This window comes from Streptomyces sp. NPDC006174, assembly GCF_040614075.1.
Taxonomy (GTDB): domain Bacteria; phylum Actinomycetota; class Actinomycetes; order Streptomycetales; family Streptomycetaceae; genus Streptomyces.
Genome location: NZ_JBEXTJ010000004.1, coordinates 279,383 through 333,095, shown reverse-complemented (window position 1 = coordinate 333,095; position 53,713 = coordinate 279,383). Strand labels below are relative to the sequence as shown.

Below are 53,713 nucleotides of genomic sequence, written 5' to 3'. Positions count from 1 at the left end.
CCACGCGGTCCGCGCTCAGGTGTACGGATTCCGGCGCCACCTCCGGGTGGGCGTTGTACCAGGAGACGAACGAGGTGGCCGACGCGCTGCCGGGCAGGTCCTCGCCCGGGATGGAGAGGCGGCGGTCGGTGGAGGCGCCGACCGCGTAGATCACCGCGTCATGGTGGGCGGCCAGCTCCTGGGCCGTGATGTCCTTGCCGACCTCGACGCCCAGGTGCATCCGTACGCGCGGGTGCGCGTGGAACCGGGCGAAGGTCTCGCCGACCTTCTTCGTCGCCGGGTGGTCGGGCGCCACGCCGTAGCGGACCAGGCCGCCGGCCACCGGCAGCCGGTCGACCAGGGTCACCTCCGCGTTGGTGTGCAGGAGCAGGTCCTCGGCGGCGTACATGCCGGCCGGCCCGGTGCCGACGACCGCCACCCGGATCGGCGCGAAGTCGGCGGGCAGGCTGCGCTCGAAGGTGGGCTCGCCCCAGGCGTGGAAGTTCGGCCCGTCAATGGCGGGTTCGGGCTCCTTGTCCGTGAAGTAGGCCGCGTTGATGGCGGCGTACTCCTTCTGCGCGCCGAAGAGGCTGTCCACCGGGAAGATCGCGTCGACCGGGCAGGCATCCGCGCAGGCTCCGCAGTCGATGCAGGTCGCCGGGTCGACGTAGAGCATCTCCGTGGACCCGAACGCCTGCTCCTCGGGGGTCGGATGGATGCAGTTCACGGGGCAGACGGCGACGCAGGTGGCGTCGGAGCAGCAGGTCTGGGTGATGGCGTAGGTCATCTCGTCGTCTCGGGTCGTGGTGAGGGAGCGGATCGGCCGAGGCCCTGCGGCCGGGATCAGATCAACGAGGCGCGCTTGTAGAAGAAGAGCGCCGGCTTCGTCAGCAGCCGGGCCGAGGCCAGGAACTCCATCAGTCCCGAACAGCTGGACCGCATCAGCGACTTGTGGTGCTCGTTCACCTTGGCCTCGGCGCGAGCCCGCGAGGAGTCGAGCCCGGCGTTGGCGTAGACGTCCCGGTTCACCATGCTGGTGACGATGTAGTAAGAGGCGATGGCCACCACGATCGCGTTGAGCTGACGCCGTACCGCACCCGCGTTCCGCAGCCGCTTGCGGGTCTCGTCGCGGGCGAACTTCATGTGCCGCGACTCCTCGACGACGTGGATGTTGTTGATGGTGCGGACGAAGGGCGCGACCCGCTCGTCCCGCATCCAGTCGCGCTGCATCACGTCGAGGACTTCCTCGGCCACGAGTATCGCCGCGTAGGCCGCCTCGCCGAACGCCAGGGTCTTGAAGGCGCGGCCCAGCTCCACCACGGGCCGGCGCGGCCGGTAGGCGGGTGCGCCGAGCTTCGCCGCGCCTCGCGCGAACATGATCGAGTGGCGGCACTCGTCGGCGACCTCGGTGAGGGCCCACTGGAACCGGGGGTCGGTCGGGTCCTTGGCGTACATGTCGCGGAGCACCATCTGCTGGAGGATCATCTCGAACCAGATGCCGGTGCTGGCGACGGAGGCCGCTTCCTGGCGGGTGAGCGCCTTGCGCTGGGCGTCGGTCAGCTCGGCCCAGTACGCGGTGCCGTAGAGCGTGGACCACTCGGGGCTCGCGCCGTGGTGGTCCGGGTCGAGCGGGGTCTCCCAGTCGACCTGGGTGGCCGGGTCGTAACTGAGTTTGGCGGACGAGTCGAGCAGGCGTCGGGCGACGTCCTGCTCGGCGAGCCGGTCCTGGTCCTCCGGCCGAACGGTGCTGCTGGACATGGTGCGGCTCCTTGACTCGAGAGATCGGCCCGGCGCCGCCCGCCTCGCCTCCCATCGCTTTCCGCCCGATGAGATCGATGGCCGCCGAGCGCCGCCCCGCTTGTTAGACGCGGCGTCTAGCAAGCTTATTAGACGCAAGGTATAGCAAGAGGGGAGCGCGGGCCTAGACCCGTGCGGCGAATCTGTACGAGCTCTCCACGATCCGGCGTCCACCGAGGCGTTGGCGGACAACGGAGAACCGGCCCGCCTCGGTGGAGCTGAGGCGGGCCGGCAGGGTCCGGACGGTACGGAGGGGCCAAGGGCCGGTACGAGAAGAGCAGTTACGCGGTCACGCCGGGACAGGGGCGTCGGCGTCGGGCCCTTCCGGGCCGGGTGCCGGCTCGGGTTCCGGAGCCCGGTCCTGCTGCTCCGGCCCCTCCCCCGGGCCGCTGAGCTGCTCGCGCACGTAGTTCCAGATCACGGCGATCAGCGCGGCCGCCGGGACCGCGAGCAGGCTGCCCACGACGCCGGCCAGGCTGCCGCCGAGCGTCACCGCCAGCAGGACCACCGCGGCGTGCAGGCCGAGTCCACGGCTCTGGATCATGGGCTGGAAGACGTTGCCCTCCAGCTGCTGCACCGCAATGATGATCGCCAGCACGATCAGCGCGTCGGTCAGGCCGTTGGAGACCAGCGCGATGAGCACCGCGACGAAACCGGCGAAGACCGCGCCGACGATCGGCACGAACGCGGAGACGAACGTCAGCACCGCCAGCGGCAGGACCAGCGGCACGTCCAGGATCCACAGGCCGATGCCGATGAAGACGGCGTCGAGCAGGCCCACGAAGGCCTGGGACCGCACGAACGAGCCGAGCGTGTCCCAGCAGCGCCCGGCGACGGCCGGGACGTCGGTGGCGAGGCGGCCCGGCAGCTGGCGGGCGAGCCACGGCAGGAAGCGCGGGCCGTCCTTGAGGAAGAAGAACATCAGGAAGAGAGCCAGAATCGCGGTGACCAGGCCGCTGAAAACGGTGCTCACCCCGGTGACCGCGGTGTTGACGACGCTGCCCGCGCTGTTCTCGATGCGGTCGACAGCGGCGTCGAAGGCTCCCGTGATCTGGGCGTCGCTGATGTTCAGCGGCGGCCCTGCGGCCCAGTCGCGCAGCCTCCCGATGCCTTCGACGACGCCGTCGGCGAGCTCGCCGGACTGCGAGGCCACCGGCACCGCGATGAGCGCGATGACGCCGCTGCCGACGAGCAGGAACAGCACGGTCACCAGCGCCGCGGCAGGTGCGGGCCGCCAGCCGCGATTGCGCAGGAAGCGGGCGAACGGCCAGGTCAGAGTGGTGAGGAGCAGACCCACTATGAGGGGCCACACCACCGACCACGTCCGGCCCAGAAGCCACAGGGCGACGGCGGCCATCAACAGGACCAGCAGCAGTTCGACCGAGACGCGTGCCGATCTGCGGAGCGCGGTCGCGGTCTTTTCGGAGCTCAACGTGGCAGACATGGGGTCACCTTACGAGTGGATCGGCCGCTCTCCCGCATGCGCGGGGACGCCAGGCCGGCCAGGCCCGCAGGTCAGCCGCCCGGAACAGGTCCGAGGGGCAGCACCGTACGGTGCTGCCCCTCGGACCCCCGGACCGGCCTCAGCTCTGCGGGCGCTTGCCGTGGTTGGCGCCGTTCTTGCGGCGGGCCTTCTTCTTACGACGTCGCTTCGAGGACATCGAACCCTCCTCTTCCCTCTGCTCGGTTGGGCACACATGATCCGCCGGACCATCGGGTCCGGCGGCGAGGAAGACCGCTCCCCGCCCCTACCGTCACAAACTCGGGGCGCGGTCGCAAACCGCCGTCCCGCCGTTCGGGGTCTACTTGAACAGGCCCTCGCCGAAGTCCTCCGCGCAGCGGTCCTCTTCGGCCTGGCTGTTGGCGCTCTGCATGCAGTCCTCCAGGTTCTTGAAGGAATCGGAGCCGGCGACGGACACCGCGAAGATGAGGACGATGACCGAGCCGATCAGCCCGAGTGCGCCGAGGACGGTACCGGCGATCGCCATGCCCTTGCGCGGCGCCCGCCCCTGCCGGGCGCGGAGTGTCCCGAGGATGCCGAACACCAGGGCGAGCAGGCCGAGAAGGAGTCCGCCGACGATCGTCCAGAAGAAGAGGCAGGCGAGCAGACCGAGGACAAGAGCGGTGACCGCGAAGCCGTTGCTCCTCGCGGGTTCCGGAGCGCCGTACTGGGCACCGTACTGCCCTTGGTCCGCGTTCGGCTGCTGAGGGTAACTGGGCATGGACATCGGATACGAACTCCTTACCAAAAGTTGTCCTGTCCATATGCCCCGGAAGACCTTCGATATGCAAATCCGATCTTCGTCCGGCAAAGCTCGGCGCTGCTCTTCGGCGCGCCTTCGGAACTCGGCCGCCAAGTGGTGCTGAAGCGGCTGTCCGACCGCCGCGAGATCGTGGACGAAGGTGAGCGTGTCCGCGCCGGTGAGCGTGTACCGGCGGCGAGTGGCGTCGACCTGCTTGGCGGTGGGAGCGAGGGCCACTTCATGGGTGGCGAGGTCGACGGTGCCGTCGCCGGCCCGGCCGACGGCGATCTCCGCGACACCGGTGGGCTGGGTGATCAGCGCCTCCACCCGTCCTTCCGGCTGGAGCCGCCACCAGCCGCTCTCGCGGGCCGAGGGCCGCAAGGGCCGCCCGTCCGGGCCGAGCAGCCAGGCGCGCGACGTGTAGTGGAGGAAGGGCCGTCCGTCATGGCTGAAGGTGACCTCCTGCGCATAGGCGAACTCGTCGTCCAGCGTCGGATATCCGCCCCGCCCCTGGCCTCCCCAGGTGCCCAGGAGTCCGAGCACCGGCGCGAGGAGTGCGTGCGGTGCCGGTGTCCCGTGCGGTCGGAAGGCGTCGGCGAACGGGTGGAGCGGGGCGGGGTCGGACATGGGCGTGCTCCTGGAGTCGCTTCCGGTGGTGGTGCCGGACAGCAGCCTAGGCGGGACACGCCCTGGGAGACTCGTCGAGCACGAGGACGGCCGGGTCCAGGAGTGCGGCGGGCACCAGGTCGAGGAGCAATTCGACCAAGGCCGCGCGTGCGGGTCGGTCCCGGAGGCATCCGGCCAGGAGCCGCAGCTCGTCCCTGGTGGTGGGTGCGATCGCGGTCCCGGCGTTCATACGGCGCCTCGTCCGCCGCCGAAGCGTCCCGGCGGCTCCGCGAAGAAGTCGAGCAGCGCGGCGTTGACCTCCGCCGGACGTTCCAGATGGCCGAAGTGGCCGGCGCGCGCCATCTCGGTGTAGCGGGCGCCCGGAACGGCTTCGGCGATCTCCCGGGAGGCCGTCGCCGGGATCATGACGTCGTCGGCGAAGCCGATGCAGAGGAGCGGGACGCGGATCGCGGCGAACCGGGGCAGCCGGTCGGTGTCGCCCATGACGTCGTACTGGGCGCGGACGCCAGGTCCGCTCTCACCCGGTGCGTACGTGAAGATGTCGAGCCAGTCGCGCACCGCCCGCGGATCGCGCAGCGTGTGCGGCGAGAGGTAGCACAGGGCCGAGAAGACGGCGCGGTGCGAGGCGGGAACGCCGGTCCCGCTGTCGTACAGGTCGCGGCGGGCCTCGTTGAGCGCGGAACCGAAGGTGTCGGGGCGCGCCCGTCCGGCCATCAGTACGGCCCTGGAGGCGAGTTCGGGGCGGGCCAGGAGGAGTTCGCCGACCACGGCGGCGCCCATGGAGAAGCCGACGATCCGGCAGGGGCCTAGGGAGAGGTGGTCGATCAGGGCGGCCACATCGGCGGCCATGGCCTCCAGCGTGATGCCACCGGGCGGTGACACGTTCGGCGGGAGGCCCCGGTTGTCCGGCGCGATCACCCGGTAGCCCGCGTCGACGAGGGCGGAGGTCTGGTGGGCGCGCCAGGTGGTGCGGCTCGCCGCGGTGCCGTTGACGAGCACGACGGACTCTCCGTCGCCGCCGGTGTCGTCGTAGACGAGGTTGATGCCGTTGAGCGGTACGGAAGGCATGGCCGGATCGGACCTCGCTGCTCTTGAGGCGGTCGGCGAACGGGAGTTCACCCGGAGACGATAGGTTCGGAATACCTTACTTCCGACCGCCTCCTGTGCTGCCCGAGGTGCGGACGGCCTACCGCAAGCAGATCGGGACCAGACCTGGGCTCCGCTGAGCGGCGGCCCGACCGGCACGTTCTTTCTCGGCAAGCCGCAGGTCACCGTGGCGCGCGATGTCAGTCTGAAGATCCGCGCGGGACTGCTCGGGAAGGTGGCGGGCTTCGTGCCGACGAGTTACGAGGAGATGCTCAAGAAGATGTGGCGGGACAAGCCGCTCAGGAGACCCTCAGGGCGTGTCGGCCGTCGTGCTCTCCACGAGGCTCCTGGGCCGCAGGTCGGTCCAGTTCCGCTCCACGTGGTCGAGGCAGGCCTGGCGGGTGTCCTCCGGGTGAACGACGGTCCAGCCGGCGGGCACCTCGACGAAGGAGGGCCACAGGGAGTGCTGTCCCTCGTCGTTGACGAGCACCAGGTAGGTGCCGTTCTCATCCTCGAACGGGTTGGTCATCGATCCTCCGTGAACTCAGGCCCTGACCTCGGGACTTGGCCTGAGGCAAGGCTGCCTTTACCGCGACGGTGGCGACTCTACCCACCTTGCTCTGCATTGACTCCTCAAGGTCCCGGCACGGGCAGCGCGACCGGCTCAGCCCGCGCCGACGCGGCCGTCACAGGCCCAGGTCGCTGAGGCGCGACTCGTACCGGATGGTGAGGTCCTCCTCCTCGACGACCGGGTCGTCCCAGAGGGCCACGAGCTCGGCGCGGACGACCTCGGGCAGGGCCTCGTACCGCTCGTTCCAGCTGTCGGCGTTCGGGATCCAGTAGCCGACGACCTTGAACCGGGTGGCGGGCAGCCCCAGCTCCTTGCGGAGGTAACGGCGTACGGTACGCAGCGCGTTGGTCTCGCCCGCGACCCAGACGTAACCGCCGGTCATGTCCGTGCCGGCCGGGATCGCGGCGCTCACCAGCTCGGCCAGCCGGCTGGCCTCGTGGCCGTTGCCGCCGTAGGTCCAGGTGACCTTGGTGCCGGGCAGCGGCTGGACGGCCTCGGGGCCGGGCAGTTCGACGATGACCCGGGTGGCGACCTCGGCCGGGGTGTTCTCCAGGAGGCGCGCCACGGCGGGCAGGCCGGTCTGGTCGGCGATCAGCACCTGCCAGGCGAGGTCGTCCGGCGGGCTGTAGAGGCCGGTCGGGTCGTTCACGCCGAGCACGTCCCCGGGCTGCGCGTCGGCAACCCAGGTCGAGGCGACGCCGTGGTCGTGCAGCACGAAGTCGACGTCGATCTCCCGGCTCTCCGGGCGGACGGCCCGCACGGTGTACGTACGCATCGGGGCGACGGGCCGGCCCTCCGGCGTCTCCCAGCCCTTCTCCGTGGTGATCGGCAGGGAGATGTCCGAGCGGTCGGGGCCGTGCGGGAAGAAGAGGCGTATGTACTCGTCGCCGACGCCGGTCGACTCGAAGGCGGTGAGCCCTTCGCCATGGAGCGTGACGCGGGTCATCGTCGCGGTGAGCGGCTGGACTCGGGCGACGACGGCTCGGTGGATCGTCATGGGCATGGCCCCTTCGTACGAAGTTTCCGGATCGACTTAGGCCAGCCTAACCTTCCATGAAGGGTTGTTCGATACCACCTCGGGTGCACGGCAACGCCTGGGTCCGGTTATGAGCAGATCCGCGGTAGTTGCTCACCGAGCGGCATGTCCACCACCCGGGTCCCGCCGAGGCCGGTGGCGGCCACGACCATGCCGGGATGGTCCTCCACGCAGGTACCGATCCACACCGACTCCTTGCCGAGCGGATGGGCGCGTATCGCCTCGAGGACGGCTTCGGCGTGATCGGGCGGTACGAAGGCGACGAGCTCGCCTTCGTTGGCGACGTGCAACGGATCGAGGCCGAGGAAGGAGCAGGCGTTGGCGACGGTGTCGGGCACCGGCAGGGACCGCTCGTCGAGCGTGATGCCCACTCCGGCCGCTCCGGCGATCTCGTTGAGCGAGGTGGCGAGGTCGCCTCGGGTCGGGTCGCGCAGGGCGTGGAGGTCCTGGCAGACCGCGAGCGTGTCGGCCACCATGCCGGCCAGGGACGCGGTGTCGCTCTGGATCTCGACGCCGAACTCCAGCCCTTCGCGCACGCTCATGATGGCCACGCCGTGGACGCCGATCTGACCGCTGACCAGCACCGCGTCTCCGGGCGCGGCCCGCTGCGGGCGGATGTCGACGCCGTCGGGGACCAGTCCGATCCCGGCGGTGTTGATGAAGATCCCGTCACCGTGTCCGGCGTCGACGACCTTGGTGTCGCCGGTCGCGACGGTCAATCCGGCGGTACGCGCGGCGTCACCGGGCGCCTGCGCCACCCGGCCGACGGCGGAGAGCTCGACGCCTTCCTCCAGGATGAAGCCGCAGGAGAGGTAGGCCGGGACGGCTCCGGCCACTCCCAGCCGAGGTAGTCCGGCACGCCCATGGCTCCGGTCGGGTTGCCGGCCATGGCGTGGATGCCGCCGTAGGTGGCGCAGGTGCCGATGGCGACACCGCGAGGGCCTTGGGCGTGAGGCGGTCGAGCCACTCGCTGGTGGTGATGGGCTGGCCGGTCTCGGGGTCGTCACCGAAGCCGCACCAGTAGCCCTCTGGCTTGATGCGCTCGTTCGGGATGGAGCCCTCGACCACGAGGACGAAAGGTTCCAGCTCGCCGCGGTCGGCCTTGAAGAACCACTCCACGAAGTTGTCGGCGCCCTGGACCGGCCCGCACGCGTAGTCGATGAGCGGCCGGTGGACGGCGACCTTGGGCAGTCCTGGCAGGGCGCCGAGCGCGAGCTCCTCGATGCTCGGCTGGGTGGCGGCGGTCAGGGAGACGGAGTCCCCGTCGCAGCTCAGCCCGGCGTTGATCCACAGAATGTGAACGGTCGGGTCTTCCTGAGGTGTGTCCAGTACGTCCGTGTCGGCCGTAGCGGCGGTCGGGGCGTCCATGAGCCCTCCTCGGGTCGGCCCGCTTCAGGAACTTCTTACCGGCAGCCTCATTCCTGGATACCGCGCGCGCGTCCCGGGCGGTAAGTGCGCGGTGGCCCTCTTGCCTCGTTGCACTGTTCCGGCGCTGCCGTACGCGGACACGCCGACGGCCCCCGCCGCGGTACGCGAGCGGGGGCCGTCGGGCCGGGCGTCAGGACTCGGTGAGCACCGCGTCGATCTCGCGGAGGAAGTCCTTCAGGTCGTCGGGCGTCCGCGAGGTGATCAGCGGCCAGCCGCCCTCGTCGTCGCGGATCACCGACTTGTCGACCCAGGAGCCGCCGGCGTTGGTGAGGTCGGTCTTGAGGGACGCGTACGAGGTCAGGGTCTTGCCCTGGACGTAGCCGCCCTCGATCAGCGCCCACGGGCCGTGGCAGATGGCCGCGACGGGCCTGCCGGACGCCGCGAACGAGCTGACGATCCGGGTGGTGGCGTCCTGGAGGCGCAGGGTGTCGGCGTTGAGCGTGCCGCCCGGCACGAGCAGGAGGTCGTACGCGGCGGGGTCGACGTCGGCCAGCGTGAGGTCGGGCCGCACGGTGTCGCCGGGGTCGCGGTCGCCCACGAGGGTGCGGATCTCGTCGTCGGAGACCGCCGCGACGCTGACCTCGGCCCCGTGGTCGCGCAGGTGCTTCACGGGGACGACGAGTTCGTCCTGCTCGACCCCGTAGTTGGTGACGATCGCCAGGATCCGGCGGTTGCCGAGATCGGTGGTGGCCATGTGCTGCTCCTTTCCTCACACGTCATACGGTCATGTCGTCCGTAGGTGCTGCTTTCCGCTCATCCGCCGGTGATGCGGACACATTCCGCGACGGTGTCGCGGAGGCTTCCGGTCCGCTCCAGGATCTCGCGCTGGACCCTGGCCCCGTTGCCGCGCCGCTCCAGAGTGGTCAGCGCCTTCTGGGCGGCCTTGAGGTCGCCGCTGTCCTCCAGGGCGTCCCGCACATGGGTGACGAGCGCCTGGAGCACGTCGGCCGCGGGCTCGGGCCGCAGGGTGCGCGGGTGGATCAGCCGGTCGTCCAGACCCGACCGGGCCGCCTGCCAGGACGCCACCCGCAGCAGCGCCACGTTGGTGTCCAGCGGAGGCTCTCCGGCCCGCCACTCCCGCGCGGCCGTCTCCACCAGCGCCCGCACCAGCGTGGCCAGCAGCACGGTGTCCGCCGGGTCCAGGCAGACGTCCGCGATCCTGACCTCCACTGTGGGGTAGTTGGCCGAGAGGCGCGCGTCGAAGTAGACCATCCCCTCGTCCTTGAGCACGCCGGTGCCCACCAGGTCCCGCACCTGCTCGTGGTACCGCTCGGCCGATCCGTGGAGCTCCACGGGTCCGGCCGAGGGCCACCTGCCCCACACCCGGCTGCGGTAGCTGGCGTACCGGGTGTCCTGCGCCTGCCAGAACGGCGAGTTCGCACTCAGGGCGAGCAGGGTCGGCAGCCAGACCCGCACCCGGTCGAGGACCGCGACGCCCTCCTCGTCCGACTCGACCGAGACATGTACGTGGCAGCCGCAGGTCAGCTGCTCCTGCGCGGTCAGCCCGTAGTGCTCCGCCATCCAGTTGTACCGCTCGCCCGTCCCGATCGTCGGGCTGACCGGCAGCGGCGAGGTCGCCAGGGCCGCGACCGAGGCGCCCACGTCGGCGGCGTGCCGGATCGCCTCGGCCCGCCACCGCTGCACCGCCTCGGCGATCTCGTCCATCTCGCGGCAGGGATGCGTGGCGAACTCCAGCTGCTGGCGGTGCAGCTCCGGCTCAAAGGCCGACTCCCCTTCCGCGTCCCGCTCGGCGAGGGCCAGCACGGCCGTCGACAGGGCACGCGCCTCCCCGCTCTCCGGGTCGACCAGCAGCAATTCCTCTTCCACACCAACAGTCCGTACCAATGCGCCCACCCCTTCGGTGTTCATCCGGCGAAATCAGGCCGAGAGGATGGAGTCGTCCTCGGGTCGGGCCCCGGGCAGCCGGTGCCGGGCGGCGACCAGCGCGCTGTCGACATCGCCGGTGCCCGTCGAGACGCACAGGGTGTAGGCGATGTCGTCCATGCGCTGCCGCGCCTCGGTGGAGCCGTTCTCCGCGTGCAGCAGACGCAGGGCCTCGTACTGCTCGACGAGATTGCGCAGCACGGTGGGATGGGCCATCAGCATGCGGGGGGTCCTTCCGCGGAAATCCTCGTGAATGTCATGTGCCCGGCTCGTGTGCTCGGGCACAGCCCCGAGTACCCCGACATGCGCGGGCCATACCCCCGTGCGGGAAGTCTCCCGAGGTACGGCCTGCGGTGCATCGATCGGGCCGCGAGGGGTACCCACCAGGACGGACGACCCGTCCCCGGACACTGCCGGGGCAGCACGGAAGGAAGCTCTCATGACCGACCGCAGGCCGGAAGGCACCGCCTACACCGGGGCTTCCGGCAGCCCGCCTCCCGTACCGGCGGACATGCCGGACCAGCAGAACCAGGAGGGCGAGGACGCCCTCGACATACCGATCCCGGACCGGGTGGCCCGCGAGAGCGGCGACCGGCCCGACCCGGACGAGGCGGGTTCCGGCCGGGAGAAGCCGCGCAACGCAGGTGCGCATCCGGAGGAGCACCCGACACCGGACGAGTCCACGGGCTAGCCGGCCGCCGCATCCGTCCGGGACCCGCCGAAGCGCCGGTCCCGGACGTCCGAGGCCCCCGGGACGCGATGCGTCCCGGGGGCCTCGGAGTCGTTCAACCCGGATCAGGCGGTGGTGATGTTCTCCGCCTGCGGGCCCTTCTGGCCCTGGGTGATGTCGAAGGTCACCGCCTGGCCTTCCTGGAGCTCACGGAAGCCGGTGGAGTTGATGTTGGAGTAGTGCGCGAAGACGTCGGGGCCACCGCCGTCCTGCGCGATGAAGCCGAAGCCCTTTTCCGAGTTGAACCACTTGACGGTTCCGCTGGCCATGCCTGTACCTCTCAGCAGTAAACGGATCCGCACCGCGCGGACCCGGAGGTGATCGCCCTGGTTCTCAGGCACTGCACAGCAAAACGCCCGCGCCAGGCGCGGGCAGGTACTGCGAACCACGACATCTGTCGGCGACGCTACACGGCGGGATCACTCCTCACCAGAGAGCAACGCCATTTTGGTGTGGATCTTCCTGCGGGCAGGTGGCTCGAACCGCACCGATCGCTCCCCGTTCAGGGCGTGTCTCCACCGCGGGCGACGCTCCGCGCCCAGAGGACCAGCGGCAGTTGGACAGGCAGCCTGGCCAGGGCGGCGGCCCGCTGCGGCCGGGGCCGGTCACGCCAGTCCACGGCCATCTGCACATTGGCCGGAAACACTCCGACGAAGAAGCCCGCGGTCGCCCGGGCGGCGGCGCCGCGCGTCCGGGGGTGCGCCAGGCCCGCGGCGAGGGCGAGTTCGACCACTCCGCTGGCGTACGTCCAGGTCCGGGGCGATCCGGGCAGGATCCGGGGGACGGTGGCGTCGAACACCTTCGGCACCGCGAAGTGGAGCACCCCCGCCCCCGCCATGAGTCCGGCGAGCAGCAGAGGAGAACGGGTCCGGGAGGCCATGAGGCTCCTTACGTCGACGAGCGGTCCGGAAACGTGACTTACTTGCGAGTAAGTTACCGGTTCCCGGGCCGCTCGTCGCCGTGACTACTGGATGAACCGCGGCAGCCACCGCGCCTGGTAGTCCGGGTGCCCGGCGTACTCGGCGGCCAGCTGCCGTACGGCGAACCCCAGGCCCGCCGCACGGCCGGAGCGGAAGTCCTGCACCGGGCGGTCGGTGTCCAGCTCGGCGACCTCGACGTACTCCCCCAGCAGCACCCGGTGCGTCTCGATGCGCTCCAGCGTGCGAGCCGGGTCCTGGAGGGCGATGTGGTGGTCGAAGCCGCTGTCGCGCACCGTGAAGGCGACACCGCCCCGGCGGTCGTGGACCTCGCCGGGCACATCCGCCGGACACCGCCATCGGTCCCCGCCGGCAGCCAGGGCGACCTGTTCCTCATCGGCGAGACGCGCCCGGACGAAGGCCACCATGTCTGCGTTGCCGGCCATTGGATGCTGCTCCCTCGTGTTCATGGATCACTGTGGTGATACGGGGAGCATTGTGGTGGACCGGAGCGGCGCGATCCACCACGGCAGGCGGTGCGGGCGGTGGTGGGCGGCAGAGAGGACGAGCGGGTCAGTCCGCCGTCTCACCGGCCCCTTCCGCGGCGAGATCGGCGAGGACCTGGTGGAGGGGCTCGGTCAGCCGGCGGCGGTACTCCTGCACGGCCCAGCCGTTGCCGTCCGGGTCGGTGAAGTACATGAACGTGGCGCCGTCCTCAGGGGCGTACCGCTGCGGCTCGGAGACCTCGACCCCTCGTGCGACGAGCTCCGCGTGCGCGGCCCCGATGTCGGTGACGCAGAGCTGGAGGCCGTGGTACGTGCCCGGCTGCGGGTCGCCGGTCGGGTTCGGCACGCCGTCGGTCAGGGCGATCGAGCAGCCCGAGCCGGGCGGGGTGAGCTGGACGACGCGTGCGCCCGGCATGACCTCGCCGTCGATGTCGACGTGGAAGCCGAGCTTGTCCCGGTAGAAGTCGCGGGCCCGGTCCAGGTCGGTCACCGGGAGCACGATCACTTCAAGGGTCCAGTCCATGGCTGTGCGGCCCTTTCGCTGGGTCGTCGGATGTTTCGGAGGTTCCGTCGGTCTTCCCGGGCACCGTCTCGCCGGGGGTCGCGCCGCCCTGGAGGCGGGCCAGGTCGGAGGGGCGGACCTGGATGACGAACAGGGCGACCAGCGCGGCGAGGACGGCGAAGCAGGCCGCGATGACGAAGGCGCTGGAGACACCTGCGGCGAGGACCTCGTGGCCCCACGGCGGTGGCAGCTCCTGAGTCCTCCGGAACTGCTGTTGCTGGGCCGAAGTGGCCTGTTCCATGAAGCGCGGGAGCTGGTCGGTGAACTCGTGGCGGCTGGCCGTACCGAACATGGTCACCAGGATCGACAGCCCGAGGGAGCCGCCGACCTGCTGGGTCGCGTTGAGGATGCCGGACGCGGCGCCCGCCTCCTTCGGCGCGACTCCGGAGACCGCCATCAGCGTCAGGGAGACGAACTGCATGCCCATGCCGAAGCCGAAGACGAGCATCGGACCGAGGATGGAGCCGAGGTACGAGCTGTGGACATCGGTCAGCGTGAGCCAGCCGAGCCCGATGGCGGCCAGCAGCGCGCCCGTCACCATGAAGGGCTTCGGCCCCCACTTGGGCAGCAGCTGGGAGGCCAGGCCGGCACCGACCGCGATGACGACGCTGACCGGCAGGAAGGCGAGTCCGGCCCGCAGCGGGCTGAAGCCGAGCACGTTCTGCACGAAGAGCGTCAGGAAGAAGAACATCCCGAACATCGCCGCGGCCAGGCTCAGCATCATCGCGTAGGTGCCGGCGCGGTTGCGGTCGCGGAACATCCACAGCGGAGTGATCGGCTGCCGGGAGCGTCTCTCGATGGAGATGAAGAGCGCCAGGAGCACGAGCGCGGCGGCGAAGGAGCCGAGGGTGAGCGGGTCGCTCCAGCCGTCCTCGGAGGCGCGGATGAAGCCGTAGACCAGCAGCACCATGCCGACCGTGGAGGTGAGCGCGCCGACGACGTCGAAGTGGCCCGGGTGGCGTTCGGACTCGCGGATGTAGCGGGGTGTGGCGAGGGCGATGAGCAGGCCGATGGGCACGTTCACGAAGAGGACCCACCGCCAGTCGAGCCATTCGACGAGCATTCCGCCCGCCAGCAGCCCGATCGCGCTGCCGCCGGCCGAGACCGCGGCGAACACGCCGAACGCCCGGTTGCGTTCGGGGCCCTCGCGGAAGGTCGTGGTGATCAGCGACAGCGCGGTCGGCGAGGCGATGGCGCCGCCGACACCTTGGAGCGAGCGCGCGGCCAGCAACTGCCAGGACTCCTGGGAGAGTCCGCCGAGCAGCGAGGCGAGCACGAAGAGCAGCACGCCGAAGATGAAGACGCGGCGGCGGCCGAGGATGTCACCGAGCCGTCCGCCGAGCAGCAGCAGTCCGCCGAAGGTCAGCGTGTAGGCGTTGACCACCCAGGACAGGTTCTCGGTGGAGAAGCCCAGGGACTTCTGCATGTGCGGGAGCGCGATGTTGACGATGGTGATGTCGAGGACCACCATCAGCTGGCACGAGGCGATGACGAGGAGTGCCAGTCCGCTGCCCCGGCTCCGCTGAGCGGGCCGGGCTGTGGTGCCGGGTGTCGCGTGGGAGCCCGTCATGAGTGGGTTCGTCTCTCGTTCCGAGGGCGCTGCGCCCGGTCAGGGGCGGTCGGTCTCTCCGTCGGCCGGATGAACGCGGGCGTTCACCGAACCGACGTTATGACGGAACCCAGGGCCTCGCCATTCGATCACTGGAGCGCGCGGACCGCCGTACGGAAGAGGGCGGGTGCGCGGTGGGCCGCCGGGACGATCATCCGGCGCGGTACGGGGTGGGCGGCGGCGCGCAGCAGGGCCTGGGTGAGCAGCCGGTAGCGGCGTGTGGCCCGCGCCCACCGCGCCGGATAGTCCTCGGGCCGTCCGGCGGCCAGGCAGCCGACCGCCGCCGTCGCGGTGGCCACGGCGAGCGCGATGCCTTCTCCGGTCAGCGCGTCGGTGTAGCCCGCCGCGTCGCCGACCAGCAGGACACGGCCGGCCCGTGGCCGCCGGGCCCGCTGCCGGAGCGGGCCCCCGCCGCGTACGGGAGTGGCGTGCGGGCCGAGCCGGGCGGCGAGGGCCGGGAAGGCGGCCAGGTGCTCCTCGTACGGGCGGCGGTCGCGGCTGAGGACGGCCACGCCCACCAGGTACTCGCCGACCGGGGTCACGTACGCCTCACCGTACGGCGACCAGTGGACCTCGACCAGGTCGGTCCACGGGGCGGTGCGGTAGTGGCGGCGCAGGCCGTAGCGGCCGGGTCCGGTGGCGGGATGGTCGAGGCCGAGGGCGCGCCGCAGAGGTGAGTGGAGCCCGTCGGCGGCGATCAGCCAGCGCGCGGTCAGCCCGGCGGCGGTGACGGTGTCCGGGTCCTGGCTGACCTGCCGGACCTTGCCTTCCACGATGCGTACGCCGAGGGCCTCGGCCCGCTCGTGGAGGGCCGTGTGCAGGACGGTGCGCCGGACGCCGAGCCCGTACGCGCCTCGGAACTCCGCCTCCGCGCTGCGCCGGCCGTCGGTGTACCGGATGCCGCGCAGCGGATGGCCGGCAGGCCGCACGCCGAGTCCGTGCAGCGCGGCGAGACCGCCGGGCATGATGCCTTCGCCGCAGGCCTTGTCGACCGGCGCGGAACGGGGTTCGACGACCACCGCCTCCAGGCCCGCCCGGGCGGCCAGGATCGCGGCGGCCAGCCCCGCCGGGCCGCCTCCCGCGACCAGGACGTCGATCACACCCGTACGTCCGCCACCGGGAGGCGGGCCAGCGCCGCGTCCTCGCAGCGGATCCGGACCACCATGAGGACGGCGTTGAGCGCGGTGAAGAGCAGCGCGGTCACCCAGGCCCCGTGGACGAGAGGCAGCGCGATGCCTTCGGCGGCGACGGCCACGTAGTTCGGGTGGCGCAGCCACCGGTAGGGGCCGCCGGTCACCAGGGGAAGGCCGGGGACGACGATGACGCGGGTGTTCCACCGGGGGCCGAGCGCGGTGATGCACCACCAACGCAGCGCCTGCGCCGCGACGACGGCCGCCACCATGGTCCAGCCGAGGGCCGGCAGGAAGGGGCGGTCGGCGAGGTGGACCTCGGCCAGGCACCCGGCGAGCAGGGCGGTGTGCAGGACGACCATCGCCGGGTAGTGGCCGCTGCCCGCCTCGGTTCCGCCACGGGCCAGGCTCCAGCGGGTGTTGCGGCGGGCGACGACGAGTTCGGCGAGGCGCTCGACGGCGACGGCGAGGACCAGGGCGGTGTACCAGATCATGTGGCGCTCCTGTTCACGGGCGGGTCGGGGGCCGGTGCGCTCAGTGCTACCAGCGCAGCAGCACCAGTTCGCAGCAGAAGCCCGGGCCCATGGCCAGCAGGAGTCCGGGGGTGCCCGGTTCGGGGCGGCGGTGTTCGATGGTGTCCCGCAGGACGTGCAGGACCGAGGAGGAGGAGAGGTTGCCGACGTCGGCCAGCGACCGCCAGGTGACGTCGAGCGCCCCGTCGGGCAGGTCGAGGACCTCGGTGACGGTCTCCAGGACCTTGGGCCCGCCCGGGTGGCAGACCCAGTGCGCGATGTCCTTCGGTTTGAGGCCGTGTTCGTCGAGGAACTCCCGTACGTCGTCGGCGAGGTACTGGCGTACGACGTCGGGCACGGCGGGATCGAGGACCACGCTGAAGCCGGTCGAGCCGACGGACCAGCCCATCACGTGCTCGGTCTCCGGGTACATCCGGCTGCGGGTGGCCACGATCTCGGGTCCGGCGGTGGCCCGCCGTCCGCCGAGCGCGACCACCGCGGCGGCTCCGTCGCCGAACAGCGCGGTGGCCACCAGGTTGGCGGGGCTCACGTCGTGGCGCTGGAAGGTGAGCGAGCACAGCTCGACAGAGAGCAGTACGGCGACATCGTCGGGCCGGCCGAGCAGGTAGTCGTGGATCCGGGCCACCCCGGCCGCTCCGGCGACACAGCCGAGGCCGAAGACCGGCAGCCGTTTCACGTCGGAGCGCAGGCCGAGGCGGGCCACCAGCCGGGCGTCGATGGAGGGAGCGGCGATGCCGGTCACCGAGGTGAACATCAGCAGGTCCACATCGGTGGGCCGGAGCCCGGCCGCGCGCAGGGCACCGCGTACGGCCTGGCCGCCGAGGTCCACGGCCGAGCGGATGAACACGTCGTTGGCGGCGCCGAAGCCGTCCAGGTCGCGGTAGCCGTCGAGCGGCAGCGCGGTGTGCCGGGTGCGGACGCCGGCGTTGCCGTGGAGCCGGTCCAGGACGCGGCGGTCGGCGCCGGGCGGCAGACAGGTCGCGGCCACCATGTCGGTGACCTCGCGCTGGGTGTGGCGGTGGGGCGGCAGGGCCCCGTGGACCGCGGCGATCCGGGTCATTGCGGCTCCTGCGTCGAGGACGTCATCACCCCATCCTGCCCACAGATATGAGCGAAACCCGGCAAAAGAAGCGCGCGGCTGCCGTGTTGACGCGGCCACAGGTCCCTACGATCGTCGGATGGACGCCATGGACGGAGCGGGTGCGGCCACGGCGGCGGTCCGGTGGCCGGGCCGCGCGGCGGGGCTGGCGCTGGCCTGCCATCCGGGCCCGGTGGTCGCGGTGACGGCGCTCGCCTGCGCCTTGGCCGTCGGCGTGGGCCTTACTCCGGCGCGGCTCGCCTTGGTCGGCGCGGCAGTGCTGACCGGCCAGCTCTCGGTGGGCTGGTGCAACGACGCGTACGACGCTCGGCGCGACGCGCGGGCCGGGCGGCGTGGCAAGCCGGTTGCCGACGGTGTGGTCTCCGTCCGCGTGGTGTGGGGTGCGGCGGCGGTCGCGGGCGCTCTCTGCGTACCGCTCTCGCTGGCCTGCGGTCTCCTCGCCGGTACGGTGCACCTCGCCGCGGTCGCCGCCGCCTGGCTCTACAACCTGCGCCTGAAGGCGACGGTGCTCTCCTGGCTCCCGTACGCCGTCGGATTCGCCGCGCTCCCCTCACTGGTGACGCTCAGCCTGCCCGACGCGCCGTGGCCCCGGTGGTGGACGGTCACCGCGGGAGCGCTGCTCGGGTGTGCGGCCCATCTCGGCGACACGCTGCCGGACATCGAGGCGGACCGGGACTCCGGTATCCGGGGGCTGCCGCACCGGCTCGGCGCCACGGGGACCCGGCTGCTGCTTCCGGTGCCGCTTCTCGCCGCGACGGCCGTTCTGGTGCTCGGTCCGCCGGGTCCGGTGGGCGCCGGGTCCGTGGCCGTTCTGGTCCTCGCCGGTGCGGCGGCGCTGGTGGGGCCGGTGCTCGGCCGCTGGTGGCACAAGGCGGCGCTGGCGGGCGCGGTGGCCGTGGCGGCGGCGGATGTGGCGTTGCTGCTGGCGCGCGGCACCGCACTGTCCTGAACGACACGCCGGTCCAAGCATCCTGACGATTCGTCAGCCAACACGTCCTCGTGACGTGAGCATGCGAGAACCGTTGACAAATCAGAAACAGACCAGAAATCTATCCACTGCTGTTTGCAAAACATTGACTGCAAGACTCAAATACCTGTGGAAGCAGAGGACAGCATGAGATGGAAACGGCTCACCGAAAGATCGATCACCGGCCTGCTCATAGCCGGCCTCGTCACCGTCGGCCTGCTTCCCGTCCAGGCGGCAGCGGCTGAGGCGACCGATCTGGCCCGGGGCAAGAGCGTCACCGCCAGCGGGTCGCACGGCGGCTACCCGGCCGTCAACGCCAACGACGGCCAGGTGAACACCTACTGGGAGGCCAACGGCCATCCCTCGAACCTCACGGTGAAGCTCGGCGCCGACGCGGACCTCCAGTCCGTGGTGATCAAGCTGAACCCGGACCCGATCTGGGGCACCAGGACCCAGGAGTTCCAGGTGCTCGGCCGGACGCAGAGCGGGACCGGCTTCACCTCGCTCAAGGCCCGCGCCGGCTATGTGTTCAACCCGGCCACCAACCGGAACACGGTGACGGTCCCGGTCAGCGGCCGGGCCGCCGACCTCCAGCTCCAGTTCTTCTCCAACACCGGAGCGCCCGGAGCCCAGATCGCCGAGATCCAGGTGTTCGGAACGCCGGCGCCCAACCCGGACCTGACCGTGAGCGCCCTCTCCTGGAGCCCTTCGGCGCCTTCGGAGACGGACAACATCACCGTCCAGGGGACCGTACGCAACATCGGTACGTCTCCGTCGGCGGCGACCACCGTCAATGTGAGCCTGGGCGGCGTGGTCGTGGGCAGCGCACCGGTCGGTCCGCTCGCCGCCGGAGCCTCGGCGCCGGTGTCGGTGGCGGTCGGCAAGCGGCCGCAGGGCTCGTACACGGTCTCGGCGCTGGTGGACCCGACCGACACCATCGTCGAGTCGGACAACACCAACAACAGCCGCACCACCGCATCGCCGCTGGTGGTCGGCCAGAGTCCCGGCCCCGACCTGGAGGTCCGCTCCATCACCTCCAGCCCGTCCAACCCGGCCGTCGGCGCGCCGGTCACCTTCACCGTGGCCGTGCACAACCGCGGCACCGGCGCGGTGAGCGCGGGCACCGTCACCCGGCTGACCGTCGGCTCCACCACGCTCAACGGCACGACTCCGGCGGTCTCGGCAGGCGCCACGGCGAACGTGCCGATCAGCGGCAGCTGGACGGCGGCGAGCGGCGGGGCCACCCTCACCGCCACGGCCGACGCCACGAACCTGGTCGCGGAGACCAGCGAGACCAACAACGTACTGGCCCGCTCCATCGTCGTCGGGCGCGGCGCCGCCGTACCGTACACGGAGTACGAGGCGGAGGACGCCGCGTACCAGGGCACGCTGCTCACCTCGGACGCCGAGCGGACCTTCGGCCACACCAACTTCGCCACCGAGTCCTCGGGCCGCAGGTCGGTTCGGCTCAACTCGACCGGTGAGTACGTGGAGTTCACCTCGACCAACGCGTCGAACTCCATCGTCGTCCGCAACTCGATCCCGGACGCGGCGGGCGGTGGCGGCCGCCAGGCGACCATCAGCCTCTACGCGAACGGCCAGTTCGTCCGCAAGCTCGACCTCTCCTCCAAGCACAGCTGGCTGTACGGCAACACCGACAGCCCGGAGGGGCTCACCAACACGCCGGGCGGCGACGCGCGGCGGCTCTTCGACGAGTCGCACGCACTGCTCACCCAGACCTATCCGGCGGGAACCAAGTTCAAGCTCCAGCGGGACGCCGGCGACAACGCCGCGTTCCACATCATCGACCTGATCGACCTGGAGCAGGTCGCACCGCCGACCGCTCAGCCGTCGGGCTGCGTCTCCATCACGACGTACGGCGCGGTGGCGAACGACGGGATCGACGACACCGCCGCCATCCAGCGTGCGGTGACGGCCAACCAGAACGGCCAGATCGGCTGCGTCTGGATCCCGGCGGGCCAGTGGCGCCAGGAGCAGAAGATCCTCACCGACGACCCGCTGGACCGGGGCCAGTGGAACCAGGTCGGCATCCGTGATGTGACGATCCGGGGCGCGGGCATGTGGCACTCCCAGCTCTACACGCTGACGCCGCCGCACGAGGCGGGCGGCATCAACCACCCGCACGAAGGCAACTTCGGTTTCGACATCGACGAGAACACGAAAATTTCCGACATCGCGATCTTCGGCTCCGGCACGATCCGCGGCGGTGACGGCAACCACGAGGGCGGCGTCGCGCTCAACGGCCGGTTCGGCAAGAACACGAAGATCAGCAACGTCTGGATCGAGCACGCCAACGTGGGCGTCTGGGCGGGCCGCGACTACGACAACATCCAGGCCCTGTGGAACCCGGGCGACGGCGTCGAGTTCACCGGGATGCGGATCCGCAACACCTACGCCGACGGCATCAACTTCGCCAACGGCACACGGAATTCGACGGTCTACAACTCGTCCTTCCGCAACACCGGTGACGACGCTCTCGCCGTCTGGTCCAGCAAGTACGTCAAGGACCAGTCCGTCGACATCGGCCACGACAACAGCTTCCGCAACAACACCATCCAACTGCCGTGGCGCGCCAACGGCATTGCGATCTACGGCGGTTACGGCAACAAAATCGAGAACAACATCATCTCCGACACCATGAACTACCCGGCCATCATGCTGGCGACCGACCACGACCCGCTGCCCTTCTCCGGACAGACGCTCATCGCCAACAACGCGCTGTACCGCACCGGCGGAGCCTTCTGGAACGAGGACCAGGAGTTCGGCGCGATCACGCTCTTCCCGCAGAACCTGCCCATCCCCGGCGTCACGATCCGCGACACCGACATCATCGACTCCACCTATGACGGCATCCAGTTCAAGACGGGTGGCGGCCTGATGCCGGACGTGAAGATCCAGAACGTCAGGATCGACAAGTCCAACAACGGCTCCGGCATCCTCGCGATGGGCGGCGCACGCGGCAACGCGACGCTGACCAACGTGACGATCACCAACTCGCGTGACGGCCATGTCCTGATCGAGCCCGGCTCGCAGTTCACGATCAGCGGCAGCCCGACCAGCGCACGCGCCAAACAGTAGTCACCTCTGTACGGTTCCCGGGTCGGCGGTTCACCCGCCGGCCCGGGAACACCCATTTTTCCTCGCCACGGCTCTGGGAAGTGCGAGGTCCGGCCGCTACCCTCCGCGCATGATTCCCACGGTTGTCTGGGGTACCGGCAACGTCGACCGCGCGGCGATCCGCGCCGTCGAGGCCCATCCGGCACTGACACTCACCGCCGTTCTCGTCCACGATCCGGCCAAGGTCGGCCGGGACGCGGGCGAGTTGGGCGGACTCGGCCGCCCGCTCGGCGTCGCGGCCACCGACGACATCGCCGCCGTCCTGGCCGGCCGCCCGCGCGCGGTGGTCTACGCGGCCTCCGGCGACATCCGGCCCGACGACGCGCTGACCGACATCGGCCGGGCGATCCGCGCCGGAGCGGTGGTCGTCACACCGTCCCTCTATCCGCTCTACGACCAGCGCAACGCACCGCCGGAGCTGCGGGATCCCGTCCTGGCCGCCATCACCGACGGCGGCGGCTCGCTCTTCGTCTCCGGGGTCGACCCGGGCTGGGGCAACGACGTGCTGCCGCTGCTGGTGAGCGGACTGGGCACCGAGGTGGACGTGATCCGGTGTCAGGAGATCTTCGACTACTCCACGTACGAGCAGGAGGAGTCGGTACGCCATCTGATCGGCATGGGCCACCCGTTGAACTACCAGCCGCTCATGCTCGCCGAGAGCGTTCCGACGATGGTGTGGGGCGGTCAGATACGGCTGATGGCCCGGGCGCTCGGAGTCGAGCTGGACGAGATCCGCGAGACGCTGGACCGACGGGCGCTGGAGACGACGGTGACCACGCGCACGATGGGTGAGTTCGCGGCCGGAACGCAGGGCGCGGTGCGGTTCGAGGTGCAGGGCATCAGGGGCGGCGAGCCGCGCATCGTCATCGAGCACATCACCCGTATCCATCCTTCCTGCGCACCGGACTGGCCCTCGCCGCCGGACGGCGTGGGCGCGCACCGGGTGGTGATCGAGGGCCGTCCTCGTATCGAGGTGACGGTCGAGGCGTCCGACGAGGGCGAGAACCGGTCGGCGGGCGGGAACGCCACGGCGGTCGGACGGCTCGTCTCGGCGATCGACTGGCTGGTCGACGCGAAGCCGGGCCTGTACGACGCACTCGATGTCCCGCTTCGGCCCGCTGTCGGCAGGCTGGGAAGGAGAACGGCGTGATCATCGACATTCCGGAGGGCCAGGAGCCCATCGGTTACGTGTGGGGCCAGATGGTCCCGGGCATCGGCATGGCAGCCGCCACCTTCTCGATGTCCGTGTACGAGCACACGACGCTGGGCCTGCGGGAGTTCGAGGCCGCGCGGCTGCGGATCGCGCAGGTCAACGGGTGCCTGTTCTGCCTGGACTGGCGGACCGAGCGGGACGGGGCCAAGGTGGAGGAGGAGTTCGCGCAGGCGGTGACCGAGTGGCGTACGACGGACGCCTTCGACGAGCGGACGCGGCTGGCGGCGGAGTACGCGGAGCGGTACGCGCTGGACCACCACGGTCTCGACGACGCCTTCTGGAGGCGGATGACCGCGCACTACAGCCAGGTGGAGGTCGTGGAGCTGACGATGAGCATCGGCTCGTGGCTGGCGTTCGGGCGGCTCAACCATGTGCTGGGGATCGACGCGGTGTGCGTGCTGCCGGGTCACTGACGGAGTCCGGGGCCGCCGGGTTGGCACGCCCGGCCCCGGGCTCTCAGTACGCCGTGCTGATCAGGGGCGCAGATCAGTGGCGATGATGCGTTCGATGTTGCGCTCGGCGAGCGCGGTGATGGTGACGAACGGGTTGACGCTGCAGTTGCCGGGGATCAGTGCGCCGTCGATGACGTACAGACCCGGATGGCCGTGCAGCCGGCCGTAGTTGTCGGTGGCCTTGTTCAGGACCGCGCCGCCCAGCGGGTGGTAGGTGAGGTGGTCGCCCCAGATCTTGTAGGTCCCGAAGAGGTCCGTGCGGTAGATCGTCCCCTCCTTCTTGTTGATCTTGTCGAAGATGGTCTTCGCGGCGTCGATGGACGGCTGCTTCCACGCCGTCTGCCAGTTCAGTTCGGCCCGGCCCGCCGCCGCGTTCCAGGTGAACTCGGCGCGGTGCGGGTTCTTGGTGATCGAGAGGTAGAACGAGGCCCAGGTCTCGATCCCGGTGGGCAGCGGAGCGACCTCGGCGAAGGCTCCGCCGGCGTCCCAGTTGTCGATGCCGCCGGTGGGGATGGAGGACTGCACCTTCCCCGTCGGATCCCAGAGGTGGTTGGCCCGGCCGCACATGACGTTGCCGTTGTCGCCCCAGCCCTTGCCGATCTCGTTGTTGAGACCGGACAGGGCGCCGGTCGCCTTCAGGCCGACGAGCAGCTTGCTGGTGCCGACGCTGCCTGCGGCGAAGAAGACCTTGTCCGCCGTGACGGACTTGGTGGTGACGGTCCGGCCGGTGGTGTCCAGCTGGTCGATGAGGACCGTGTAGCCGCCGCCGGAGGCCGGCGAGACGCGGGTGACCTTGTGGAGCGGGGTGATGGTGACCCGGCCGGTGGCCTTGATCCGGTCGATGTAGGTCTTCTGGAGCGACTTCTTGCCGTAGTTGTTGCCGTAGAGGATCTCGGCGTCCAGCGCGGACTTCGGTACGGTTCCGGCAGCCTCCTGCTTCATGTAGTCCCAGTCGTACACGGCGGGCACGAAGAGGAACGGGAAGCCGGAGCGCTGCGCGTGCTTCCGGCCGATCCGCGCGTACTGGTAGCAGTCGACGGAGTCGAACCAGGCCGGGTCGATGGTGGTGACGCCGAGGTCCGCGTTGGCGCGCGGGTAGTAGGTGCTGTACATCTCGGCGGCGTCGACCGACGGGAGGATGGCGGCGAAGTTCTCCCGCTTGGGCGTGACGGCCATGCCGCCGTTGACCAGCGAGCCGCCGCCGACGCCGCGGCCCTGGTAGACGGTGATGCCGGCGAACTCCTCGGCGTCCAGGATTCCGGTGTAGCGGTTGACGTTCCGGTCGATCGGGAAGCCGAGGAAGTTGCTCAGCGGCTGCTTGGTCCTGGTCCGCAGCCAGAAGGAGCGGTCGTCCGGCTTGGTGGTGTTGGCGAAGATCTTGCCGTCGGCGCCGGGGGTGTCCCAGGCCATGCCCATCTCGACCATGTGGACGTCGGTACCGGCCTGGGCCAGCCGGAGGGCTGCGACCGAGCCGCCGTATCCGGTGCCGATGATCAGCACCGGCACATGGGCGCCGGATCCGATCGGGGCCGCTGCGGCCCGGGGCGACGCCCAGACCGGCGTGGTGGGTCCGGCGAGCGCCGCGACACCAAGAAGAGAACCTGTTCCTGTGATGAATCTTCGACGGGAGACGCCTCCGGAAGCGCCTTGATGCAGCTTGATGTCTTTCATGTGACGCACCTCACTATCGACGAGTGCAACAGGTTCTACTGTCGATCGCGTGGTAAGTCACGAGAAACTTAGGGGTAACTTCCCGGTACGCCGAGAGGCCCCGGACCATGCGGTCCGGAGCCCCTCAAGCGTGAGCGCGTACGGGATCAGTAGGCGCCGAAGACGTTGTCGATCGAGCCGTACCGGTCGGCGGCATAGTTGCACGCGGCGGTGATGTTGGCGACCGGGTCGTAACTGTCGGTCGAGGTGCCGGGCACGTGGTAGGCCTGGAAGGTCGGGTCGATGACCTGGAGCAGCCCCTTGGACGGGGTGCCCTTCACCGCGTTGGAGTCCCAGTTGTTGATGGCGTTCGGGTTGCCGGAGGACTCGCGGATGATGTTGCGGTGGATGCCCTCGTAGCTGCCGGGAATGCCGTGCTGAGCCATGACCGCCAGCGACTCCCTGATCCAGCCATCGAGGTCGTCGGTGTACGTGGCGGGAGCGGCGGCCGGCGCGGCGGCGGGAGCGGCCGTGGTGCGCTCGGAGCGGTCGGCGCGCTCCGCCGTGGCCGTGCGCTCGGCGGAGGCCGTGGAAGCCTTACCGGCCTTGGCTTCTGACGAGGCGGCAGCCTTGGCGCCGATGGTCAGCGTGATACCCGGGTGAATAAGGTTCGGGTTCTCGCCGACGGCCTTCCGGTTGCCTTCGTACAGCTTCTTCCAGCCGCCGCTGACGGAATACTCGCGGGCGATCTTGGAAAGCGTTTCGCCGGATACCACGGAATGCTTGGCGGGCGCCGCCTTCGTCACGGAATTCACCTGGGCGGTCACGGAGACGGGAGCCACCGCCTTTTCCGCGGCGACGGAGTGCGCGGGAGCGGCGGAGGCGGTGGTGGCGCCGAGGACCGGGAGGGCCAGAACGGCTCCACCGGTGGTCACGGCGGCGATGCCACGGCTCAGCGAGACGGACTTGGGACGGCGGCGCTTACCCTGTGCGGGCATGGGGAATTTCCTCTCCGGCGCCTACGAGGTGAGCTGTCGGGTTCAGACGGGAGATGTCTGGCCGCATGATCATGCGACTTCACCCCTAGCCGTTCCGGGTACCGGATCGGCGGCTTACCTGGGTCCCCCGCTCCTGCCGTACGTGAGTGGGTTGCGGATTCCCGGACGGCGGCAGGATTCGGCGTTCCATCCGGATTGACCGTGACCGTAGGCGAAAAGCGCCGGACAGAACAAGCCCCGAATTCCGGATCATCCTTTTCCACATGATCGAATTCCGGAATTCCCGGTCACGCCCGTTCCGTCGCGGTGTCAACTTTCTTCGCACAGAAGGGAACCGAGGCCTCCACTTCTGCGTCCGCCCCCTTGGACGTGACGCTCACCACTTTGCGCGGAGGCGGCCGGAAAGGGCGTGTTCAAAATAGCCCAAGACCCTCAATAGCCCTTTTATGGAAGAGAAGGTTAAATAGCCAAAATCGCCCATACCGACCTGGAGAAACGGACTTAACGGGCGGTACCGTAGGCCGGGTCGGACGCCTCGCGGGGCCAGGGCTTACGGTGTGGGGTGGAGACTAGTAAGCCAACCCTTACTTCCGACGTACGCTGTACCTGCCCGCGTTCGCCCGCCTTAAGGATCACCACGCCATGACACGCCCCGTCCGCGTCGCCATTGTCGGAGCCGGCCCTGCCGGTATCTACGCTGCGGACGCGCTGCTCAAATCCGAGGTCTGCCAGGACCCGGGTGTCTCGATCGACCTGTTCGAGCGCATGCCCGCGCCCTTCGGCCTGATCCGGTACGGCGTGGCCCCCGACCACCCGCGGATCAAGGGCATCGTCAAGGCGCTGCACCAGGTGCTGGACAAGCCGCAGATCCGCCTCTTCGGCAACGTCAGCTACCCGAACGACATCGACCTCGACGACCTGCGCTCCTTCTACGACGCGGTGATCTTCTCCACCGGTGCCGAGGCCGACCGGGCCCTCGACATCCCGGGCATGGAGCTCGACGGCTCCTACGGCGCGGCCGAGTTCGTCTCCTGGTACGACGGCCACCCCGAGGTCCCGCGCACCTGGCCGCTCACCGCGGAGAAGGTCGCCGTCCTCGGCGTCGGCAACGTGGCGCTGGACGTGGCCCGCGTGCTGGCCAAGACGGCGGACGAGCTGCTGCCCACCGAGATCCCGGACAACGTGTACCAGGGCCTCAAGGCGAACAAGGCGCTGGAGGTGCATGTGTTCGGGCGGCGTGGCCCGGCGCAGGCCAAGTTCAGCCCGATGGAGCTGCGGGAGCTGGACCACTCCCCCAACATCGAGGTCATCGTCAACCCCGAGGACATCGAGTACGACGAGGGCTCCATCGCCACCCGGCGCGAGAACAAGCAGGCCAACATGGTCGCGCAGACGCTGGAGAACTGGGCGATCCGCGATGTCGGCGACCGCCCGCACAAGCTCTTCCTGCACTTCTTCGAGTCGCCGGTCGAGATCCTCGGCGAGGACGGCAAGGTCACCGCGCTGCGCACCGAGCGCACCGAGCTGGACGGCACCGGCAACGTCCGGGGCACCGGAAAGTTCACCGACTGGGACATGCAGAGCGTCTACCGGGCCGTCGGCTACTACTCGGAGGAGCTGCCCAAGCTCCCCTTCGACGTGGCCTCCGGCACCGTCCCGCACGAGGCGGGCCGCGTCATCGCCGGGGACGAGCACATGGCCTCGGTCTACGTCACGGGCTGGATCAAGCGCGGCCCGATCGGCCTGATCGGCCACACCAAGGGTGACGCCAACGAGACGGTCGCCTGCCTGCTGGAGGACCGCGCCGCCGGCCGCCTGCCCGAGCCGGCGACGCCCGCTCCGGAGGCCGTGGAAGCCTTCCTGGAGAGCCGGAACGTCCGGTACACGACCTGGGAGGGCTGGCACAAGCTGGACGCCCACGAGCTGGCGCTCGGCGTGGCCCAGGGCCGCGAGCGGATCAAGGTCGTGGAGCGCGAGGGCATGCTGGACGCCTCGGGCGCCTTCGCCCTGGCCGAGCGGCCGACGGAGGTCTGAGCCGGGCGGGCCTCCGCGCGCCTGAGGTGTACAGGGCTGTGGCCGTCAGGCCGGGTCCGGATCGTTCGCCGCACCGCCGCCCCGGCCCGGCCCGCGGAACGTCCGCCACAGGTCGGGCGGGGCCGCGTCGCGGGAGAGCGGCGGCGGCTTCTCCGGGAGGTGCGTCCAGCGGGCCGCGAGCAGGAGCGCGATGTCGTCGGGGCGGTCCGTGGCCTGCCGGGCCTCCCCGATCACGCGGTTCGCGATCTCGGCCAGCGGGACCGAGCCGATCCCGGCGATCGTGGAGCGCAGCCGCTCGATGCCCTCGTCGATGTCGGTCCCGGGGCGCTCGATGAGCCCGTCGGTGAACAGGGCCAGCACATCGCCCGGTTCGAGCAGCAGCTCGGTGACCGGGTACGTCGCGTGCCCGTCGATACCGAGCACGATGCCGCCGGGCAGGTCCAGGACCTCGGTCCGGCCGTCGGGATGCCGCAGCACCGGCTGCGGATGTCCCGCCCGTACGGCACGGGCGCGTCCGGTGAGCGGGTCCAGGACGATGTAGCAGCAGCTGGCGAACTGACCCGGGTCCAGGTCGATGAGCAGCCGGTTGGTGCCGCTCATCACCTCCTGCGGATCGTGGTTGCTGAGCGCGAACGCCCGTACCGCACTGCGCAGTTGGCCCATGGTGGCGGCCGCCGACACACCGTGTCCCTGGACGTCGCCGATCACCAGGGCCAGTTCGTGGCCGGTCTCGATGACGTCGTACCAGTCGCCGCCGACCTCCATGTCCTGGGTGCCGGAGAGATAGCGCCCGAGGGTGTCGACCCCGTCCACCTCCGGCAGCCGGTGCGGCAGCAGGGCGTCCTGGAGTCCGCGGGCGAGCGCCGACTCGCTGTCGTACCGCTGGGCTCGTTGCAGGGCCTGGGCGATGAGTCCGGCGAGGGCGGTCAGGACGGTGCGCTCCTCGGGGCTGAATCCGCGCGGCCGGTCGAAGCCGAGGATGCACGAGCCGACGGGCCGTCCGGAGGCGATCAGCGGCAGGAAGGCGCGCGCGCCGACGTCGGTCTCCATCGGGATGCCCGGGTAGGCGTCGGCCAGCCGCTGCATGGACTCGAAGAAGATCGGCCGGCCTGTGGTCAGGGTTTCCACGCCGGGGATGGAGACGTCGAGCCCGACGCCGTCGAAGCGGTCGAGGAACCCTCGGGGAAACCCCGTCTCCCAGGCGAGGTGGAGGTGACGTTCGCTCAGCAGGTAGATGGCCAGCTGCCGGCCGCCGAACGCGGGCAGCAGTTCCTCGGTGACCACGGCGGAGACCTGACGTGCCGTGACCGCCTCGGTGAGGGCGATCGCGAGCGCCACCGGACGGTAGAGGGCGGAGGAGCGGTCGGCGGTGGAGCCGATGCCCAGACCGGGCGCGGTGACGGAACCGGGAGCGTACGTCGGCTGTTCGGTGGCCTGGAACACCGCGCTCAGCCCGTCGTGCCCCGGGTACAGCGAGACCGACAGCCAGCGCGACGCGGCCCGCCGGGCGAGGAAGTGGACGGGTTCGTCGGAGATCAGTGCGGCCCGGCAGTGGTCCTCGTACGCCGGATGCCCGAACCACGGCAGCGCCTCCCACATGACGTGCCCGACCAGCTCGGCCCTCGGCCGGCCCAGCAGCTCCTCCGCGAGCGTGTTGGCGTACGTGATGCGCCCGATCCGGTCCAGCGAGACGATGCCTCGCGGCAGCCGGTCCGCCGCCTCCGCGATGACGGGCCCGGCGCCGAAGTCGACGACGAATCCGGTCAGATGGCTCTCGGTGCTCTCCCCGTCCGGATGGGTCCAGCGGCCGGAGAGCTCCAGCAGGTGGTAGCGGCGGTCGGGCCCGCGCAGCCGCATCCTCCGCACCACCGGATCGGCGGACTCCACCGCCTGCCGGGCCAGCGCCCAGAGCCCGTACACGTCCTCCGGTACGAGGCGTCCGGCGAGGGCGTCGACGGTGCCGGGGAACTCCTCCGGCGCGGTGCCGAAGATCGCGCACAGGTCGTCGTCGGCGGTGAGGCCTCCGGAGTGCAGGTCCCAGTCGAAGCTGCCGACCCGTACCGGCGGCGCGGGGGCGGCCGGGAGCTGGACGGGGATCGGTTCCTTCTCCCAGACCACGGGGAAGGACCGCGACTCCAGATCGGTGAGCGCGGCCCCGAGCCGTCGGCCCAGGCGCAGCAGCCGCTCTCCCTCGGCGGGAGCGACCTCCTCGCCCGGCGCGGCGGACCGCAGGACGGCCAGCACTCCCATGCTGCCCCGCGGTCCGATGATCGGGACCCAGAGCGAGCCGAACGGGAACGGCAGGCCCGCCATCAGCTGCGGAAAGCGCCGCATCGCCTCCTCCGCGTCGGCGAGCAGCACGGGCCGGCCGGTGCGGTAGGCCTCGGAGACCGGGAACGGCCGGTTCACATGCATCCGCCACCAGGGCCGGAACAGCGGTCCCGGCAGTCCGGCGAGCACCGCGAGGCGCAGAAGGCCGGGCGTCCCGGAGCGGAGGTAGATGCCGCCCGCGTACCCGTGGGCCGACTCGACGGCGCTGACGACCCCCTGCGCGAGTACGAGGGACAGCTCGTCCGGTACTCGGCCGCCGCCGTCTTGCCCGGCCGCGGCCCCGCTTCCGGGGGACGGGGTGGGCCGGGTCGCATCGTGCCGGGTCACACAGCCAGGATGCTCCCGGCAGCGGGGGCCGCGCACGTCGGCGGACCGGCCGGAACCCCGTGCCGGCCGGTCCGCCGACGCGGTCTCAGTGCAGCTTGGCGACGGCGGTGCCGGTCGTCTTCCTGAACCCCTTCAGCGGTGCGCCGTCCAGGTCACCCAGCTGTCCCCACTCCAGGACGGTCACCGTGCGGCCGTCCCGGCCGACGGAGTGGAGACCGATGTCGGTGGAGCCGACCTCCGGATAGGACGTGTCGATGCTGTGGACGTACGCGCCCTCCTCCACGTTCACCCGCCCGTGGTACTTGCTGACGCCCTCGATGCCCGGCTCCTGCTCCTTCATCCGCTCCAGGCAGGTCGCCAGCGCGGTCCGCAGCTCGGCGACGAGCGCCTTGGCCTTCGCGGTGGTGGGCGCGACGGTGATCGTCTGCCGGGCGCCGGTGTCCAGCTCGGTACGGAAGTCCCGGTACCGGGTGCCCGCGGCCGGCGTGGTCCCGGCCGTGCAGAAGGAACCGTCCTCCGGCAGCCCCTTCTGCACCGGACCGGCGGTCCAAGGCGTGAGGGAGGCGGGCCACTGCCCGGCGGAGAGGAACTTCGGCGCGGCGGGTGCGGCGGAGGCGGGTGCCGTGGAGAGCGCCGTGACGGCGAGGCCCGCGGCGGCGGCGGTCACGAGTGCGGTGCGGATCGTACGGATGGTGCGCATGGTGGTGGTCCCCGTTCAGGTGGTCGAGCAGTCGGTCCGGTGGAACGGCACCAGCCTGGGGCGGCGGCCGGGCCGGCGACAAGGACGACACGGTTTCCGCCCGGCACGGAACCGTCCCACCCCTGGTGACGTGGGTGTTCACGGTGGGGTGGAACGCCCCTGGGACGGCCGGGGGAGGTCGAGCAGGTGTCGGACGGACGGGAACCGGGCGGCGAGCAGGGCATGGGCAGCCGGCAGCGCACGGATGGCGGGCAGGGCACGGTCGGTGATTCGGCGCGGCAGGAGCTGGCGGAGCGGCTGCGGGAGTTACGGGAGAACTCCGGCCGCACATACGCGGCGCTGGCCCGCCGCATCGGCGTGAGCGCCTCGACGCTGCACCGTTACTGCACCGGCGGGACGGTCCCGGCGGAGTTCGCTCCGGTGGAGCGCCTGGCCCAGCTGTGCGGCCGCACCGGCGAGGAACGGCAGGCCCTGCACCGCCTGTGGCTGCGGGCCGACGCGGAACGGGTGGAGCGGCAGGAGTCGGGGGCCGTCGAGCCGGCTGGGGGCCGGGAGACGGCGTTGGCGGCGGCCCAGCCGGGCACGGACGCGCCGCGTACGGAGGCGCTCAGCGGGTCCGTACCGGCCGCCGCCGCTCCCGTACGCCCCGACGAGGACCGGCCCGTGTCCGGAGCCTCGGCTCCGCGCACCGCCTCCGTACGCCGATGGGCACCCGCTCTCGTCGTCTGCGTCGCCGCCGCCCTGGCACTCGCCCTCAGCGCGGCCTTCGGCGATCCCTCGCGGCCGGAGCGGCCGGAGCGCTCCGAGCGGCCGCCGTCCGTGGCGCCGCCCGCAGCTCCTCCGTTCACCTGGACCACTGACGATCACGTCTGGAAGTACGGCTGCGGGCACGCCTACCTCGTCGGCGGTGATCCGGCCACGGTCCCGGCCCCGCCGGCCGAGGCCGACGCGGAGGCCTGGGCGCGGGCGCTCGACGCGGTGCACGCGGGTGAGACCGGCGTACGGATCACGCTCCAGGGCACGGAGGAGCGGGCGGTGGTGCTGGAGGCACTGCGAGTCAGGGTGGTCGAGCGGCGCGAGCCCGCTGCGGGGCGGGTCCACCGGATGAGCTCCGGGTGCGGCGGAGCGCTCACGCCGCGGATGTTCGACGTCGACCTCGACGTGAAGCGTCCCCTGGCCCGGTCCGTACCGGGGAACGACACGGGTGAGCCCATCGCGGCGGTCTCCTTCCCGTACCGCGTCTCGGCCTCGGACCCGGAGGTCCTCCTCGTCACCGCGCGTGCGGCGCACTGCGACTGCGACTGGGTCGCGGAGCTGCGGTGGAGCAGCGGCGGCCGGAGCGGAACGGTGCGGATCAAAGACGACGGCGGGCGCCCGTTCCGGACGAGTGGTGCGCCCGGGCGGCCCGTCCACGACTACGACTACGTGACCCGGCGCTGGGTGGCGGAGCCGGAAGGGGCCGGACCCGGCTGATGGGGCCGTGCGGTGGGCGTCCGCGGCCCGCAGCGGCCATCCTGAGGACAGGCGGCCCGGACGAGGTGATCCGCGAGGCGGCCGACGTTCTCTGTGGAGGTGCCGATGGATCCCGTGACCGCTCTGCGGCGTATCGCGTTCCTGCTGGAGCGCTCGCAGGCCGCCACCTACCGCGTGAAGGCCTTTCGGACGGCCGCCGAGGTGGTGGACGCGATGGAGCCCGGCGAGGCGGCCGAGCGGGTGGCCGCCGGGACCCTGGAGCGGCTCTCCGGGATCGGTCCGCGTACCGCGCAGGTGATCCGGGAGGCTCAGGCAGGCGAGGTGCCCGGCTATCTGGAGCGGCTGGAGGAGGAGGCCGCCGCCGCACCGGCGCCCGAGAGGGGCCAAAAGCTGCTGTCCCGGCTGCGCGGTGACTGCCACCTCCACTCCGACTGGTCCGACGGCGGCAGCCCGATCGTGGAGATGGGCCTCACGGCGGCGGAGCTGGGGCACGAGTGGGCCGTGCTCACCGACCATTCGCCGCGGCTGACGGTGGCGAACGGCCTCTCGCCCGAGCGGCTGCGGGAGCAGCTGGCGGTGGTGGCGCGGCTCAACGAGGAGTGGGCGCCGTTCCGGCTGCTGACCGGGATCGAGTGCGACATCCTGCCGGACGGTTCACTGGACCAGGAGCCTGAGCTGCTGGAACAGCTGGACGTGGTGGTGGTCTCCGTCCACTCCAAGCTGCGGATGGACGCGGCACCGATGACCCGGCGGCTGGAGGCGGCCGTACGCCATCCGCAGGCGAACATCCTCGGCCACTGCACGGGCCGGCTGCTCTCGGGGCGCGGCCGGCCGCAGTCGCAGTTCGACGCGGACCGGGTCTTCGCGGCCTGTGCCGAGGCGGGCACGGCGGTCGAGATCAACTGCCGGCCGGAACGGCTGGACCCGCCGCGCCACCTGCTGCGCAAGGCGGTGGAGGCGGGCGCTCTGTTCGCGATCGACACCGACGCCCACGCGCCCGGCCAGCTGGACTGGCAGATCAACGGCTGCGCGCGGGCCGAGGAGTGCGGCGTACCGGCGGACCGGGTGGTGACCACCTGGCCGGTGGAGCGGTTGCTGACGTGGGCGGGATGAGTGCCTCTGTACGCCTGGGAGAGCGCGGACACGCGACGCCCGCCCCGGAAGGAGTCCGGGGCGGGCGTCCTGCCGCGTACCGCGCTTCTACTTCTGCGGATAGATGTCTCCGGCGGCCATCCCGCTCTGCTGCTCGCTCCGGTCCCGGATCGTCCGGGACTTCTTCTCCAGCCGCTCGCGCTCCTGCGGGTCTGTCGCGCGTTCCGCGGCCTCGGCGAGCTGCTGGGCCTTCTCACGCATCTGCCGCGCCAGGTCGGCGGGCTCGTCCGAACCGCTCATCACCACTCCTCGACACACTCCTGGACAGAACCGGACCACTGCCACCAGCGAACCAGTGACCGAGACCTTCCGCATCCCGCGCGCCCGACCGAAACGGTCACGTGGTGGTGCGGCTCAGCCGCCGCACCACCGTGCGCAGTCGCGGGTGGCGTTCATGGGCCTCGGACGAGCGCCGGTCCAGTTCCTCGCCCAGCCGCTTCGTCCGCTCGTCGATGTCGAGTTCGGCGAGCACCCGGTCGATCTCGGCGAGCAGAGCGCCGTGCAGCTGCCACTCGCGCGGATGCTCCTGGACGTCCTCCAGGAGCAGGTCGGCCACACGGTCACGGGTGGCGCGGCTGCGGGCGAGGGCCTCGGCGAGCCGGTCCTCCGCCGCCTCGCCGTCGGCGGCGAGCGGCGTGGTGACGAGGACGGCGAAGCTCTCGATGGCGTCGGCGAGCTGGCCGAAGAGCTCCTGGAGAAGGCCCGCCACATCGGCCGGGAAGAGCGTCTCCTCCGTGCGGGCCTTCGCCAGGTCGGTGAGCGTGCGGGACAGGACCCGCAGTACGACCGCGCAGATCTCCAGCGTGTCCAGGCCGGTGCGCAGGACGACCCGGGAGAGCAGTCCTTGTCTCACCCTAGGGTTGAGGGTGAGACTTTCCTCCGCCTGGCGGAGCGAGGCGTCGACCTCGACGATGTCGTGGTCGAGCTTGCGGGCCTCGTGGAGCCGGGCCGCCGCCCGGGAAACAGGGTTGTTGCCCACTACCTCCTCGCCCATGCTGCGGAGCATCGTGCCCATCCGGCCGGCCAGCGAGCCGATGGAGGTGCCCGCCGACGCGACCCAGACCGGCGGCGCGAAGACCAGGTTGAACAGCAGCCCGACCACCGCCCCGATGAGCGTCTCCCAGACCCGGTCCCAGGCCGTGTCGGCGACCTGGGAGACGCCGAGGACGAGCATCGCGCTGATCGCCACCTCCGGGACGAACTCGTTGACCCGCACCAGCCGCCCGATCAGCAGCGAGGTGAAGATCGTCAGCCCGAGGCTCCACCAGCTCAGTCCCACCAGCGAGCTGAAGGCGATGGCGATGAGGACTCCGACGATGACCGAGTTCACCCTGCGGATGCCGGTGGTGAGGGTCGCGTAGAGGGTCACCTGGACGACCAGGAGCGCGGTGAGGGGAGCGGTCAGCGGAGCCGGTTCGGGCAGGGCCCAGACGGCCACGGAGTAGGCGATGACGGCGGCGGCGGTCGAGCGGAGCGTCTGGACCCCCGCGGGTTCGGTGGTGCGCTGCACGAGCTTGATGACGGGCGCGGAGACGACGGGCATCCTTTGACCGTGCCCGGTTTCCCGCGTGCGCAGCGCTCCGCGCCCGCGGTGCCTCCGTACGGCCCTGTCCCGGTGGCGGGAATGCCCGGTGTGCGCCGGAGCGGAGACCGAGAGACTCTGGAGACATGGCTGTTCTCGTGAATCCCCCCACAGAGACGCCCCCCGCCGAGGGCTCGATCGGCGACGCGCATGAGGAGCGCCCGGACGGAGGTGTCTGGGAGCACCCGGCCGTCTGGATCGGCCTGATCGTGCTCGGGGCGCTGCTGGTCGCCGGGTTCTTCGCCGCGCGGGTCTTCGGTCTGGCATGAGCGGTACGAAACCGCCTCCGGCGCGCCGGATCGTGGACGCGCTGGTGGAGGAGTGCGGCCTGACGTACGCCGAGGAGGCGGGCATCCGCCTCAGGGACACTCCGCAGCCCCTCTACCAGCTCCTGGTGCTGAGCCTGCTGCTCTCCGCCCGGATCCGCGCCTCGGTCGCCGTCGCGGCGGCCCGCGCCCTCTCCGACCACGGCATGCGCACGCCGCGCCGGATGGTCGACGCGACCTGGCAGCAGCGGGTGGACGCGCTGGGCGAGGGCCACTACCGCCGTTACGACGAACGCACCGCCACCCAGCTCGGCGAAGGCGCCCAACTCGTCCTGGACACCTGGCGAGGCGACCTGCGCCGACTGCGCGCGGAGGCCGACGGCGACCGGGACCGCCTGCTGGAGGGGCTCCAGCGCGTCCCGGGCATCGGACCGGCCGGTGCCGACATCTTCGTACGCGAGGTCCAGTCCCTCTGGCCGGAGACCGGCCCCTGGCTGGGAGCGAAGGCGCTGCAGGGCGCCGAGCGGTTGGGCCTGCCCACCTCCCCCGCCCAACTCGGACAGGCCGCGCAGGACCACGACGACGCGACGTTCGCGGCCGCGCTGGTCCGGGCGGCGCTGGACAAGGACATCGTGGACACGGTCACGGAGGCGGCACGGTCGCGCTGAAACGGCGCGTACGCCGCAGTAGGCCGTACGGAACGCCCGTACCGAACGCGGCGGTACGGGCGTTCCGCCGCGTCAGCGGTCGGAGGCGTCCGGCAGGGCGCGGACCCGCTCTTCCTCCCGGCGGGCCGCCTCCTGCTCCTGCCTTCCTTCGGCCTTCATCCGCTCGTCGCCGAGCGCGATGCCGTCCGACTCCTTCTTCATGCCTTTCAGCCGGTGCGCCTTGGCGCGGGCCAGGTCGGTGCTCTTACCCACAGCTGCCTCCGTACCGCGAGGAGATTCACGCTTCTCCCTCTCCACTATGCCTACGCGTACGGCGGAACGCAGGAGGCCGCCGACGACGGCTCAGAGCACCGGACCGTCGTCCTCGTCCTCGGGCCCGCCGGCCTCCACGCGCAGGGCCAGGTCCTGGAGGACGTCGGCCGACGAGACGTCCGTCTGCCCGGAGTCGTGGACCTGCGCCAGCATCGTGAAGGCGAGGGTGAAGGCGCTCACCAACTGCTCGACCGCGCCGCCCACCTCGCGCCCGACCACCGTCACCACCTCCTCGACGGAGAAATCGTCGGGGATGGCGATGTGGGGCATCGTCTCGTTGAGCAGAGCGGTGACCGCGCCCGCTCCCGTGTCAAGGTCTTCCCGTTCGAGGTCCGCCTCCAGCAGGCGCTGCATTTCGCGCGCCTCTGTGAGGATGCCGATCACGCGCTTCACGACTTCCCGTTGCTCCATGGCCGCGAGCATAGGCCGTACGCACCGGTCGCCACGTGCGCTGGTGTGCACTTCCTCGTGACATCAGCCCACCGCGTCCCGTGGATCAGCCGGTGTCACGGACCGCCACGATGCCGTTGAAGACCCCTGCGTACGCCGTTCCGTCGGGTCCGATGGTGATGGGCGCCCAGTTGTTGTCGTACGCGGGTCCGGTGCCGGTCAGCTTGCGCCAACGGCGGTCACCGGTACGGAAGTCGACGGCGGTGAGGTACCAGGCGTCGATGCCGAGGACGTTGGGCTCCTTCTCGTAGAAGTAGACCAGTCCGTTGGCGGTGGAGAGCTTGGGCACGGTGGAGGGTGAGCGGACCGCGCTCTCCCACACGGTGTCGCAGCCGCTGCCGTCCGGACGGACGTCGATGCGGGTGACGCCGACGACGCTGCGGCCGAGCAGCAGCGAGGTGGGGTTCTCATAGCCGTAGTTGTTCTCCGCGACCAGGCTGTTGCCCCAGCTGATGAGCGAGTTGTCGGTGGTGGAGCGGCCGTGGCCGAAGACCGGGACCGAGCAGACAAGGCGGCGGTCGGCCGGGACGTCGACGCCTCGGCGGTAGACGAGGACGTTCATCCGGTCGTCCGCGTTGTCGGTGATCGCCACGTACTCCTCACCGGTGCCGAAGAGGTCCGGTGTGGTGCCCGAGCCCTGGTTGACCGAGCCGGGCTTGGTGCCGGTGCCGCGGTCGTAGGTCTGGCGCCACTGGATGCGCGGAGTGCCGTCGGGGTCGGCGGTGAAGCTGTACAGGGCGTGGTCGGAGACGATGGAGACGCCGTCCCGGGCCACGGAGAAGGAGTTCTGGATCTCCTCGTCGGCCAGCCGGACGGAGCGGATGACGGAGGTCTCCGGGTCGACCGTGCCGACCCGGCCGAGCCGCGTGACCCACCAGATCCGGCCCTGCCGGTCGGGCATCACGGAGGTGACGGGGTCGCAGGTGCCGCTCGGGAAGGGGTTGGTCCAGCTGACGCAGTCGTGCGGGACCTGCCCGGTGAGGTCCCAGTCGTCCTCCACCACGAACCCCCAGCGGCCGTCCGCGTTCTGCCGGTGGCCGATACGCAGGACGTGCTGGCGGGAGTCGGCGAGGACGACGCGGTCCTGGTCGTCGAGGTAGAAGTAGGCGCCGCCCGAGGTGTCCTTGGAGATCTTCGCGAAGTCGAGCGTGGTGATCGCCTCCACGGTCGACGAGCGCTGCGGCAGCTTGTACTCGGCCAGCGTGTCGAGCGTTCGCGGGTCCAGCAGCTTGAGCAGGAAGCCGGTGAAGGTCCCGCAGACCGTGATCAGCCGGCCGGCCGTGTCGAAGGTGGCGGTGGCGCACTCGCCGCCGACCGGTGCGATCTTCGCGCTGACCACCTCGGGATTCCGGCCGAGCGGCCCGGAGTACGGGTGCGTACCGCTGCCCGCCGCGTCCGCGTGCATCCCGCTGCGGCCGTTGGGAGCGAGGTACGGATGCTGCGGCGGCGCCTCGCCCGGGACCGGTGAGGCGGAGGCGGGTGCGCCTTGGTGGTCGGCGATCAGGCGGTGACCGGGAGCCCGGGGAATCTCGGTGGCCGCCGCCGGGGCGACCGGCCCCAGGAGCGTGACGGAGGCGACGGCGAGCGTCAGGGCCAGGACGCGGGTGAACGCACGGCGGAACGGCGGGGGCATCGGGCTCCTTGATCACGGACGGGGGTCGCGCCGCCGCCCGACGCCAGGACGCACCCCTTGAAGTGTCCATGGAAAGCCGGAGGGTTTCGCGGGCCTGACACACCACCGCAACACCGCGCCACACGCGGCAAAGCCCGCAACACAGCGGGCCACGTCCTGCTTGTCTAGCCGCGCGGCGGAAGCCTCTTGTGCGAGCGGTTCTCGCGCATCGCCCGGCGGATCCGGGCCGCCGCCGCGTGGGCGTGCTCCGGGGTCGCGGTGTGGTCGGCCACGGACGTGACGAACCGGTGCAGCGGCTGCCGGCAGCGGGTGCACGGAGCATCGGTGGTGGCGAGATGGCCGTCCTCGCACTCCGGGTCGGAACAGGAGCCGGGCATCAGCAGCTGCTCGGCGATGTCCTGGGCGCTCCACCGGCGGCGGCCGTCCTCGTCCTTCTCGTTGAGTGCGTGGGCCCAGCGCAGGTTCCAGCGGCGTTCGATGCGCTCGCGCAGGACACCGGCGCTGCGGTTGCGGCCGAGCTCGTCGTGGATCAGGTCGTGGACAGTGCTCGGCACGCGGCCGCCGAGCGCCTGGAGGAGCTGTTGCGGCAGCGCCTGGAGGACATAGCCGCGCGGGTTGCTCTTGGCGTTCTCCCGCCAGCGGTCGCAGGCGCAGGTTCCGTCGTGCCGTTTATGGGCGTGGCACCGGCCGCAGAGGCCGCGGCACTCGGCGCACAGGCCGCCGTCGAGCCCGTCCAGGTGCGGCGCCGGCGCCCGGCCGCACTCCTGGCAGCAGGCCGCGCACGGCCCGCAGAGCCGTTCGTTGCCCGCCTTGGTGGTCCAGGTACGCATCTGGCACCGGCAGCAGAGGCCGGTGTTGCAGTACTCGTGGTGGGCGGCGCCCGAGTGCCGTCCGGGAGGCGGGAAGGACATCTGACCATTGTGCGGGATCGCCGGGCGCCGCGCGGACGGTCCGGCGGTACGGGCCCGGGGTCAGGGGTGCAGGCCGCTGACCAGGTTGGCGGTGGCGCCGATCCCGTCGTGGATGGTCGGCGCCATGCTCGTACTGGCCAGCAGGAAGCCGAGCAGGGCACAGACGATCGCGTGTGAGAGCTTCAGCCCGCCGTTGCGGAGGAAGATCACCGCCAGGACCGTCAGCAGCAGCACCAGTGAGATCGAAATGACCATGGCCAACCTCCTCCGCCGCGCCGGATTTGCGGCTTTCGGCCGCCAGTGTGGCGCAGCGGGGCGGCCGTTCGGCGCACTGGCGTGTCCGCCGAACGGGTACTCCCGCGCGGTGAGGTGTTACGGGGTCGGGGCCGCGCCCGCACGGGCGCGGAGGAAGCGTTCGAGCCCGGCCAGGTCGTCGGTGTTGAGGTGGTCGACGCCGGCGGCCAGGAGCTCGCTCCAGACGGCCTCACGCTCGGGCCCCGGCAGGTCGGGGGTGGCCCAGAAGCGGATGCGGCGGCCCTCGCGGTGGGCGGTCGAGACGAGGGTGCGGAGCCGGTCGCGCTCGGCGCGCGGGAAGGGGCCGACGCCGAGCCAGCTGAAGGTCTGGGTCCAGTTCGCGCTGATCAGCGGCGTGAACGAGGCGGGCGATGCGGTACCGAGGTCGTCGAGGCGGCCGTCGTAGAAGGCGAGGCGGGTGCGTTGGGCCTCCATCGGGAAGCGGGCGGCGCGGTCGCCGGAGATGACGGCGGTGACGGCCCCGGGCCGGACGCGGCCGTGGTGGTGGCGGGTGAAGAGGGAGCCGTAGCGGGTGAGCTGCCGATCGAGCTCGCGGTAGGCGGCGACGCCGTCGGCCTTGATGTCGATGAGGAGTTGCAGAGGCCGGCGGTGATGCGGATACACGCTGCCGTGTCCGGCGCGGGCCAGAGCGCGTAACGGTTCGAGGTAGAGGCCGGCGAGGGTCCGTCGCGGGTCGAGCCCGGCGGGGTCGTGGGCGACGAGCAGCTCGCCGTCGACGAGGAAGATGTCCGCCTCGACGCTGGTGAAGCCGTGCGCGAGGGCGTCGTGGAGCGGACGCGGGTGCAGGTAGTCGTTGTGCACGTGGGCTTGGCGGAGGGGTTGGGTGCGTGGGCGGTGCGGTCGCGGGCCTGCACTGGAAGCCGGGAGCACGAGGGCTTGGGACGAGGGGGCCGGGGACGCGGCGGCCACTCCGGCGGGAGCGGCGATCACCGCGGCGGCGGTGGCGAGCGTGACGGTGAGGGCGCGGCGGCGGGTCGGGGCGGGCGGTACAGCCATGGAGGCTCCCTGAAGCGTCGGCGGGGCCCGGGACGGGCCGGACGCGACGAGTATGCGGCCGACCGGCAGCAGATCGTCAGGTACCTGCCAAGTGTTGGCGTGTTCGTCGCTCTCCGGTCAGCGCTTGATAAGGTGTCAGCGATTTCTCAGGCCTTCCCGGCGCGGACCGCATCCGCCGGGGAGGCTTTTTTTCATGCCTCACAACACACACGTACGCGTACGCCTCGCCACCGCCGACGACCGCCTCCTGATGGAGCGGCTCTGGCTGATGTTCCGCCACGACATGTCCGAGTTCAGCGCGGCCAAGCCCGGCCCGGACGGAACCTTCCGCACCGACCGGCTGGAAGCGGCCTTCACCGACGTCGACCGGGTGCCCTATCTGCTGACGGCGGACGAGCGTCCGGTCGGCCTCGCCTTCGTCCGGGGTCTGGCCGGGCCGGTACGAGTCCTGAACAGCTTCTTCGTCGTACGAGGAGCACGCGGCGCGGGTGTCGGACTGCGGGCCGTCCTGGACGTCCTAGCCCGGCATCCGGGCCCGTGGGAGGTCGCCTTCCAGGACGTCAACGCTCCGGCCGTACGCTTCTGGCGTCGCGTCGCCCGCGAGGTGGCGCCTGACGCCTGGACCGAGGAGCACCGGCCCGTGCCGGGCCGGCCGGAGCTGGCGCCGGACACGTGGATCGCGTTCCACGTGCCCGCCGCGCGGAGGCACTGACCGCTCCGGTCACGCCGCCGGCACGCGCTCCACGCTCCGCTCGCCCCACCGGACCGTCCGGTCGCACCAGCGTTCCAGCAGGACCCGGTCGTGGCCGACGGCCAGCAGCGCGGCGCCGGACTCCGCGCGGTACGCCTCCACCACCGCGACCAGCGCGGCCGTCGTCGAGGCGTCCAGCATCGCGGTCATCTCGTCGCAGATCAGCAGCCCCGGCCGCAGCACCAGCGCCCGGGCCAAGCAGGCGCGCTGGAGCTGGCCGTCGCTCACCGCGTGCGGGCGGCGCTCCAGCAGTTCGGCGGAGAGGCCGACCAGCACGGCCAGCTCCGTCACCCGTTCCGGCACCTCGCGGCGGCGGCCGGTGGAGCGCAGCGGCTGGGCGATGAGTTCGCGGAGGCTGAGGCGGGGGTCGGCGGAGAGGCGGGGCTGCTGGAAGACGACGCCCACGGCGGTGCGCTGCTCGCGCGGGGCGCGGTGCCGCCAGCCGCGTACGACCGCGCCGTCCAGGGTCATGGTTCCGGCGTCCGGTCGGTGCAGGAGGGCTGCGACCTTGGCCAGCGTGGACTTGCCGCAGCCGCTGGGGCCGAGGAGTCCGACCGCCTCGCCGTGGCCGACGCTGAGGGAGACATCGCTAACGACCGGGTCGCGGCGGTCGTATCCGGCGGTGATACGGGTCAGCTCAAGCATCGGCGGCCTCCTTCACGAGGGAGTGGGCGCGGCCGGTCAGCCCGTGGTGGCAGGCGAGTCCGTCGTCGAAGGCCGGGCGCTCGGTGGTGCAGCGGGCGTCGGCGCGGGCGCACCGGGCGGCGAAGGCGCAGCCGTCCGGGAGCGCGCCGAGTTCGGGCGGCATGCCGGGGATCGGTGCGAAGTCCCGTTCGGGCAGGGCGTCGAGCAGGCCCTTGGCGTACGGGTGGCGAGGTCCGGGCGCGCCGAAGAACGGTCCGGCGTCGGCGATCTCCACGATCCGGCCCGCGTACATCACCGCGACCCGGTCCGCGATCCGCTCGGCCGCCGCCAGGTCATGGGTGATGATCAGCAGCGCCCGGCCCTCGTCGGTGTGGCGGCGCAGTTCGTCCACGGTCCGCTCCACCAGGTCCCGGTCCAGTCCGGTGGTCGGCTCGTCCGCCAGCAGCAGCGGCGCGTCGCCGATCAGAGCGAGTGCGGTGGCGGCGCGCTGGGCGAGGCCGCCGGAGAGTTCGTGCGGGTAGCGGTCGAGGTGGTCGGCCGGGAACGAGGCCCGGGCAGCCGCCTCCCGTACGGCTGCGGACCCGCGCACCCCGGTCAGCTCGCGCAGGGTCTCCTCCAACTGGGCGCGGACGGTGCGCACGGGCGTGAGGTGGGCGGCGGGGCTCTGCGGTACGAGGCCGATGCGCCGGCCTCGTACCGTACGGGCCAGCGTCCGCTCGCCCGCCGTCAGCAGGTCGATGTCCCCGCCGAGCACCGCGCTGCCGGTGGTCTGCGCGTTGGCCGGAAGCAGGCCGAGCAGCGCGGAGGCGAGGACGGACTTGCCGCAGCCGCTCTCACCGACCAGCGCCAGGCACTCTCCCGGCGCGACGGAGAACCGGGCGCCGGTGACGGCCGCGATGTCCCGGCCGCCGCGCATCCGGAAGCGTACGGAGAGGTCTCGGACATCGAGGACGGCTGGGTTCGCAGCGTGGTCGGCGGTCACAGCATCAGCTCCGATTTCCGGCGCGGGTTGATCCGGTCCCGCCAGGCTCCGGCGATCCCGGCCAGGGCGAGGGTCGGGATGATCAGGAAGAGACCGGGGAAGAGCGTCGGCCACCAGTCCCCCGCGAGCAGCGAACCGCGCGCGGACTGGACGAGGTTGCCGAGGCTGGCCTGGTGGGCCGGGAGGCCCAGGCCGAGGAAGGAGAGCGCGGATTCGTGCCACATGGCGTGCGGGACCATGAGGACCGCCGCGAGTCCGGCCTGCGGGAGCACGCCGGGCAGCAGGTGGCGCACGATGACCCGGCCCCGGGAGGCGCCGCCGGAGACGGCCGCGTCGATGAAGGGACGCGAGCGCAGCGACAGCACCTCGGAGCGGACGATCCGGGCGGTGGATATCCAGTGGGTGAGGGCCACCGAGATGATGACCGGCCAGACACCGGGCCGGAACATCGCGACGATGAAGATGCCGAGCAGCAGATGCGGGATGGAGGACAGGGTGTCGACGATCCGCATCACGATCCGGTCCGGCCAGCCGCCGAACGCTCCGGCGAGCGCGCCGACCGCCGTGCCGATCACGGTCGCGGTGAGGGCCGCGACCAGGCCGACGAGCAGCGAGACGCGGAGCCCGTAGACGCAGCGCAGCAGCAGGTCGCGACCGACGTCGTCGGTGCCGAAGGGGTGGGCCCAGGACGGCGGGTGGAGCTTGTTGGACAGGTCGACGGCCTGCTGGTCGAGCTGGGCCAGCGGCGGCACGATCAGCACGACGAGCGCGACGGCGACGACGATGGTCGCGGAGGTGGCGACCCGGATGCGGCGCGTGGTGCGGCCCGGCAGCGGGGCGAGTGCGGTCTCAGCCATCGAAGGCCACCCGGGGGTCGGCGAGTCCGTAGAGCAGGTCGGAGAGGAGGTTGCCGAGCAGGACGGCTGCGGTGGCGAGCACCGTGAGCGCGGCGAGCAAGGAGAAGTCCACCGAGGTGGCGGCCTCCACGGTGGCGGCGGCGATGCCGGGCCAGCTGAAGACGGTCTCGATGAGGAGCGCGCCGGTGATGAGTTCGGGGACGCGGGAGCCGATCAGGGTGAGCATCGGGAGCATCCCGGAGCGCAGGCCGTGGCCGAGGAGCACCGTGCGCTCGCTCAGCCCGCGGGCGCGCGCACCGCGCACGGGGTCCTCGGCGAGTGCGTCCATGACCCCTTGGCGTACGTACAGGAAGAACCACGGCAGCTGCGAGATCCCGAGCACGGCCGCCGGCAGGACGAGGTGCGAGGCGACCTGGCCGAAGGTGACCACATCGCTGCCCGCGTCGGTGAGGCCGCCGGCCGGGAGGAGGTCCAGCTTCAGTGCGAAGAGCCAGATCGCGAGGAGGCCGAGCCAGAAGGCGGGTGCGGCTTCCAGGGTGTACGCGGCGGAGCTGACGGCCCGGTCGAGCCAGCCGCCGGGCCTGCGCGCGGCGAGGACGCCGAGTACGGTGCCGAGAAGGATGGCGATGACGAAGGCGGAGGTGGCGAGCAGGGCCGACCAGCCCATGCGTTCGACGATCACGTCGGTGACCGGCTGGCGCATCACGCTGGAGACGCCGAGGTCTCCTTGGAGCGCGGAGGTCAGCCAGTCCCACCAGCGGGTGACGAGCGGCTGGTCGGCGCCGAGGTTGGCCCGGAGCTGGTCGAGGTTCTCCTGCGAGGCGGTGAGGCCGGCGGTGCCCGCGTACGCCTTGACGGGGTCGAAGGGGGACGCGGCGGCGACGGCGAAGACGCCGAAGGTGACGGTGAGGAGGACCGGGACGGCGAACAGGGCCCGCCGTCCCGTCATCCGTGCCATCGGCCCCCAGGGGAGGCGCGGCTTCACTTCTCCGTGTCTCCCGTGCTTTCGGGCTTCCACTTCTCGACGTTCCACCAGGGGCCGGAGGCCAGGCCGTGGTCGTGCGGCTCGACCTGCGTGGTGAGAGGTCCGAAGCGGTCGTCGACGACGTAGAGGTGGTCGATGTGGGTGAGGAAGGTGTAGCCCGGGTTCTTCACCAGCTCGCGCTGGACGGTGTCGTACGCCTTCTTGCGCTCGGCCTTCTTCCCGCTCCTGCGGCCGGCTTCGATCGCCGCGTCGACGGCCTTGTTGTCGTACCAGGCCATGTTGTTGAAGCCGTCGCCCGCGAGGGAGGACTTCAGCAGGGTGTACTGGTCGAAGTCGGGGTCGGCCGGCGAGCCACCGCCCGCTAGCACGGCGTCGTGCTTCATCCGGGGCTCGATGACCTCCCAGGTCCCGGCCTCGGTGCGGATGTCGATGCCCGCCTTCTTGGCGTCGGAGGCGTAGGCGAGAGCGTGCTCCTGGCGGAGCTTGTCGCCGCTGAGGTACCAGAGCGGGAAGGTGGCGCGCACGCCGTCCTTGACCCGTACGCCGTCCTTGCCGGGGATCCATCCGGCCTCGTCCAGGATCTTCTTCGCGGCGGCGACATCGTGCTTGCGCTCGGTGCCCTTGGCGAACCACTCGCTGTCGGTGGGGACGGGCCCGTAGGCGGGCTTGCCGCTGCCGTCGAGGATGGCGTCGACCATCGTCTGCCGGTCGACCGCCACGTCCAGGGCGCGGCGGACGGCGGTGTCACCGGCGACCTTGTTGTCGGTGGGCAGGGTCACCGTGCGGTAGTCGTAGCTGTTCGCGGCGTACGTCTTCTTGCCCTTGTCACCGGCGAAGCCCTTGGCCAGGTTCGGCGGCAGGATCGCGCCGTCCAGGTCGCCGGAGCGCAGCCGGGTGGCGCGTACGTCGTCGTCCTTGATGATCGCCATGGTGAACTTCTTCACCTCGGGTTCGCCGCCCCAGTAGTGCGGGTTGGCGGTGAAGCTGAGTTTCTCGCCCTTGGACCACTTGGTGAGGACGTACGGCCCGGTGCCGACGGGCCGGGTGGTGAAGGCGCCGGTGTTGACGTCCTGCTTGCCCGCGATGTGCTCGGGAGCGATGGGCAGGACGGTGCGCTGGGCGAAGGGCGCGTAGGGGTACTTGAGCGTGAAGACGACCGTGTCCTCGCCCTTGGCCGTGACGTCCTTGACGGCGTCCAGCTCGGTGCGGGAGGGGTTGTTGGTCTTCGCGTCCAGGATGGTGCGGTAGGTGAAGACGACGTCCTTCGCACCGAACGGCTTGCCGTCGCTGAACTTCACGCCCTGGCGCAGCTTGTACGTGTACGTCAGCCCGTCGTCGCTGACCTCGGGGAGCGCGGTGGCGAGGGCCGGCTGGAGCTTCAGCTCCTCGTCCAGGGTGAGCAGCCCGTCGAAGATCTTGGAGTTGCCGTCCTTGCCGTAGCCGAGCAGCGGACTCAGGCTGTCGGGCTCGTAGGCGATGCCGACGACGGCCGAGGTGGTCCCGGTCCCGGAGCCGCTCTTGGGGCTGTCCGGGTTGGAGCAGGATGCCGCGGTCAGGGACAGTGCGGTCACCAGCGTGGCGGCGACCGCCCCCCGTATCGATCGGGCCGTCATACTCTGCACATCCCTGTTCAAGATCGACTGTTATTGCGAACAGTACGCAATTAAACAGGATGTAAAAGACCCTGGTACACCCCGCCTCCACAGACGGGACGCGTGCGCCGGGGCCGGTACGACCGGGAACAACCCCGCCCGCCTACAGCGAGGCGTCGGCCAGATCGATGGTGAGTACGTCCTCGTCCCTCGTCCGGTGGTCGATCGTGATCGAGCCGGCCGCGCCCGCATAGGCTTCCGTCCCTCCGGTGATCGCGAAGACGTGGGACCACGGCTGAGCGTTCACCGGGGGCTCGGTCACGGCGGGAAGCGGCCGCTGAAAGGCCGTGGCAGCCGTGATCAGGCCGTCGCCGAGGCTCAGGACCAGCGTCGCCAGGACGAACGAGCCGTCCAGCCCCACGGCGACCGGCAGGCAGTGCGCGTTCTCGGTGCCCACGCCCTCGCCCTGTGCGTCCGACAGGTCGTACCGGACGAAGTACGGGACGCCGACCGTGAGGACCTCCGGGATGTTCGCGCCCGTGCGCCTGCCGGTCAGGACGATCCGGCGGGCCGCCTTGCGCGCCGCGTGGGCGGCCCCGCCCGCCCCGACGACCAGCCCTCCGGCGATGGCCGCCGCCGAAGTCAGCTGCAGAACGCTCCTGCGATCCATGTCCGTCATCGCCTGCCTCACACCCTTGCCGGTCGTGTCCGCCGGGCGCACGCGCGCCCCACGGACAAACGGCCCACCGGAGCGGAACGGATCGCCTCGGACGCGCACACCACCGGATCGGACGAGCGGACGGACGCGTCCGAAGGCGATCAAGCGTTACGGCTCCGGCAGCTCCACCAGCTCCGCGACCGCCTCACGGTGACGGCCCGCCGAGCCGTAGGCGACCGAGTCCGCCTTGGCGCGCTTCAGGTACAGGTGCGCCGGGTGCTCCCAGGTCATCCCGATCCCGCCGTGGAGCTGTACGCACTCCTCGGCGGCGTGGACCGCGACGCCGGAGCAGTACGCCTGCGCCACCGCGACCGCCAGCGGCGCGTCCGGGCTGCCGGTGGCCAGCGCGTCGGCGGCGTTGCGGGCGGTGGCGCGGGCCGAGACGACCTCCAGCCAGAGCTGCGCCATGCGGTGCTTGAGCGACTGGAAGGAACCCACGGGCCGGTTGAACTGGTGGCGTTCGCGCGTGTGGCGAACGGTCTCGGTCAGGCACCACTCCGCGATCCCGAGCTGCTCGGACGCGAGCAGTCCGGCCCCGGCGAGCAGGCCTCCTTCCACGGCGGCGGCGCTCGCTTCCGGCGTGGCCAGCAGCGTCCCGGTCGCGGCGGTGAGGGTGAGAGTGGCGAGCGGACGGGTCAGGTCGAGCGGTACGAGGGGGTCCACCGCCACTCCGGAGGCCGCGGTCTCGACCGCGTACAGGCCTTCGGTGGTCGGTACCAGCAGGACGTCGGCCACGGCCGCGTCCGCGATCCCGCGTACCGTGCCGTCGAGCGCGGCGAGGGCCGCCTGCGCGCCTGCGGGCGGCGTGGCGAACGGCACGGCGAGCACCGCCGTACGCGCTCCGGAGGCCAGCTCGGCGAGCAGTGCGGCGGCCGGTCCGCCGACGCCGGCCAGCGCGAGCAGCGTTTCCGTGGCCACGACGGAGCTGGTCAGGTACGGAGCCGGAGCCACGCTGCGGCCCAGCTCCTCCAGGACCACGGCGGCCTCCCGGTGGGACGCGCCCTGGCCGCCGAGCTTCTCCGGTACGAGGAGTCCGGCGGCGCCGATGCCGGTGGCGAGCGCCTCCCAGAGCCGGAGGTCGTACGGCGTGTCGGACTCGGTCGCCGCGATGACCGTCGGCGCGTCGGCCCGGTCGGCGAGGAGCGCGCGGACGGCGGAGCGCAGGTCCTCCTCGTCCTGGGAGTAGAGGAGGTCCGGGGTGGCGGAGGGCTGGGTGGGCGCGGTCATCGGCTCAGGTCCTTCCAGGCGACGTCCTTGTCGTTACGGGGTTCGGCGGGCAGGCCGAGGACGCGCTCGGCCACGATGTTCAGCAGGACCTCGCTGGTCCCGCCCTCGATCGAGTTGCCCTTGGAGCGGAGGTAGCGGTAGCCGGCGTCGCGTCCGGTGAAGTCGACCAGCTCCGGACGGACCATGGTCCAGTCGCCGTACAACAGGCCCTCGTCACCGAGCAGTTCGACCTCCAGGCCGCTGATCTCCTGGTTGAGCCGGGCGAAGGCCAGCTTCATGCCCGAGCCCTCGGGTCCCGGCTGTCCGGCGACGAGCTGCTGGCGCAGGCGCTCGCCGGTGAGCCGGGCCACCTCGGCCTCGACCCAGAGCGTGAGCAGGCGTTGGTGGGTGTCGTGGGTGCGCAGGTCGGGGCGGTCGCGCCAGGTCTTCGCGACCGGGCCGATCATGCCGCCCTCGCGCGGGATGCGGGAGCCGCCGATGGAGACGCGCTCGTTCATCAGCGTGGTCTGCGCGACCTTCCAGCCCTCGCCGACCGGTCCGAGCCGGTGGCTGTCGGGGATGCGGACGCCGGAGAGGAAGACCTCGTTGAACTCGGCCTCGCCGGTGATCTGGCGCAGCGGCCGGACGTCCACGCCCGGGTCGGTCATGTCGCAGATGAAGTAGCTGATGCCCCGGTGCTTGGGAAGGTCCGGGTCCGTGCGGGCGATGAGGATCGCCCAGCGGGCCACATGGGCGCTGGACGTCCAGACCTTCTGGCCGTCGACCACCCAGTCGTCGCCGTCGCGGACGGCCCGGGTGGCGAGCGCCGCGAGGTCGGAGCCGGCGCCGGGCTCGCTGAAGAGCTGGCACCAGACCTCCTCGCCGACCCACAGCGGCCGCAGGAAGCGCTGCTTCTGCTCGTCGGTGCCGAAGCCGAGGATGGTGGGCGCGGCCATGCCGAGGCCGATGCCGATGCGGCGCGGGTCGTTGTCCGGCGCGTCGGCGGCGGCGAGTTCGGCGTCGACCACTTGCTGGAGCGAGCGAGGCGCGTCGAGCCCGCCGATGCCCACCGGATAGTGGACCCAGGCGAGGCCCGCGTCGAACCGTGCCTTGAGGAAGTCGGTGCGGCCGGTGGTGGCGGGCGGGTGCGCGGCGAGCAGCTCGCGGGTGCGGCGGCGGACCTCGGTGGCGTCGACGGCGGGGCTCATCGGGCACCTCCGGGCAGCACGACGATGCGGCCGGTGCTGGTGCCGTCGGCGACGCGCTGGACGGCCTCGGCGGCTCCGGCCATCGCTACGCGCTCGCTGATCAGCGGTTTCACGATGCCTTGAGCGGCCAGCTCGGTCAGCTCGCCGTGGCAGGCGCGGACGGCGGCCGGGTCCTTGGTGTTGTAGAGGCCCCAGTGCAGCCCGACGATCGAGTAGTTCTTCACCAGCGCGTGGTTGAGCGCCGGGGCCGGGATGGTGCCGCCGGCGAAGCCGACGACGAGGACGCGGCCTTCGAAGGCGATGCACTTGACGGACTTGGCGTACGCCTCGCCGCCGACCGGGTCGTAGACGACGTCGGCGCCGCGACCGCCGATGGCTTCCTTGACGGCTGAGACGATGTCCTCGCTCCGCCGGTCGATGACCAGGTCGCAGCCGAGTTCGCGCGCGACGGCCGCCTTCTCCGGGCCGCCGACGACGCCGATGACGGTGGCACCCGCGGCCTTGCCGAGCTGGACGGCCGCGCTGCCGACCCCGCCCGCCGCCGCGTGGACGAGGAGGGTCTCGCCGGCCTGGAGGCGCGCGCGGCGGTGGAGGCCGAACCAGCCGGTCTGGTAGCCGATGTGGAGAGCGGCCGCCTCGGCGTCGTCCAAGGCGTCCGGGGCGGGCAGCAGGGCTGCCTCGTCCGCGACGACGTACTCGGCGAAACCGCCGTACGGCAGGGCGGGAGTGGCGAGGACGCGCCGGCCGTCCTCCGTCGTGCCGCACACCTCGACGCCCGGTGTGAACGGCAGCGGCGGCCGCACCTGGTACTGGCCCCGGCAGAGCAGGGCGTCGGGGAAGTTGACGTTCGCGGCGGCGACCCGGACGAGCGCCTGCCCGTCACCGGGCGTGGGCCGGTCCGTCTCCTCCAGGCTCATCACCTCGCCCGGCTCGCCGTTCCGGTGCACTCGCCATGCCTGCATGAGGGGCCTCCACAACACTGTCGGCATCAACCGCTGCCGCTGTCGGCGTTTCCACTGCTCGCGTAGTACTGCTCCGGCGCATACTAAGCGGTCGCTTGCTCATCTGGGAACACCTTCGCGCGGCCGACGGCGGCCCCTCAGCCCCGCTTCGGCTTCGCCCTCACATGCATCCGCTCGCCCTGCGGGCCGAACAGGCTCAGGAACTCCACCGGCTTGTCCTCCGCCGGTCCGAACCAGTGCGGCAGCCGGGTGTCGAACTCGGCGGCCTCTCCGGGCTCCAGCACCAGATCGTGCTCGGCCAGCAGCAGCCGCAGCTTCCCGGAGAGCACGAACAGCCACTCGTACCCCTCGTGCGTGCGCTGCTCCGGCACCTCGCCGCCGCCCGCCTCCTGCACCATCTTGTACGCCTGGAGTCCGCCGGGACGCGCGGTCAGCGGCAGCATCGTCCGGCCGTGCTGCACGATCGGCTTGGCCCGGACGCGAGGGTCTCCGACGGGCGGCGCGCCCACGAGGTCGTCGAGCGGGACCTCGTGGGCGCGGGCGATCGGGAGCAGCAGCTCCAGGCTGGGGCGGCGGCCGCCGGATTCCAGCCGGGAGAGCGTGGAGACGGAGATCCCGGTGGCGGCGGAGAGCGCGGAGAGCGTGACCCCGCGGTCCTTGCGCAGGCGGCGCAGCCGGGGGCCGACCCCGGTGAGTACGGCGTCGAGTTCGGGGTCGTCCCGGTCGTGTTCCTTCATGGAGCCATTGCAGAATCGGCAAGCGGCTTTGTCAATTGCGCCGGTGGACACATGCGGCCCCGGGCGGGTTCGTCAATCCCGCCGTGGCCGCATACGGCCCGGCCCGGTCACGGGCCGGCCGGTCCCGCCGCATCCGTGCGCGGCCCGGTCAGCCGGCGAAGACCTCGAAGGTGACCGCCGGGCGTCCGCCGAACCGGTCGGCCTCCGCACGCACCATGCTCTCCAGGAACTCCCGGCAGTACTTCTCCGGCTCGTCCTCGGTCAGCGCCTCGATATAGGTGCGGTGTTCGAGCAGGGACCGCACGGAACGTTCGAACCCGGCCGTCGCGTCGACCGCGTGCGTCGGCCGGTCGCTGCCTCCCACGGCGGTCCACCGCACCCCGTTCCACGGCTCCAGACCCTGTTCCTTCAGCTCCGGGAAGATCCACCGGTTGCCCGCGTCGGCCACGGCGTCCAGCGTGGCCCGGCCGACCGCGCGGTGGTCCGGGGTGTTCCAGGCGACGCCGCCCCAGGTGTCCCGGTGGTTGAGGGTCACGACCAGCTCCGGGCGGTGGCGCCGGATGGCGGCGGCGATGTCGCGGCGCAGCCCGATCCCGTACTCGATCACGCCGTCACGGTGGTCCAGGAACTCGACCGTACGGACTCCGACGACAGCGGCGCTCGCTCGCTGCTCGCGCTCGCGGACAGGCGCGCACTCCTCGGGCGGCAGGGTGTCGATCCCGGCCTCGCCCCGGCTGGCGAGGAGGTAGACGACCTCTCGGCCGCCGTCGGTCCAGTCGGCCACGGCGGCGGCCGTGCCGTACTCCAGGTCGTCGGGGTGGGCGACCACCGCCAGGGCGCGGTGCCAGTCGGTGGGCAGGGGTTCGAGTCGCTGCTGCGTCATACCCGCAGGCTACCGACGATCACCGTCAAGACGCCGTGAGCGGAGAGGATCCGGGTAGGCGGGAGGGAATGCGGGCCGGCGTCCGGGCGCTGGGGACACGTGTAGAGTCCCAGCCCTCCCCGCGCCGCCCCGGTCGACGAAAGGATCCCGCTCGTGACCAGCCCCGCCTCCCTCTCCCTCTCCCCCGCCCAGGCCGCAGCCCGTCTGGAGGAGTTCACCGTGATCGACGTACGGGCTCCCGGCGAGTACGCCGCGGGCCACGTGCCCGGCGCCCTGAACATCCCGCTCGACAAGCTGCCCGACGCGCTGCCCGCCCTGAAGTCCGCCTCCGCCCGTGGTTCGCTGCTGGTGGTGTGCGCTTCCGGGGTCCGCTCGACGCGGGCCTGCGAGATCCTGGCGGGCGCGGACATCGAGGCCGCGACGCTCACCGGCGGCACCTCGGCCTGGGAGGGTGACGGACGCGGCCTGGACCGGCCGGAGGGTGCGCGCGGTGTCTGGCCGCTGGAGCGCCAGGTGCGGCTCGCGGCCGGTTCGCTGGTGGTGGCCGGGCTGGTGGCGGGCGTCCGTTTCCCGGCCGCGCGCTGGCTCTCCGCCGGTATCGGCTCGGGCCTGGTCTTCTCGGCCGTCACCAACACCTGCGGCATGGCCTCGGCCCTGTCGAAGCTGCCGTACAACCGGGCTCCGCGCTCCGGCACCACGGACCTGGACGCCACGCTGGAGGCGCTCCAGCGCTGACGTCGGCCGCTGTCAGATCTCGTTCCTGACCAGCGCCAGCAGCCGGTCCAGGACGCGCGGTCCGCCGGCGCGCACGCCGTCGTGCTCGTACTCGTCCGTGACCCAGGTGCGCAGCCCACGGATCGCGGCGGCGGTGCGCAGCGAGTG

Annotated in this window: 56 protein-coding genes, 2 pseudogenes and 1 riboswitch (2 of these 59 cut by a window edge); of the genes and pseudogenes, 12 read left to right on the top strand and 46 right to left on the bottom strand. The window is 71.4% G+C overall.

The genetic code is table 11. The annotated features are described in order from the left end of the window. From ABZ267_RS11580 to ABZ267_RS11515, 14 genes and pseudogenes are all read right to left on the bottom strand, one after another. A protein-coding gene (locus tag ABZ267_RS11580) for an FAD-dependent oxidoreductase (RefSeq protein WP_356753383.1) crosses the window boundary here: on the bottom strand, positions 1 to 766 show its beginning. Its footprint begins 887 nt before the window's first position; the window shows 766 of its 1,653 coding nt (coding positions 1-766); it begins with the start codon at positions 764 to 766; its stop codon lies beyond the left edge, outside the window. A 56-nt stretch (positions 767 to 822) separates the two neighbouring features. Then, the gene (locus tag ABZ267_RS11575; protein ID WP_356753382.1) at positions 823 to 1,737 is read right to left on the bottom strand and encodes a diiron oxygenase; all 915 of its coding nucleotides are present in this window, start codon (positions 1,735 to 1,737) and stop codon (positions 823 to 825) included. A gap of 328 nt (positions 1,738 to 2,065) precedes the next feature. Further along, on the bottom strand, positions 2,066 to 3,220 hold the full coding sequence (locus tag ABZ267_RS11570) for an AI-2E family transporter (RefSeq protein WP_356753380.1): 1,155 nt from the start codon (positions 3,218 to 3,220) through the stop codon (positions 2,066 to 2,068). Positions 3,221 to 3,578: 358 nt separating this feature from the next. Next, complete coding sequence (locus ABZ267_RS11565) at positions 3,579 to 4,004, bottom strand: DUF4190 domain-containing protein (RefSeq protein ID WP_356753441.1); 426 nt, start codon at positions 4,002 to 4,004, stop codon at positions 3,579 to 3,581. Between the two features lie 108 nt (positions 4,005 to 4,112). Further along, positions 4,113 to 4,646: pseudogene (locus tag ABZ267_RS11560) on the bottom strand (FABP family protein); the annotation flags it as partial. Between the two features lie 46 nt (positions 4,647 to 4,692). Beyond that, on the bottom strand, positions 4,693 to 4,875 hold the full coding sequence (locus tag ABZ267_RS11555) for a hypothetical protein (protein ID WP_356753378.1): 183 nt from the start codon (positions 4,873 to 4,875) through the stop codon (positions 4,693 to 4,695). After that, the gene (locus tag ABZ267_RS11550) at positions 4,872 to 5,714 is read right to left on the bottom strand and encodes an alpha/beta hydrolase (RefSeq protein ID WP_356753376.1); all 843 of its coding nucleotides are present in this window, start codon (positions 5,712 to 5,714) and stop codon (positions 4,872 to 4,874) included. Before ABZ267_RS11550 ends, ABZ267_RS11555 begins: the two co-directional genes overlap by 4 nt. A gap of 328 nt (positions 5,715 to 6,042) precedes the next feature. After that, positions 6,043 to 6,261, bottom strand: a complete 219-nt coding sequence (locus ABZ267_RS11545; protein ID WP_356753375.1) for an MbtH family protein — start codon at positions 6,259 to 6,261, stop codon at positions 6,043 to 6,045. Positions 6,262 to 6,418: 157 nt separating this feature from the next. Further along, positions 6,419 to 7,300, bottom strand: a complete 882-nt coding sequence (locus ABZ267_RS11540) for a siderophore-interacting protein (protein WP_356753373.1) — start codon at positions 7,298 to 7,300, stop codon at positions 6,419 to 6,421. Positions 7,301 to 7,407: 107 nt separating this feature from the next. After that, the gene (gene hypE, locus ABZ267_RS11535; RefSeq protein ID WP_356753371.1) at positions 7,408 to 8,175 is read right to left on the bottom strand and encodes a hydrogenase expression/formation protein HypE; all 768 of its coding nucleotides are present in this window, start codon (positions 8,173 to 8,175) and stop codon (positions 7,408 to 7,410) included. Then, a pseudogene (locus ABZ267_RS11530) lies at positions 8,172 to 8,707 on the bottom strand (hydrogenase expression protein HypE); the annotation flags it as partial. The gene hypE and the pseudogene ABZ267_RS11530, both read right to left, overlap by 4 nt. Positions 8,708 to 8,897: 190 nt before the next feature. Continuing rightward, positions 8,898 to 9,461, bottom strand: a complete 564-nt coding sequence (locus ABZ267_RS11525) for a type 1 glutamine amidotransferase domain-containing protein (RefSeq protein WP_356753369.1) — start codon at positions 9,459 to 9,461, stop codon at positions 8,898 to 8,900. A 59-nt stretch (positions 9,462 to 9,520) separates the two neighbouring features. Further along, on the bottom strand, positions 9,521 to 10,636 hold the full coding sequence (locus ABZ267_RS11520; protein ID WP_356753367.1) for a glutamate--cysteine ligase: 1,116 nt from the start codon (positions 10,634 to 10,636) through the stop codon (positions 9,521 to 9,523). A gap of 9 nt (positions 10,637 to 10,645) precedes the next feature. After that, a complete protein-coding gene (locus ABZ267_RS11515; protein WP_356753365.1) occupies positions 10,646 to 10,873 on the bottom strand; it encodes a DUF5133 domain-containing protein in 228 nt (75 codons plus the stop codon). A gap of 217 nt (positions 10,874 to 11,090) precedes the next feature. Between ABZ267_RS11515 and ABZ267_RS11510 the strand changes: the two genes are divergently transcribed. Next, the gene (locus ABZ267_RS11510) at positions 11,091 to 11,342 is read left to right on the top strand and encodes a hypothetical protein (RefSeq protein WP_356753363.1); all 252 of its coding nucleotides are present in this window, start codon (positions 11,091 to 11,093) and stop codon (positions 11,340 to 11,342) included. A gap of 104 nt (positions 11,343 to 11,446) precedes the next feature. Here the strand turns inward: ABZ267_RS11510 and ABZ267_RS11505 are convergent, their stop codons facing one another. From ABZ267_RS11505 to ABZ267_RS11470, 8 genes are all read right to left on the bottom strand, one after another. Then, positions 11,447 to 11,650 carry a cold-shock protein gene (locus ABZ267_RS11505; RefSeq protein ID WP_003964323.1) on the bottom strand — a complete coding sequence of 68 codons (204 nt, stop codon included), beginning with the start codon at positions 11,648 to 11,650 and terminating at the stop codon, positions 11,447 to 11,449. A 233-nt stretch (positions 11,651 to 11,883) separates the two neighbouring features. Further along, positions 11,884 to 12,261, bottom strand: coding sequence for a hypothetical protein (locus ABZ267_RS11500; RefSeq protein WP_356753361.1), 378 nt, complete (start codon positions 12,259 to 12,261; stop codon positions 11,884 to 11,886). A gap of 84 nt (positions 12,262 to 12,345) precedes the next feature. After that, on the bottom strand, positions 12,346 to 12,744 hold the full coding sequence (locus tag ABZ267_RS11495) for a DUF6221 family protein (RefSeq protein ID WP_356753359.1): 399 nt from the start codon (positions 12,742 to 12,744) through the stop codon (positions 12,346 to 12,348). 127 nt (positions 12,745 to 12,871) lie between these two features. Beyond that, the gene (locus tag ABZ267_RS11490; RefSeq protein WP_356753357.1) at positions 12,872 to 13,327 is read right to left on the bottom strand and encodes a VOC family protein; all 456 of its coding nucleotides are present in this window, start codon (positions 13,325 to 13,327) and stop codon (positions 12,872 to 12,874) included. Further along, positions 13,311 to 14,936 carry an MFS transporter gene (locus ABZ267_RS11485; RefSeq protein ID WP_356753355.1) on the bottom strand — a complete coding sequence of 542 codons (1,626 nt, stop codon included), beginning with the start codon at positions 14,934 to 14,936 and terminating at the stop codon, positions 13,311 to 13,313. The genes ABZ267_RS11490 and ABZ267_RS11485 overlap by 17 nt, the downstream gene beginning before the upstream one ends. A gap of 128 nt (positions 14,937 to 15,064) precedes the next feature. After that, complete coding sequence (locus ABZ267_RS11480) at positions 15,065 to 16,075, bottom strand: FAD-dependent monooxygenase (RefSeq protein WP_356753353.1); 1,011 nt, start codon at positions 16,073 to 16,075, stop codon at positions 15,065 to 15,067. Beyond that, complete coding sequence (locus ABZ267_RS11475) at positions 16,072 to 16,599, bottom strand: isoprenylcysteine carboxyl methyltransferase family protein (protein ID WP_356753351.1); 528 nt, start codon at positions 16,597 to 16,599, stop codon at positions 16,072 to 16,074. Before ABZ267_RS11475 ends, ABZ267_RS11480 begins: the two co-directional genes overlap by 4 nt. 46 nt (positions 16,600 to 16,645) lie before the next feature. Further along, on the bottom strand, positions 16,646 to 17,698 hold the full coding sequence (locus ABZ267_RS11470) for a 3-oxoacyl-[acyl-carrier-protein] synthase III C-terminal domain-containing protein (protein ID WP_356753349.1): 1,053 nt from the start codon (positions 17,696 to 17,698) through the stop codon (positions 16,646 to 16,648). A 118-nt stretch (positions 17,699 to 17,816) separates the two neighbouring features. Here ABZ267_RS11470 and ABZ267_RS11465 point away from each other — a divergent pair, with 118 nt between their 5' ends. The 4 genes from ABZ267_RS11465 to ABZ267_RS11450 all read left to right on the top strand — a co-directional run bounded on the left by ABZ267_RS11465 (position 17,817) and on the right by ABZ267_RS11450 (position 23,468). Then, the gene (locus ABZ267_RS11465) at positions 17,817 to 18,686 is read left to right on the top strand and encodes a UbiA family prenyltransferase (protein ID WP_356753347.1); all 870 of its coding nucleotides are present in this window, start codon (positions 17,817 to 17,819) and stop codon (positions 18,684 to 18,686) included. Between the two features lie 165 nt (positions 18,687 to 18,851). Then, positions 18,852 to 21,803, top strand: coding sequence for a CARDB domain-containing protein (locus tag ABZ267_RS11460; RefSeq protein ID WP_356753345.1), 2,952 nt, complete (start codon positions 18,852 to 18,854; stop codon positions 21,801 to 21,803). Between the two features lie 109 nt (positions 21,804 to 21,912). Beyond that, positions 21,913 to 22,992 (top strand): dihydrodipicolinate reductase, encoded by a 1,080-nt coding sequence (locus tag ABZ267_RS11455; protein ID WP_356753343.1) that lies wholly within the window; start codon positions 21,913 to 21,915, stop codon positions 22,990 to 22,992. Next, positions 22,989 to 23,468, top strand: coding sequence for a carboxymuconolactone decarboxylase family protein (locus ABZ267_RS11450; RefSeq protein ID WP_356753341.1), 480 nt, complete (start codon positions 22,989 to 22,991; stop codon positions 23,466 to 23,468). Before ABZ267_RS11455 ends, ABZ267_RS11450 begins: the two co-directional genes overlap by 4 nt. Before the next feature lie 60 nt (positions 23,469 to 23,528). Here the strand turns inward: ABZ267_RS11450 and ABZ267_RS11445 are convergent, their stop codons facing one another. After that, positions 23,529 to 25,178: a GMC oxidoreductase gene (locus tag ABZ267_RS11445; protein WP_356753339.1), complete on the bottom strand. Its 1,650-nt coding sequence runs from the start codon at positions 25,176 to 25,178 to the stop codon at positions 23,529 to 23,531. Between the two features lie 146 nt (positions 25,179 to 25,324). Then, on the bottom strand, positions 25,325 to 26,155 hold the full coding sequence (locus tag ABZ267_RS11440; RefSeq protein WP_356753337.1) for a transglycosylase SLT domain-containing protein: 831 nt from the start codon (positions 26,153 to 26,155) through the stop codon (positions 25,325 to 25,327). 3 nt (positions 26,156 to 26,158) lie between these two features. Next, positions 26,159 to 26,349, bottom strand: a riboswitch (cyclic di-AMP (ydaO/yuaA leader). A 448-nt stretch (positions 26,350 to 26,797) separates the two neighbouring features. On the opposite strand from ABZ267_RS11440, the gene ABZ267_RS11435 reads away from it, so the two are divergent. Then, the gene (locus ABZ267_RS11435) at positions 26,798 to 28,189 is read left to right on the top strand and encodes an FAD-dependent oxidoreductase (RefSeq protein ID WP_356753335.1); all 1,392 of its coding nucleotides are present in this window, start codon (positions 26,798 to 26,800) and stop codon (positions 28,187 to 28,189) included. A gap of 45 nt (positions 28,190 to 28,234) precedes the next feature. On the opposite strand, the gene ABZ267_RS11430 is transcribed toward ABZ267_RS11435, so the two are convergent. Further along, positions 28,235 to 30,847: a SpoIIE family protein phosphatase gene (locus ABZ267_RS11430; RefSeq protein WP_356753334.1), complete on the bottom strand. Its 2,613-nt coding sequence runs from the start codon at positions 30,845 to 30,847 to the stop codon at positions 28,235 to 28,237. Positions 30,848 to 30,932: 85 nt separating this feature from the next. Further along, positions 30,933 to 31,547 (bottom strand): hypothetical protein, encoded by a 615-nt coding sequence (locus ABZ267_RS11425; protein WP_356753332.1) that lies wholly within the window; start codon positions 31,545 to 31,547, stop codon positions 30,933 to 30,935. A gap of 186 nt (positions 31,548 to 31,733) precedes the next feature. On the opposite strand from ABZ267_RS11425, the gene ABZ267_RS11420 reads away from it, so the two are divergent. Beyond that, positions 31,734 to 33,020 carry a helix-turn-helix transcriptional regulator gene (locus ABZ267_RS11420; protein ID WP_356753330.1) on the top strand — a complete coding sequence of 429 codons (1,287 nt, stop codon included), beginning with the start codon at positions 31,734 to 31,736 and terminating at the stop codon, positions 33,018 to 33,020. 105 nt (positions 33,021 to 33,125) lie between these two features. Further along, the gene (locus ABZ267_RS11415; protein WP_356753328.1) at positions 33,126 to 34,133 is read left to right on the top strand and encodes a PHP domain-containing protein; all 1,008 of its coding nucleotides are present in this window, start codon (positions 33,126 to 33,128) and stop codon (positions 34,131 to 34,133) included. Between the two features lie 87 nt (positions 34,134 to 34,220). Here the strand turns inward: ABZ267_RS11415 and ABZ267_RS11410 are convergent, their stop codons facing one another. Then, positions 34,221 to 34,412, bottom strand: a complete 192-nt coding sequence (locus tag ABZ267_RS11410) for a DUF6381 family protein (RefSeq protein ID WP_356753327.1) — start codon at positions 34,410 to 34,412, stop codon at positions 34,221 to 34,223. A gap of 97 nt (positions 34,413 to 34,509) precedes the next feature. Then, entirely contained in the window at positions 34,510 to 35,715 is a 1,206-nt protein-coding gene (locus ABZ267_RS11405; RefSeq protein ID WP_356753325.1) for an aromatic acid exporter family protein, read from the bottom strand. Positions 35,716 to 35,840: 125 nt separating this feature from the next. Between ABZ267_RS11405 and ABZ267_RS11400 the strand changes: the two genes are divergently transcribed. Next, the gene (locus tag ABZ267_RS11400; protein WP_073876627.1) at positions 35,841 to 36,023 is read left to right on the top strand and encodes a DUF6480 family protein; all 183 of its coding nucleotides are present in this window, start codon (positions 35,841 to 35,843) and stop codon (positions 36,021 to 36,023) included. Then, positions 36,020 to 36,688 (top strand): endonuclease, encoded by a 669-nt coding sequence (locus tag ABZ267_RS11395; protein ID WP_356753323.1) that lies wholly within the window; start codon positions 36,020 to 36,022, stop codon positions 36,686 to 36,688. The genes ABZ267_RS11400 and ABZ267_RS11395 overlap by 4 nt, the downstream gene beginning before the upstream one ends. A 72-nt stretch (positions 36,689 to 36,760) precedes the next feature. On the opposite strand, the gene ABZ267_RS11390 is transcribed toward ABZ267_RS11395, so the two are convergent. The 6 genes from ABZ267_RS11390 to ABZ267_RS11365 all read right to left on the bottom strand — a co-directional run bounded on the left by ABZ267_RS11390 (position 36,761) and on the right by ABZ267_RS11365 (position 41,305). Next, complete coding sequence (locus ABZ267_RS11390) at positions 36,761 to 36,940, bottom strand: hypothetical protein (protein WP_356753321.1); 180 nt, start codon at positions 36,938 to 36,940, stop codon at positions 36,761 to 36,763. 90 nt (positions 36,941 to 37,030) lie between these two features. After that, positions 37,031 to 37,423, bottom strand: coding sequence for a hypothetical protein (locus tag ABZ267_RS11385; RefSeq protein WP_356753319.1), 393 nt, complete (start codon positions 37,421 to 37,423; stop codon positions 37,031 to 37,033). 73 nt (positions 37,424 to 37,496) lie between these two features. Further along, positions 37,497 to 39,083 (bottom strand): hypothetical protein, encoded by a 1,587-nt coding sequence (locus tag ABZ267_RS11380; protein WP_356753317.1) that lies wholly within the window; start codon positions 39,081 to 39,083, stop codon positions 37,497 to 37,499. Positions 39,084 to 39,247: 164 nt separating this feature from the next. Beyond that, complete coding sequence (locus ABZ267_RS11375; RefSeq protein WP_356753316.1) at positions 39,248 to 39,994, bottom strand: hypothetical protein; 747 nt, start codon at positions 39,992 to 39,994, stop codon at positions 39,248 to 39,250. A gap of 60 nt (positions 39,995 to 40,054) precedes the next feature. Next, the gene (locus ABZ267_RS11370; protein ID WP_015613051.1) at positions 40,055 to 40,249 is read right to left on the bottom strand and encodes a hypothetical protein; all 195 of its coding nucleotides are present in this window, start codon (positions 40,247 to 40,249) and stop codon (positions 40,055 to 40,057) included. 117 nt (positions 40,250 to 40,366) lie between these two features. Further along, positions 40,367 to 41,305: a phosphatidylinositol-specific phospholipase C/glycerophosphodiester phosphodiesterase family protein gene (locus tag ABZ267_RS11365; protein WP_356753315.1), complete on the bottom strand. Its 939-nt coding sequence runs from the start codon at positions 41,303 to 41,305 to the stop codon at positions 40,367 to 40,369. A 193-nt stretch (positions 41,306 to 41,498) separates the two neighbouring features. Here ABZ267_RS11365 and ABZ267_RS11360 point away from each other — a divergent pair, with 193 nt between their 5' ends. Then, on the top strand, positions 41,499 to 42,017 hold the full coding sequence (locus ABZ267_RS11360) for a GNAT family N-acetyltransferase (RefSeq protein WP_356753313.1): 519 nt from the start codon (positions 41,499 to 41,501) through the stop codon (positions 42,015 to 42,017). Positions 42,018 to 42,026: 9 nt separating this feature from the next. Here ABZ267_RS11360 and ABZ267_RS11355 read toward each other — a convergent pair whose 3' ends face one another. From ABZ267_RS11355 to ABZ267_RS11305, 11 genes are all read right to left on the bottom strand, one after another. Then, entirely contained in the window at positions 42,027 to 42,701 is a 675-nt protein-coding gene (locus ABZ267_RS11355) for an ATP-binding cassette domain-containing protein (protein WP_356753311.1), read from the bottom strand. Further along, entirely contained in the window at positions 42,694 to 43,683 is a 990-nt protein-coding gene (locus ABZ267_RS11350; RefSeq protein WP_356753309.1) for an ABC transporter ATP-binding protein, read from the bottom strand. The genes ABZ267_RS11355 and ABZ267_RS11350 overlap by 8 nt, the downstream gene beginning before the upstream one ends. Continuing rightward, on the bottom strand, positions 43,680 to 44,540 hold the full coding sequence (locus tag ABZ267_RS11345; protein ID WP_356753307.1) for an ABC transporter permease: 861 nt from the start codon (positions 44,538 to 44,540) through the stop codon (positions 43,680 to 43,682). The genes ABZ267_RS11350 and ABZ267_RS11345 overlap by 4 nt, the downstream gene beginning before the upstream one ends. After that, on the bottom strand, positions 44,533 to 45,498 hold the full coding sequence (locus ABZ267_RS11340) for an ABC transporter permease (protein ID WP_356753306.1): 966 nt from the start codon (positions 45,496 to 45,498) through the stop codon (positions 44,533 to 44,535). Before ABZ267_RS11340 ends, ABZ267_RS11345 begins: the two co-directional genes overlap by 8 nt. Positions 45,499 to 45,521: 23 nt before the next feature. Then, the gene (locus ABZ267_RS11335) at positions 45,522 to 47,138 is read right to left on the bottom strand and encodes an ABC transporter substrate-binding protein (RefSeq protein ID WP_356753304.1); all 1,617 of its coding nucleotides are present in this window, start codon (positions 47,136 to 47,138) and stop codon (positions 45,522 to 45,524) included. A gap of 142 nt (positions 47,139 to 47,280) precedes the next feature. Then, positions 47,281 to 47,796, bottom strand: coding sequence for a hypothetical protein (locus ABZ267_RS11330; RefSeq protein ID WP_356753302.1), 516 nt, complete (start codon positions 47,794 to 47,796; stop codon positions 47,281 to 47,283). A gap of 147 nt (positions 47,797 to 47,943) precedes the next feature. Beyond that, positions 47,944 to 49,062: an acyl-CoA dehydrogenase family protein gene (locus tag ABZ267_RS11325; protein ID WP_356753300.1), complete on the bottom strand. Its 1,119-nt coding sequence runs from the start codon at positions 49,060 to 49,062 to the stop codon at positions 47,944 to 47,946. Further along, a complete protein-coding gene (locus ABZ267_RS11320; protein WP_356753298.1) occupies positions 49,059 to 50,249 on the bottom strand; it encodes an acyl-CoA dehydrogenase family protein in 1,191 nt (396 codons plus the stop codon). The genes ABZ267_RS11325 and ABZ267_RS11320 overlap by 4 nt, the downstream gene beginning before the upstream one ends. Next, a complete protein-coding gene (locus ABZ267_RS11315) occupies positions 50,246 to 51,211 on the bottom strand; it encodes an NADPH:quinone oxidoreductase family protein (RefSeq protein WP_356753296.1) in 966 nt (321 codons plus the stop codon). Before ABZ267_RS11315 ends, ABZ267_RS11320 begins: the two co-directional genes overlap by 4 nt. A gap of 137 nt (positions 51,212 to 51,348) precedes the next feature. Continuing rightward, a complete protein-coding gene (locus ABZ267_RS11310) occupies positions 51,349 to 51,948 on the bottom strand; it encodes an XRE family transcriptional regulator (protein ID WP_355866730.1) in 600 nt (199 codons plus the stop codon). 148 nt (positions 51,949 to 52,096) lie between these two features. Beyond that, positions 52,097 to 52,831: a PIG-L deacetylase family protein gene (locus ABZ267_RS11305; protein ID WP_356753294.1), complete on the bottom strand. Its 735-nt coding sequence runs from the start codon at positions 52,829 to 52,831 to the stop codon at positions 52,097 to 52,099. 153 nt (positions 52,832 to 52,984) lie between these two features. Here ABZ267_RS11305 and ABZ267_RS11300 point away from each other — a divergent pair, with 153 nt between their 5' ends. Beyond that, positions 52,985 to 53,566, top strand: coding sequence for a rhodanese-like domain-containing protein (locus ABZ267_RS11300; protein ID WP_356753292.1), 582 nt, complete (start codon positions 52,985 to 52,987; stop codon positions 53,564 to 53,566). 12 nt (positions 53,567 to 53,578) lie between these two features. Here ABZ267_RS11300 and ABZ267_RS11295 read toward each other — a convergent pair whose 3' ends face one another. Then, a protein-coding gene (locus ABZ267_RS11295) for an alpha/beta fold hydrolase (RefSeq protein WP_356753290.1) crosses the window boundary here: on the bottom strand, positions 53,579 to 53,713 show its 3' portion. 1,167 nt of this gene lie beyond the right edge of the window; only the last 135 of its 1,302 coding nucleotides appear in the window; its start codon lies off the right edge, out of view — the gene reads right to left on this strand; the stop codon is at positions 53,579 to 53,581.

Excerpts from the sequence above, each read along its gene's own strand:
- ABZ267_RS11575 (WP_356753382.1), bottom strand. The coding sequence starts at position 1,737 with ATGTCCAGCAGCACCGTTCGGCCGGAGGACCAGGACCGGCTCGCCGAG.
- ABZ267_RS11570 (WP_356753380.1), bottom strand. The coding sequence starts at position 3,220 with ATGTCTGCCACGTTGAGCTCCGAAAAGACCGCGACCGCGCTCCGCAGA.
- ABZ267_RS11565 (WP_356753441.1), bottom strand. The coding sequence starts at position 4,004 with ATGTCCATGCCCAGTTACCCTCAGCAGCCGAACGCGGACCAAGGGCAG.
- ABZ267_RS11555 (WP_356753378.1), bottom strand. The coding sequence starts at position 4,875 with ATGAACGCCGGGACCGCGATCGCACCCACCACCAGGGACGAGCTGCGG.
- ABZ267_RS11550 (WP_356753376.1), bottom strand. The coding sequence starts at position 5,714 with ATGCCTTCCGTACCGCTCAACGGCATCAACCTCGTCTACGACGACACC.
- ABZ267_RS11545 (WP_356753375.1), bottom strand. The coding sequence starts at position 6,261 with ATGACCAACCCGTTCGAGGATGAGAACGGCACCTACCTGGTGCTCGTC.
- ABZ267_RS11540 (WP_356753373.1), bottom strand. The coding sequence starts at position 7,300 with ATGACGATCCACCGAGCCGTCGTCGCCCGAGTCCAGCCGCTCACCGCG.
- ABZ267_RS11525 (WP_356753369.1), bottom strand. The coding sequence starts at position 9,461 with ATGGCCACCACCGATCTCGGCAACCGCCGGATCCTGGCGATCGTCACC.
- ABZ267_RS11520 (WP_356753367.1), bottom strand. The coding sequence starts at position 10,636 with ATGAACACCGAAGGGGTGGGCGCATTGGTACGGACTGTTGGTGTGGAA.
- ABZ267_RS11515 (WP_356753365.1), bottom strand. The coding sequence starts at position 10,873 with ATGCTGATGGCCCATCCCACCGTGCTGCGCAATCTCGTCGAGCAGTAC.
- ABZ267_RS11510 (WP_356753363.1), top strand. The coding sequence starts at position 11,091 with ATGACCGACCGCAGGCCGGAAGGCACCGCCTACACCGGGGCTTCCGGC.
- ABZ267_RS11505 (WP_003964323.1), bottom strand. The coding sequence starts at position 11,650 with ATGGCCAGCGGAACCGTCAAGTGGTTCAACTCGGAAAAGGGCTTCGGC.
- ABZ267_RS11500 (WP_356753361.1), bottom strand. The coding sequence starts at position 12,261 with ATGGCCTCCCGGACCCGTTCTCCTCTGCTGCTCGCCGGACTCATGGCG.
- ABZ267_RS11495 (WP_356753359.1), bottom strand. The coding sequence starts at position 12,744 with ATGGCCGGCAACGCAGACATGGTGGCCTTCGTCCGGGCGCGTCTCGCC.
- ABZ267_RS11490 (WP_356753357.1), bottom strand. The coding sequence starts at position 13,327 with ATGGACTGGACCCTTGAAGTGATCGTGCTCCCGGTGACCGACCTGGAC.
- ABZ267_RS11485 (WP_356753355.1), bottom strand. The coding sequence starts at position 14,936 with ATGACGGGCTCCCACGCGACACCCGGCACCACAGCCCGGCCCGCTCAG.
- ABZ267_RS11475 (WP_356753351.1), bottom strand. The coding sequence starts at position 16,599 with ATGATCTGGTACACCGCCCTGGTCCTCGCCGTCGCCGTCGAGCGCCTC.
- ABZ267_RS11470 (WP_356753349.1), bottom strand. The coding sequence starts at position 17,698 with ATGACCCGGATCGCCGCGGTCCACGGGGCCCTGCCGCCCCACCGCCAC.
- ABZ267_RS11465 (WP_356753347.1), top strand. The coding sequence starts at position 17,817 with ATGGACGCCATGGACGGAGCGGGTGCGGCCACGGCGGCGGTCCGGTGG.
- ABZ267_RS11460 (WP_356753345.1), top strand. The coding sequence starts at position 18,852 with ATGAGATGGAAACGGCTCACCGAAAGATCGATCACCGGCCTGCTCATA.
- ABZ267_RS11455 (WP_356753343.1), top strand. The coding sequence starts at position 21,913 with ATGATTCCCACGGTTGTCTGGGGTACCGGCAACGTCGACCGCGCGGCG.
- ABZ267_RS11445 (WP_356753339.1), bottom strand. The coding sequence starts at position 25,178 with ATGAAAGACATCAAGCTGCATCAAGGCGCTTCCGGAGGCGTCTCCCGT.
- ABZ267_RS11440 (WP_356753337.1), bottom strand. The coding sequence starts at position 26,155 with ATGCCCGCACAGGGTAAGCGCCGCCGTCCCAAGTCCGTCTCGCTGAGC.
- ABZ267_RS11435 (WP_356753335.1), top strand. The coding sequence starts at position 26,798 with ATGACACGCCCCGTCCGCGTCGCCATTGTCGGAGCCGGCCCTGCCGGT.
- ABZ267_RS11425 (WP_356753332.1), bottom strand. The coding sequence starts at position 31,547 with ATGCGCACCATCCGTACGATCCGCACCGCACTCGTGACCGCCGCCGCC.
- ABZ267_RS11415 (WP_356753328.1), top strand. The coding sequence starts at position 33,126 with ATGGATCCCGTGACCGCTCTGCGGCGTATCGCGTTCCTGCTGGAGCGC.
- ABZ267_RS11410 (WP_356753327.1), bottom strand. The coding sequence starts at position 34,412 with ATGAGCGGTTCGGACGAGCCCGCCGACCTGGCGCGGCAGATGCGTGAG.
- ABZ267_RS11405 (WP_356753325.1), bottom strand. The coding sequence starts at position 35,715 with ATGCCCGTCGTCTCCGCGCCCGTCATCAAGCTCGTGCAGCGCACCACC.
- ABZ267_RS11400 (WP_073876627.1), top strand. The coding sequence starts at position 35,841 with ATGGCTGTTCTCGTGAATCCCCCCACAGAGACGCCCCCCGCCGAGGGC.
- ABZ267_RS11395 (WP_356753323.1), top strand. The coding sequence starts at position 36,020 with ATGAGCGGTACGAAACCGCCTCCGGCGCGCCGGATCGTGGACGCGCTG.
- ABZ267_RS11385 (WP_356753319.1), bottom strand. The coding sequence starts at position 37,423 with ATGCTCGCGGCCATGGAGCAACGGGAAGTCGTGAAGCGCGTGATCGGC.
- ABZ267_RS11380 (WP_356753317.1), bottom strand. The coding sequence starts at position 39,083 with ATGCCCCCGCCGTTCCGCCGTGCGTTCACCCGCGTCCTGGCCCTGACG.
- ABZ267_RS11375 (WP_356753316.1), bottom strand. The coding sequence starts at position 39,994 with ATGTCCTTCCCGCCTCCCGGACGGCACTCGGGCGCCGCCCACCACGAG.
- ABZ267_RS11370 (WP_015613051.1), bottom strand. The coding sequence starts at position 40,249 with ATGGTCATTTCGATCTCACTGGTGCTGCTGCTGACGGTCCTGGCGGTG.
- ABZ267_RS11365 (WP_356753315.1), bottom strand. The coding sequence starts at position 41,305 with ATGGCTGTACCGCCCGCCCCGACCCGCCGCCGCGCCCTCACCGTCACG.
- ABZ267_RS11360 (WP_356753313.1), top strand. The coding sequence starts at position 41,499 with ATGCCTCACAACACACACGTACGCGTACGCCTCGCCACCGCCGACGAC.
- ABZ267_RS11355 (WP_356753311.1), bottom strand. The coding sequence starts at position 42,701 with ATGCTTGAGCTGACCCGTATCACCGCCGGATACGACCGCCGCGACCCG.
- ABZ267_RS11345 (WP_356753307.1), bottom strand. The coding sequence starts at position 44,540 with ATGGCTGAGACCGCACTCGCCCCGCTGCCGGGCCGCACCACGCGCCGC.
- ABZ267_RS11340 (WP_356753306.1), bottom strand. The coding sequence starts at position 45,498 with ATGGCACGGATGACGGGACGGCGGGCCCTGTTCGCCGTCCCGGTCCTC.
- ABZ267_RS11335 (WP_356753304.1), bottom strand. The coding sequence starts at position 47,138 with ATGACGGCCCGATCGATACGGGGGGCGGTCGCCGCCACGCTGGTGACC.
- ABZ267_RS11330 (WP_356753302.1), bottom strand. The coding sequence starts at position 47,796 with ATGACGGACATGGATCGCAGGAGCGTTCTGCAGCTGACTTCGGCGGCG.
- ABZ267_RS11325 (WP_356753300.1), bottom strand. The coding sequence starts at position 49,062 with ATGACCGCGCCCACCCAGCCCTCCGCCACCCCGGACCTCCTCTACTCC.
- ABZ267_RS11320 (WP_356753298.1), bottom strand. The coding sequence starts at position 50,249 with ATGAGCCCCGCCGTCGACGCCACCGAGGTCCGCCGCCGCACCCGCGAG.
- ABZ267_RS11315 (WP_356753296.1), bottom strand. The coding sequence starts at position 51,211 with ATGCAGGCATGGCGAGTGCACCGGAACGGCGAGCCGGGCGAGGTGATG.
- ABZ267_RS11310 (WP_355866730.1), bottom strand. The coding sequence starts at position 51,948 with ATGAAGGAACACGACCGGGACGACCCCGAACTCGACGCCGTACTCACC.
- ABZ267_RS11305 (WP_356753294.1), bottom strand. The coding sequence starts at position 52,831 with ATGACGCAGCAGCGACTCGAACCCCTGCCCACCGACTGGCACCGCGCC.